The following is a 55,749-nucleotide window of genomic DNA, read 5'->3' as shown; positions in this document are numbered from 1 at the left end:
GCGTGTCGTTGAATTCGAACATCGTCCGGTTAAACCCTTCCAGCGGGTCTTGCTTCGACGGCGTCTTCACCGTTGCACAACCGCCCAGCGCTATCGCAGCAGCCGCGGCCACGACGGTGGCTCGCATCCTTGTCATTGTGCTTCCCCTCAGTGTGCCGTCGCGCTTGCCGGCGCGACTTGGATTTGAGATGCGCCAGGGCTAGCCGCGGCAGGCGCGGCCGACTTGCCCGCACCGGCATCCGCCGCCTTGCTGTACAGGAATTGGCCGATCAGGTTTTCCAGCACGATCGCGGATTGCGTCATCGTGAGCGTGTCGCCATCCTTGAGCAGCTGTTCGTCGCCCCCTGGATCCAGGCCGATATACTGCTCGCCGAGCAGACCCGAGGTTAGGATCTTGGCCGACGAGTCCTTCGGAAACGTGTACTGCTTAAATACGTCGATCGTGACCAGTGCCTGGTAAGTCTGCGTATCGAACCCAATGCTCTGTACGCGGCCCACCGTCACGCCGGCGCTTTTGACCGCCGCGCGCGGCTTCAGTCCGCCGATGTTGTCGAATTTCATCTTCACCGAGTAGGTGGCTTGAAACGACAGCGAACTCATATTGCCAGCCTTGAGCGCCAGGAACAGCAGCGCCACAAAACCGAGCACCATGAACAAGCCGACCCAGAAGTCCAGAGCGTTTTTCTTCATCGTCATCCCATCGGAATAGCTATTACCGCTGCGTGCTACACGGGGATCGCGCACGCAGTCGTGCCGGCACACCATAGCGCCGGGCCCATCCATCAATTGAACATCAGCGCGGTCAGCAGAAAATCCAGCCCAAGTACCGCCAGCGATGCGAATACGACCGTCTTGGTCGTCGCGCGCGACACGCCTTCGGGGGTCGGCTTGGCTTCATAGCCTTGGAACAGCGCGACGAAAGTCACCGCAAAACCGAACACGACGCTCTTGATCACGCCGTTGCCGATGTCCTGCCGCAGGTCGACGCCCGATTGCATTTGGGACCAAAACGAGCCAGGGTCCACGCCGATCAATATCACACCGACGAAATACCCGCCGACAATGCCGACCGCGCTGAAGATCGCCGCCAGGATCGGCATGGCGATCACGCCAGCCCAGAATCGCGGTGCGACGACGACCCGGATCGGATCCACGGCCATCATTTCCATCGCGGTCAGTTGTTCGCCCGCCTTCATCAGGCCGATCTCCGCGGTCAGCGACGTGCCGGCACGTCCCGCGAACAGCAACGCAGTGACCACCGGCCCAAGCTCGCGCACCAGCGATAGCGCGACCAACAGTCCGAGCGCTTGCTCGGAGCCGTAGCGATTCAGCGTGTTGTAACCCTGCAAGCCCAGCACGAAGCCGACGAACAACCCCGAAACAGCGATGATGACGAGTGAATAATTACCCAGGAAGTGGATCTGCTGGGTGACGGTGCGCAGGCGCCGCAGCAATGGGAAGCACTCCAATGTAAGCCGCGCGAACATACGGGCGCCGTAGCCCGTGCGTGAAAGGCCGTCGAGAACGGCGCGGCCGATCGTGGCGATCATGCGCTACTCTCCTGCGCGCGGCGCGGTGCCGAGACCGAAGTCCGCCTCCAGCGGCGCGCTCGCATAGTGAAAATGAAAGGGACCGTCAGGCGCGCCGTCGATGAACTGCCGCACGCTCGGATCCTGCGACGCGCGCAACTGCGCGGGCGTGCCCTCGGCGAGCACCCGCCCATTCGCAATGAAATATACGTAGTCCGCGATCGCAAACGACTCCGGCACATCGTGCGTCACGAGGATCGACGTGGCGCCGAGCGCGGTATTGAGGGTGCGGATCAGGTTCGCGGTAATGCCCAGCGAAATCGGATCCAGTCCCGCGAACGGCTCATCGTACATCATCAGCTCAGGGTCGAGCGCGATCGCCCGGGCCAGCGCGACCCGGCGCGCCATGCCGCCTGAGACTTCGGACGGCACCAAGTCGCGTGCGCCGCGCAAGCCGACCGCGTTGAGTTTCATCAGCACGAGATCGCGGATCAACTCCTCTGGCAGGTCCGTATGCTCGCGCAGCGGGAATGCGACGTTGTCGAACACCGACATGTCAGTAAACAACGCCCCGAATTGGAATAACATGCCCATTTTGCGCCGCGCCGCGTAGATCGCCTGGGGGCCCATTGCACCGACGTCCTCGCCACGGAACAGCACCTGGCCTCGGTTGGCGCGCACCAGCGCACCGATGAGCCGCAACACCGTCGTCTTGCCGCATCCGGAGCCGCCCATAATCGCAACTACTTGTCCACGCTTGAAACGCATGTTCAGGTTCTGGAGCACGAGCCGTTCAGCGCTGTAGCCGAAAGCAACGTCGCGAAGCTCAAGCAGGATATCGGAGGCAGTTGGCGGCACGTAGGCAGTCATCAAAAGCACGGAACGCGGATTATAGGGCCTAAAGCGGATCTGCCGCCTGAAACCTCCACGTGGACTGTACGCGAGACCGCTTACACGCCACCTTCACGGCGTAGGGCATTGGCAGGCGAGCCCCGCATTATCGGATAAACCCTCTTTGCAACGCAAAGATTGCTTTTTCGACGTCGTGGGCTTGCGTTACCGCGCGCACGACCGCGGCACCGCACACACCGGTGGCCAGCACATCGCCCAGCGTCTGCAGATCGATGCCACCGATTGCCACGCAGGGCACCACGCCGTCCAGCAGCCGCACGTAGCGCGCGAGTCGCGCAAGCCCTTGCGGCACGCTGGGCATCGCCTTAGTGGTGGTCGGAAACACCGCACCCAACGCGATATAGCTCGGCTTGAAGTGCAGCGCCACCAATATCTCGTAGTATCCGTGCGAGGACAGACCCAGCCGCAGCCCCGCGTGCGCCAACGCACCGAGGTCCGCGCGCAGCACATCCTCCTGGCCTAGATGCACGCCGTATGCGCCTTCGTCCAGCGCCAGTTGCCAGTGGTCGTTGATGAACACGCGTGCGTCATCATAGCGACGTCCCGCCGCAACGGCGCGGCGCACGTCAGCCCGCAGCACGGCTAACTCGCGCAGATCCGCTGCGTCGCCCGCCCCGTCAACCTTGCGGCGCAGTTGCACGGTACGCACGCCGAGCGCTAGCAGCCGCTCGATCCAGTCGGCCGTCGGCACCACCGGATACAGACCGAGCGCGGCCGGGCACGCAGCGAACGGCTGCACCGGCGCATCGGGCAACCCCCGCACGCGCGGAAAGCGCGACAAGTCGCACGGCCATGGATCCTGCGCATGCTCGTCGCCCTGCCGCCACGCCAGGGCGAGACACAACGCATCGTGCGGCGCGCAGCCACAATCGATGAACGCGGCGAACGCCGCGATCCAGTCGTCGCAAGGTGCGGCCTCCAACGTGCGAACCGCATCGCCCTGATGCAACCGCATAGCACGCGCCGACGCGTCCAGTACCGTGGCACCGGCAGCCACCCAGCGCGCGGCATCGGCCGCATGCGGCTGTGCATCGGTCGCCACGATCACGTCACCGGGCCCTGGCTGCGGCGGCGGCGCGAGACAGATACGCATAGGCAGGCAGGCGCGCGGCCAATCACCCAGCCGTGCGCGGATCCGCTCGGCCGCCTCCAGCAGTTCGTCTGCGGGCGGGTAAAAAACCTCGCGTCCCCACGGGAAGGGACTGCTCACACCCGCTCATCCGAGGGCGGGACGGCAGCGCCTTCCGGCGTGCGATAGCCGTCCTGGTGCCAGAACGGCATGCCGACCACCGGCGTACTCGCGTGCGCGCTGTCGCGCTCCAGCATCGGCCCGGCTAAGTACGCTTCGCGACCCGCATCCACCGCGTTCGCGAATGCCCGTGCCATCGCCTCGGGCCGCGCCGCCTGCGACACCGCCGTGTTGAGCAGCACGGCGTCGAACCCCCACTCCATCACCTGACACGCGTGCGACGGCACACCCAGCCCTGCGTCGACGATCAGCGGTACGTCCGTCAGGCGCTCGCGCAGCAGCTTGAGCCCATACGGGTTCACCACCCCCTTGCCGGTGCCGATCGGGGCGCCCCACGGCATTAACGCCTCGCAGCCAACGTCGAGCAGTCGCCGCGCGACGACGAGGTCTTCCGTGCAATACGGTAATACCTTAAAGCCGTCCCGCACGAGGATGTCGGCCGCCTCGATCAAACCGACCGGATCCGGTTGCAACGTGTAGTCGTCCCCAATCAGCTCGAGTTTGATCCAGTCAGTCTCGAACACTTCGCGGGCCATCTGCGCGGTCGTCACCGCCTCTTTCACGGCATGGCAGCCGGCGGTGTTAGGCAGCAGCGCGGCACCCCGGCGCTTCAGCGCGTCAAAAAAACCGACGTCGGCGTCGCCCTGCGCGGCCAACTGGCGCCGCAGCGCGACGGTGACCATCGCGGGCCGCGCGGCCACGAGCGAGGCCTCCAGCGCATGCAGCGACGGATAGCGCGACGTGCCGAGCAACAGCCGGCTTGTGAAGGGCTGTCCGTACAGGATCAGCGCGTCGGCGGTGGAATGCGAATTCATCATTATCTCCGTCAATTTCAGTGCCTCATAGGTCAGGTTGTCGGCTCGCGTGGCATGCCGCCAATGCGTCATCCGCCTGCCACAGGCTTTACGACGTCGATTCGGTCACCTTGCGTGAGCGCACGCGCTGGATGCTGCGCGCGCGGCACGAATTCGCCGTTGATCGCGACCGCGTACGGCGGCACTGCACCATATGAAGCCAGCGCGTCAGCAAGGCGCGCATCGTCGGGCAACGAGAAAGATTGGTTGTTGATCTGGATATCCATGGTTCATGCATCAGTCAAGCACGGCTGCAGCGCAGCCGCACGGTAAAGCATCGGCCAGCGAGAGGCGGCACGCCATGCGTCGAAACCGTCCGGATCTCGCACCTGAGCATCGAGCAACGCGTGCGCGAGCGCCACGGCTTCGCACACCACCTCAGGCGCAATCATATAGCCGTGGCGGTACAGGCCATTGACGCGCAACACCGACGCGCCATCCCACGACAGCGCAGGACGATGGTCCGGCAGTGTGGGCCGGCAATGCGCATTCAACTCGAGGATCCGGCCCTCGCCGAAGGCGGGATGCAGCGAATAGGCCGCCGACAACAACTCGAGCGCCGAGCGCACGCTCACCGGCGACATATCCTCGCCCTCGATCTCGGTAGCCCCGATCACATAGTGATCGTCCTGCTTGGGCGCGATATACAACGGATAGCGCGGATGCAGCAGACGCACCGGCCGACTCAAACCAATGCCCGGCGCATGGACCCGCGCGACTTCGCCCCGCAAACCGCGCAGACCGGACCAGGCCCGTTTCGCACCCAGTCCACGGCAATCGATCACCAGAGCGGCAGCAGGCAAGGCATCCTCGCGCACGCAGGTATGCCAATGCGTGTCGACATGCAACTCGTCGAGCGCGGCCCCCAGCGCCGCCAGCAACTGCCGATTGTCCAGTTGTCCCTCGCCAGGCAGCAGGCGCGCGTCATGAAAGCGCGTACCAAGCGCCGGCTCGGCTTGCGTGACCTGAGCGCCGTGCAGTGCGACAATGCCGTCGCGCAGCATCGTCATGGGCGCGTTCACACGCACGCGCTGCTCGAACAATGGCCATTCGGCGCGATCGGCCGCATGCCAAACAATCAGCGTGCCGTTGCGCTGAAAGAATACCGGTTGTGGCAACTGCGGCAGCCATTCGGCCCAGCGCTCGAGCGACGCGACGCCCAGCTCCACCAGCAACGGCTCGGCACTGGCAGCTTCGGCCAGCGGCGCGAGCATGGCCGCGGCGACCCACGCTGCCGCACTGCGTCCGCTCGGCTCGCCTTGCTCATACAGCGCGACGCGATGGCCCGCACGCGCGAGCCGCCACGCAATGAGACGACCGGACAAGCCACCGCCCAAGACTGCGACATCGGGCGTCGGCGCCGCGTGGCACGCGGTTTTTGAAAAGGGGTCGGTTTGGTGCACGGCAATCGAATCCTATGTACGGGAATCGGGGTACAAGGACGAAACCGGCGAGATTCACGTGCGGGGCCTAACCACAGTGGCGCGCCGGCAGGCACGTCCGCTCCCTCACGGCAAGACAGAATCGGAAACTTCCCGCGCCGATATTACCCGGATCGGGTGCGAAGAAACTCTTTTTATTAAATCACAAAACCGCTGCGGGCCGCAATTCGTTGCTCTGGCACAATGTCGCGCAATCGCCGCTGCCGGAGCGTGCGCCGCCACGCGCCTTAAGCCGGAATTAAGCGGTAGCCGGAACAATCCGTACTGACACGAGTCGGTCACCGTCGCGACGCCCGCGACAGTGCGACGCAGCGGCGCACCGATGAATGGACCGATTTGAGGAACCCTACATTTGAGGAACCCTATGAATCAACCCGCATCAGGCAACAACGAGCGTATTACCACGTGGAGCCTGATCAAACCGTATTGGGTGTCAGACGAAAAGTGGATCGCCTGGGGACTGCTCGCGCTTGTGGTCGCGATAAACATGACCATGGTGGCAGTCAACGCATGGTTCAACACATGGCAGCGTGTGTTCTTCGACTCGATCCAGCAGTACAACTATCCGGTGTTCAAGCACTCGCTGCTGCAATTTACCACGATCGCGATGGCGATGATCCTGCTCGGTTCATACCGGACATACTTCCGGCAGATGCTGGAATTTCGCTGGCGCCAGTGGCTCACCACGCAATACATGCACGAGTGGCTGTCGGGCCGTGCGTACTATCGGATTGAGCGCGACAAGCTCGCCGATAACCCGGACCAGCGGGTTTCAGTGGACCTACAGGAACTGGCGAACACGACGCTGGCGCTCTCGCTGGATTTCCTATCCACGTCCGTCACGTTGCTGTGGTTCAGCCATGTCCTGTGGCACTTGGCCGGCCCGCTCAGCTTCACCGTGTTTGGCACCGATGTGACACTACCCGGCTACATGGTGTGGACCGCCTTGCTCTACGCGGTGATCGGCTCGTATGTCACGCATCGCGTCAACCATCCACTCGTGTCGATCAACTACCAACAACAACGGGTCGAAGCGGATTTTCGTTTCTCGTTGATCCGATTGCGCGAGAATGCGGACCAGATTGCCCTGTACGAGGGCGAGCGCTCCGAGGAAAAAGCGCTGCAAGGCGCCTTCGGGCACATTCGCGACAATTGGCGGATGATCATGCGCTATACGCGGCGTCTGAACCTAGTCGTGGTCAGCTATTCGCAACTGGCCATTGTGTTCCCGTTCATTGCCGCCGCGCCGAAATACTTCGCGAAGGCGGTCAGCTACGGCGGTTATCAGCAGATAATCGGCGCGTTCGGTACCGTCAGCAGCTCGTTCTCATGGTTCATCAGCAGCTACTCGACGCTGGCCGCATGGCGCGCTGTGACTAACCGGCTCAAGGAATTCCGGCGCATTATGGCGCAGCCGCAGTTGCTCGAGTCGACGTCGCGGGCCACCGAACACGGCGGCATTCACACGAGGATGGCCGATACAACGGTATTGCGCGTGCAGGCGCTGCGCCTGATGCGCCCGGATGGCACGCCGCTGTCGACGATCGGCTCGTTTGCCATCGCGCCCGGCTCGCGGGTGCTAGTGCGAGGCGCGTCGGGCTCCGGCAAAAGCACACTGCTGCGCTCGCTGGCCGGCCTATGGCCATTTGGCAGCGGCACCATCGAGATGCCCGTCAACGCACGGGTGATGTTCGCGCCGCAGAAAAGCTACGTGCCAATCGGCACACTCAAGGGCGCGCTGTGCTATCCGGCGGCGGCTGACGCGTTCACCGACGCGGACTGTGCCGACGTGCTGCGCGCCTGCCGGCTGGGCGAACTAGTCGATAAGCTCGGCGTGAGCGACCATTGGGAGCGCGTACTGTCGCCAGGCGAACAGCAACGCCTGGCGATCGCCCGCGTGCTGTTGCAAAAGCCCGATTTCCTGTTCCTTGACGAGGCGACCAGCGCGCTCGACCTCGACACCGAGGCGGCGCTGTACCACGTGCTGACGCAACGTTTAGCTCACGCGGCCATCGTCAGTGTCGCGCACCGGGAGTCCGTGCAAGCGATGCATGACAAAACAATCGAAGTGGTACGCGATAACTGACGTGCGGCAGCGTGATAACGGCTGTGCCCCACGCGCGCATAGCGCAGTCACGCCTGGCTGCGCCCGGCCGGAACCGCCGCGAGCGTCGCGTAGCGTGATCCGGCCGGCGTCAGCGTGCTGCTGACCAACGCCAGCGTAGCAAAGGTGATCAACGGCGGCACGGGACGCACCGCTTCGAAATCATGCGTCGGCGCGGGCGGATCGCCGCGCAGCCTGGCTAGGGTCAGATGCGGCCGCAACGGCCGCGCAGCGGCGGGCACACCGACCCGCTCCAGCAGCACGTCGACGCGAGCCGCCCACGCGAGGAACGCCGGCGCGCTGATCAGTTCAAGCGCATACACGCGCGCCCGCCTGGCGCTGGGCAGTATCGCGGCATGCGAGGTGGGCAGCCTGTCCGGCACCGGCGTCAGCGTCGGCCATTCGTCGATCAGCCGTTTTCCCCCGCTCGGCGTCAGTGCGCCAACAAACCGTATGGTCAGATGAATCTGCTCACGCGGCGTCCATCTGACGCCTGCCATATGACCGGCGCGCCATGGAGCGCGCCATGCGTCGATGGCATCGAGAGCGCCGGAGTCGGGAATGAGTGCAACAAAGCAACGCTGCAGTCTGACATCCATCGATGATCCCCTACGGCAAAGCCGCCCTGCTACGCCCGACTCAAACTCAGCGCGGCAACTCCGAGCCCCCCATCAGGAACGCGTCCACCGCGCGCGCGCATTGGCGACCTTCGCGAATGGCCCAAACTACCAGCGACTGCCCCCGACGCACGTCGCCAGCAGCAAACACCTTGTCGACCGACGTGTGATACGCACGCTCGCCGTCGGTGCCAGCCCGCACGTTGCCGCGCTGATCCTTGTCAACGGCGAACGCATTGAGCATCGCTGCCGCCGGCTGCGTGAAGCCCATCGCAAGCAGTACCAGGTCTGCTTTCATTTCGAACTCGGAACCGGGCACCTCCTGCATCTTGCCGTCCCTCCACTCGACGCGCGCAGCGATCAGCTTTTCGACCTTGCCTCTGCTGCCCTCGAAACGCTTGGTCGCGACCGACCAATCGCGCTCGCAACCTTCCTCATGCGACGACGACGTGCGCAGCTTGATCGGCCAGTACGGCCACACGAGAGGCTTGTCCTCCTCCTGCGGCGGCTGCGCCAGCAATTCGAACTGCGTGACACGCTTCGCGCCGTGCCGGTTCGACGTGCCGACACAGTCCGACCCGGTGTCTCCGCCGCCAATCACGACCACGTGCTTGTCTTTGGCGAGCAACTGATCCGCGAGCTTGTCGCCAGCGTTGACCCGGTTCTGCTGCGGCAGGAATTCCATCGCGAAGTGGATACCAGCCAACTCGCGGCCCGGCACCGGTAAGTCACGCGGCGTTTCGGCACCGCCCGCCATCACGATTGCGTCGAATTGTTCGCGCAATTCGTCCGGCGACAGGGTGTCCTTCGCCGCATTGTTGATCGTCGTCGGCAACGGCTCCTTGCCAATGAACACGCCAGTACGGAACGTCACGCCTTCGGCCTCCATCTGACGCATGCGGCGGTCGATCTGCCACTTCTCCAGTTTGAAGTCGGGGATGCCGTAGCGCAGCAGGCCGCCAATCCGGTCGTTTTTCTCGAACACCGTTACCTCATGACCGGCTCGCGCCAGCTGCTGCGCGGCGGCCAGCCCGGCGGGCCCGGATCCCACCACCGCGATCTTCTTACCGGTCTTCAGCTTGGGCACTTGCGGCGCGACCCATCCTTCGCTCCACGCCTTGTCGATGATCGCGCGCTCGATCGATTTGATGCCCACCGCGTCGCTGTTGATATTCAGCGTACAGGCGGCCTCGCACGGCGCGGGGCAGATCCTGCCGGTCAACTCTGGAAAATTGTTCGTCGAGTGCAACACCTCGATCGCCTGCTTCCAGTCCTGGCGAAACACGAGGTCGTTGAAGTCCGGAATGATGTTGTTTACCGGACAGCCATTATTGCAGAACGGAATGCCGCAATCCATGCAGCGTGCGCCCTGGATTTTTGCGTCCTCGTCGGTCAGCGCATGCGCGAATTCCTTCCAGTGCTTCACGCGTTCTAACGGGAGTTCATACGCCTCGTGGCGGCGTTCATATTCGAGAAAACCGGTTGCCTTGCCCATGAGCTTCTCTTAACCAATACCTATTGAGGGGCAGCCCGCTGCACCGCGGCGGGGCTGTCGTGCGTTGACTTGCCGGCGCATCCGCCGTCGCGTCGGTGCGCAAGCCGTCAGGCCGCTAGGCTCGGCGCGCTCGCCGCCTTCTTCTTGGCACCGATGTCGGCCAAGGCACGCTTGTACTCGATTGGAAACACCTTGACGAACTGACGCCGCGACGTATCCCAGTTCTCGAGCAGCGCCTTGGCGCGCGGCGACCCGGTGAACTCGAAGTGGCGCTCGATTAGCCCCTTGAGCAACGCCTCGTCGGTCTGGTCCTGATGCCACAGTGCCGGATCAACAGTGCGCTCTTGCTCGGCCTGCTGCAGCACCGGCTCAAGCGCGACCATCGCCTGATTACATTGGGTCGCGAACGTGTTGCCCGGATCAAACACGTACGCGACGCCTCCCGACATGCCCGCCGCGAAGTTGCGGCCGGTCTCGCCGAGCACGACGACGGTGCCGCCGGTCATGTACTCGCAACCGTGGTCGCCGGTGCCCTCAACGACCGCCGTCGCACCGGAGTTGCGCACGCAGAAGCGCTCACCCGCAACGCCCCGGAAGTACGCCTCGCCCTTAATCGCGCCATACATGACGGTGTTGCCGCAAATGATGTTCTCTTCTGACTTGCCGCGGAAGTCATTGGTCGGACGCACAATGATGCGTCCACCCGAGAGCCCCTTGCCCACATAGTCGTTGCCGTCGCCGACCAGGTCCAGCGTGATGCCGCGCGCTAGGAATGCGCCGAAACTTTGTCCCGCCGTCCCCTTGAACTGGATGTGAATCGTATCGTCCGGCAGGCCATCGTGCCCATACTTGCGCGCGATCACCCCTGAGAGCATCGCGCCGACCGTGCGATTCACGTTACGCACCGGTTGAATGAACGACACATGCTCACCGTTGTCGATCGCCGCCTTCGCCTTGTCGATCAACACATGATCCAATGCCCGGTCCAGGCCATGGTCCTGCGTATCGACGTGCCGGCGCGCCACCTCGGCGCCCGCCTCAGGCATATGAAAGATCCGCGAAAAATCGAGACCACGCGCCTTCCAATGCGCGATGCCCTTTTTCGTATCGAGCAAATCGGCCCGACCGACCAGTTCGTCGAAGCGGCGAATCCCGAGCTGCGCCATGATTTCGCGCACTTCCTCGGCCACGAAGAAAAAGAAGTTCACCACGTGCTCGGGCTGGCCCTGGAACTTCGCGCGCAACACCGGGTCCTGCGTCGCGACGCCCACGGGGCACGTGTTCAGATGGCACTTGCGCATCATGATGCAGCCTTCGACGACCAGCGGCGCCGTCGCAAAGCCAAACTCGTCGGCGCCCAGCAGCGCGCCGATCACGACATCGCGGCCGGTTTTCATCTGTCCGTCGGCCTGCACGCGGATCCGGCCGCGCAGCTTGTTGAGCACCAGCGTCTGCTGCGTCTCGGCCAGGCCCAACTCCCACGGCGTGCCGGCGTGCTTAATCGACGACAACGGCGATGCGCCCGTACCGCCATCGTGGCCCGCGATCACAACGTGGTCGGCCTTGGCCTTGGCCACGCCCGCCGCCACCGTGCCCACGCCGACTTCAGAGACGAGCTTCACCGATACGCCAGCGCGCGGGTTGGCGTTCTTCAGGTCGTGGATCAGCTGCGCGAGGTCCTCGATCGAATAGATATCGTGGTGCGGCGGCGGGGAAATCAGCCCGACACCCGGCACGCAGTAGCGCAGCTTGCCGATGTACGCCGACACCTTGTGTCCGGGCAGCTGACCCCCTTCGCCCGGCTTGGCGCCCTGAGCCATCTTGATCTGGATCTGGTCGGCCGAGCTTAGGTACTCGGCGCTCACGCCGAAACGACCCGATGCGACCTGCTTGATTTTCGAGCGCAGCGAATCGCCATCGCGCAACGGAATATCGACGACGACCGCCTCTTCACCAATGACCGAGCCGAGCGTATCCCCATTCTTGATCGAGATGCCACGCAGCTCATTGCGGTACCGACGCTCGTCCTCGCCGCCTTCGCCGGTGTTGGACTTGCCGCCGATGCGGTTCATCGCGATTGCCAAGGTCGCATGCGCCTCGGTACTGATTGAGCCAAGCGACATCGCACCGGTTGCAAAGCGCTTGACGATCTCCTTGGCCGGCTCGACTTCATCGAGCGAAATGGCCTTGGCAGGATCGACCTTGAACTCGAACAGGCCGCGCAACGTCATGTGACGGCGGGTCTGGTCGTTAATGATATGTGCGTACTCCTTATACGTCTGATACGAGTTGCTGCGCGCCGAATGCTGCAGCTTCGCAATCGCGTCGGGCGTCCACATGTGGTCTTCGCCACGCACGCGGTACGCGTACTCGCCGCCAGCGTCAAGCATCGTCGCGAGAACCGGGTTGTCACCGAATGCATCGCGATGCAGGCGGATCGCCTCTTCCGCCACGTCGAACAAGCCAATGCCGCCAACGCTGGATGCGGTGCCCTTAAAGTACTTGGCGACCAGTTCGCTGGACAAGCCCACCGCCTCGAAGATCTGCGCGCCGGTGTACGACATGTAGGTTGAGATGCCCATCTTCGACATGACCTTCTGCAGGCCCTTGCCGACCGCCTTCGTGAAATTTTGGATGGCCTTGTCGGCCGACAGCGCGCCCGGCAGGCCGCTGGACATCGCCACCAGCGTCTCGAGCGCCAGATAAGGGTGCACCGCCTCAGCGCCATAACCGGCGAGCAGCGCGAAGTGATGAACCTCGCGCGCGGAACCGGTCTCGACCACCAGGCCCGTACTCGTGCGCAACCCATGCGCCACCAGGTGACTGTGAATCGCCGAGGTCGCGAGCAACGCCGGGATCGCGACATTGTCCCGGTCGGTCTTGCGATCCGATACGATCAAGATGTTGTAGCCGGAGCGCACAGCATCGACTGCCTCAGCACACAGCGACGCCAGGCGCGCCTCGATACCGGCCTTGCCCCACGCGACCGGATAGCAGATAGTCAATTCGTAGGAACTGAACTTACCACCGGTGTACTCGCCAATTGCACGGATCTTCGCGATATCTTTGAAGTCGAGCACCGGTTGCGACACTTCCAGCCGCATCGGCGGGTTGATGTTGTTCGTATCGAGCAGGTTCGGCTTCGGCCCGATGAACGACACCAATGACATCACCAGGTTCTCGCGAATCGGGTCAATCGGCGGATTCGTGACCTGCGCGAACAACTGCTTGAAGTAGTGGTACAGCGTCTTGTTCTTGTTCGACATCACTGCGAGAGGCGAGTCATTGCCCATCGAGCCGATCGCCTCTTCGCCGGCTTGCGCCATCGGCGCCATCAGGAACTTAATGTCCTCCTGCGTATAGCCGAACGCCTGCTGCCGGTCCAACAACACCGGCGCACCCTGCGGCTCAGCCGCCGCCACAACGTCCTCCGACTTCGGCTCGATTGCGTCCAGCTTGATGCGCACCGCGTCGATCCAGCTCTTGTACGGTTTCGCGTTCGCCAGATTGTCTTTCAGTTCCTTGTCATCGATGATGCGGCCGTGCTCCATGTCGATTAAGAACATCTTGCCCGGCTGCAGGCGCCACTTCTTGACGATCTTGGACTCGGGGATTGTCAGCACGCCGGCCTCGGACGCCATGATCACCATGTCATCATCGGTGATGAGGTAGCGCGCCGGACGCAAGCCGTTGCGATCCAACGTCGCGCCGATCTGACGACCGTCGGTGAATGCGATCGCCGCCGGACCGTCCCACGGCTCCATCATCGCCGCGTGATATTCGTAGAACGCGCGGCGATTCTCATCCATCAGCGCGTGCTGCTCCCACGCCTCCGGAATCATCATCATCACCGCGTGCGCCAGCGGATAGCCCGCCATCACCAGCAATTCGAGGCAGTTGTCAAACGAGGCTGTATCGGACTGTCCCGGGTAGATTAGCGGCCACAGCTTAGGCAGATCAGCGCCGAGCACGTGGCTCGCGATGGCCCCGGTGCGCGCGTTCAGCCAGTTGACGTTGCCCTTGACCGTGTTGATTTCACCGTTGTGCGCAATCAACCGATACGGGTGCGCCAACTCCCACGCCGGGAACGTGTTGGTCGAGAAACGCTGGTGCACCAACGCAAGCGCCGACACAACCCGCGCGTCCTGCAGATCGCGATAGTAGATCCCCACCTGCCTCGCCAGAAGCAGCCCCTTGTAGACAACCGTGCGCGCCGACATCGACGGCACGAAATACTCCTTGCCATGCTTGAGCTTGAGCGCCTGGATACGGTGGCTGGCCGTCTTGCGGATCACGTACAGCTTGCGCTCAAGCGCGTCGGTGACCATGATGTCCTTGCCACGACCAATGAAGATTTGGCGGATCACCGGCTCGCTGGCCTTCACCATCGGCGACATTTCCATCGTGCCGTCAACTGGCACGTCGCGCCAGCCAAGTACCACTTGCCCCTCGGCCTTGACCGTGCGCTCGAGTTCCTGTTCGCAAGCCAGGCGCGATGCGTGCTCCTTGGGCAGAAAAATCATGCCAACGCCGTACTCGCCGCACGGCGGTAACGTCACACCCTGCCGCGCCATCTCCTCGCGATAGAACGCATCCGGAATTTGGATCAGGATGCCGGCGCCGTCGCCCATCAGCGGATCCGCGCCCACCGCGCCGCGGTGATCCAGGTTATCGAGAATTTTCAGACCCTGCTCCACGATTTCGTGGCGTTTGCGACCCTTGATGTGGGCCACAAAGCCGACGCCACACGCATCATGTTCGTTTTCTGGCGTGTACAGGCCTTGTGCTTCGGGCAAGCCCTGGCCGACGGTCGGTTGTGTTGCGTCTTTCATGGGGACACCGTGATTGTGATTGGCCATGCAACCGGCCGGAAAACTCGCGCTTGAGCGCTGCGTCGCTGTCGCTGCGAGTGTTTTCGGCGCATGTCGGCTGGATCAGGAGCGGCCGCGACTTGTGGACACGGAAGCGATGAATCAGCTGGAAATCAAATATACGCGACGAATCAATAGGACGCCAATAAAAATAGACTGATACGTCCCCTATAATATTTGTGTCCATTTTTATTTTAATAAATTGGTTCCATATCAATGTGACGCGCCCCAATACACCTTAGTGTGCCTGCTTCGCCGATCAGGACAGCGTCCGCGTGACAACCCAAACGCACCACCTCTACCTCTGGCCGTTCTGCATTTAATGCATCATTACGGGCCTGTACGTCGTACGCTCGGTCCAAGGCTACCGTGCCGCTCGAGTAGGAGCCGGAGGGGGGATACCGAAGAGGGGAGTGTCGGAGGGGAAACGCCCGAGGAGACAACTTCTCGAAATGGACCGCCCATGTCGGCTACCTCATGTAGGCTGACTTATGTAAGCTACCTCATGTAGGCTGACTTATGTAAGCTACCCCATGGAGGCGGCCCATGCGAAACCAACCGACAAGGGACTACTCGATATAGAAATATCGGACGTAACGCCGCGACCGAGAAACCATCAGTAGCCACCACTAAGCGAGTTGCTGCTGATGGAGCCGCCGCTGAAAGGGGCGCCCTACGTTGAAGTGGGAGGATCCGTTTCCGAACTACCATTGGCCGGTCCCTCCCCCGATGCCCGTGCCGAAGCGCCATTGCTCGCCCCCGTGTCAGCAGCGCCGAGGCCGGTCGTGGCCCGCCCCGGCTGCGTGTTCCGTGCGCACGGCCCATTACCCGGCCCTGCCTCGCCTGGGCGACCTGCCTCCGACGACGGCACATCACCTGGCGGACGCGCAGCAGTCGAGGCCTCGCCTCCGGCCTCTGCACCAGGCGGCTGCGCACCGGCCGCCCCCTGACCATCGTCGTCCCGCATCTTACGAGGGCGTCCACGCGGCAACGGTGACACGCGGCGGTTCGCCTGCCGGGCCGCCCAGTCACGCCAACTTTCGCTCCCCAGCACCCACCCCTTGAGCGTGGCCTGCTGCAACTCATTGACTGCGTTTTCATCCAACGCCTGCTCACACAGCTGTTTGTATGCGTGCTGGCGCTCGAACGGCGTATTGGCCAGCGCCCAATACAGCGGATGGTCGGTAATCAACGGATCGAGTACGAGGCCAACGTGGTGTCGATAGCTGGACCACCGATACGCGTCAACAGAAGAAACGAGGCGCTCGCGCACCGGACTGAGTTCCACCAGCCGGCTGCACAGCATAAAATACTGTTCTGCTTCGAACACCGTGGCGCGGTAACGCCCTTCCCACAGCGTACCGCGTCGTCCATAGCGACGGTTGAAGTGCGCGACGTAGCGCCTACCCACGGCCTGCATCGCTTTGGGAAGGCTGGACTCCTCGCGCGGCGTCGCCAGCAACTGCACCGCCGATGGCATCAGGACGTACGCGTGGACCGCAAGCTGGTGGTCGCGTGATGCTGTTTTCAGGCATTCAACAAACAGCGCATAATCCTCGTCATCGACGAAAGCAGGCTGGTGATCGATGCCTCGCAGTATTACGTGCTGCGGCTGGTCGGGGACATAAAGACGTGCTAACCGGGCCATTGCAGGAATTTCCGTTTAGATCGCACTTGGTGTATACCCACAGGAGTCAATCATCCCGCGGCGCTCGCGCACGACGCGGCGTGCAAAGCCAGCTGCGTCCAGCTTTAGGGAAAATGCTCTAACGCAGGACTATGGTTCGTTTGAAACGTTGTCTGCATAATGGGTGGACTTTAAAAAAAATGGAGGAGCACAGTGCAATTAATACACATCATCAAAGCCATTCCAGGGCTCGCGGCTATTGCTTGCTGCTTCAATCAGGCACATGCTCAAACGGCTGGCAGCGCCTATATGGCAGCCGGTTGGTTCCATCTTGCGCCGCAAGACAGCAGCGACGTACTGAAAATCACGAACGTCGGCGGCTCCCCCGTCAACATCGCGGTCCTTGGTTCGAGCGCTAGTATCGGCTCCTCCGATACTTTTGGCCTCTCCACAGGGTACTTCATCACTGACAATTTCGCCGTCCAAGCCGATGCGGGCATTCCGCCCAAATTCGACCTGCGTGGCGGCGGCACCCTCGCCTCGTACGGCAAACTCGGAGAGGCACGGCAATGGAGTCCCGCGCTCGTCTTCAAATACTACTTCCGCAATGCGGATGCTGCGTTTCGTCCGTTTGTCGGAATCGGCGTAAGCTACATCTGGTTCACCAACGCGCGGATCACGAATCCAACGTTTGTGTCGCAACAGTTGCATGGCCCGACCTCTGTGGACGTAGACAGCGCATGGGCGCCAGTGTTCAACGCCGGTTTCGCGTACAACTTCAACAAGCACATTTTCGCCAGCTTTTCCGTATCGTTCCTGCCATTTTCAACCGATGCCACACTGCATAGCGTCGCGCAAACACCGGTTGGCGTGCGTAACGTCACGAGCCACACGCGCATCAAGCTGAATCCGCTCGTCACGTTCCTAAACGTCGGCTACCGCTTCTGACGCTCAACGCGCCGGGGGGAAGCCATGCTGACATTCTTCCACCCCGGGAGCGGCGCTTGCAGCTGTACCGCCCGCTTTGGCCCGTGCAACGCTGGCCTCCGTAGTACCTGCCCCGCGCGCTGTCTAGCTCCGCGTGCTATCTAGCTCCGCACGCTGTCTAACTGCGCGCCACCTGCCTGGACCCGCGCACCGCCTACTTCCGTAATGCCCGTCTTGACCGGCGCAGCTATCACCAGCCTTAATCGGCACGGCGCCAACAACCTCCGGGTTGGCCTGCAATGTGCTTCACTGTGTCGGCACTGACAGCCGCATTGCGTACTGCCACCGCCGTCAAGAAGCCAATCGGGGGTCGCAGGACCAATCTAACGTGGCGTATCGACGCGCGCACGCCACCGCTGTTCAGTGCATCTACGCACGTCGCGTGCCACCAAGAGTGGCTTTTTTGCAACACCGTCGAACATTTCGACACTATCTGGAGAAAGCTGGAATGACAAATTTGGAAAATACACGCCAGGCGCTAGAGGATTCGTTCGACAAGACCGGTCGCCACGCGCAGCGTATCGCACACCATGGGCGCCATGCCGTGCAGGACGCCGGCGCTGAAGTACGTGAGCTGTTGTCCGAATTGGAAAATACGCTAACGGACAGTACTCAAGCCGATGTCGAGATTTTGCGCCAGCAATTGCGGGACAAGATCGAAGCCACGCGCTCACGCTTGGGGGATGTCCAGGAGAACGTGAAACGCCGCGCGCAGGCCGCATGGGGCGGGGCGGACGAATATGTCCATGAGCGCCCATGGCAGGCCGTCGCTGCAGCTGCCGGCGCGGCGTTGCTGCTGGGTTTGTTACTGGGACGCGCTTAGCGGCGCGGCATCGTGATGCTGGTACACGCCACATTGACGGACCGATATTTCCACCGACGGGTGGCGTACCTCCACGGTGCCAACCTCTTACGTAGTACGGCATCTTCCTACGGTATGCGAATTACCGGCTCAACGTAGGGGGCTCGCCGTGCGTGGCGCGGCGCAAGCGCGTCGCCCTAGCCGAAGAAGTTCGCGCCGATCAAGTCGATGCGGTCTGTACAGATCGTATCGACGCCCCACTCGACAAGTTCGCGGGCGCGTTCCGGCATATTGACGGTGTAGGCAAGGACGCGCAAGCCGGCTTCGTTGATCTGCGCAACACGTGCGGCAGTTAACTGGCGGTGGTCCACGTGCAATGAGACACAGCCGAGCGCACGGGCATGCTCGCGCCAGTTCGCCGGCATGGCGCCGACCAACCAGCCGCGAGGTAGTTGCGCCGCCACGTTGCGCGCGCCGTACAGCGCCTCGAGGGAAAACGACGAGAGCAGCGCCGGCGGCGTGGCGCCCGCCCACCATCGCGCCACTTCGCCTGCCACGAGGCGCCCAGTCAAGGTTTCGCGCCCCGGACACGGTTTAATTTCGACGTTGACGGCCAAGTCCAGCGCGCTACAGCACTCGCTCGCCTGCTGCAGCGTCGGCATCCGTTCACCACGGAAACGCCCGTCGAACCAGCTGCCGGCATCCAACCGGGCAATCGCCGTGTACTGTTTGCGCTGCGCAGCACCCCGGCCGTCGCTGGTCCGGTTCACTGTATCGTCATGCAGCAGGAAAACCACTTCGTCGGCGGACAACTTAGCATCGAACTCAACCATCTTGAGCCCCAGCTCCGCGCCGACGCGGATCGCCGCTAGTGTATTTTCCGGCGCCAGCGTACCACCACCCCGGTGCGCGACCACGCGCGGATAAGGCCAATCGGCCACCTTGCATTCCTCACTTGAACAAAGGTGAAAGCAGCGCAAGTCGACGCGCAGGGAAGGCAAGCGTGGGAGTTTAGCCGTCGTCGATGACGAACAAACGGCGATATTCTTTCAGCGCATACCGATCCGTCATCCCGGCGATGTAATGCGCTATGAGTCTAGCCTGCGTCGCCGCATCATCGCGCTGGTAATCAGGCGGCAGCAAGCGCGGATCGTCTCGGAACGCATCGAACAACCCCACGACCACGCGACGCGCCTTATTCGCCATGCGCATCACACGATAATGGCGATACAGGTTGTGAAGCAGGAACTGTTTGAGTTCGCGCGCTTGCGCCGCGATCGCGTCACTGTGCGCGACCAGCGGCGCCGATGCGCGAACCGCATCGACCGAGTCTGGCCTCGCCATCGCCAGGCGTTCAGCCGTCGCGCCGATCAAATCGACGATCAACGTATTGATGATCCGCCGTATTGTTTCGTGGATTAGCCGCCGCCCATCCAATGTCGGATGGGCCTGCCTCGCCAATGCATGATGCTCACGCCACAGTTCGACCGTATCGAGCTGCTCCAGGGCCAGCAGTCCCGAGCGCAACCCATCGTCGATATCATGATTGTTGTACGCGATTTCGTCGGCAAGGTTGGCGATCTGCGCCTCGATGGAAGGTTGGCGCCCGCGCAGAAAGCGCTCGCCTAGCTCGCCCAAGCGCCGCGCGTTTTCACGCGAACAGTGCTTCAAAATACCCTCGCGGGTCTCAAAGCACAGATTCAGGCCGTTGAATCCGCCATAGTGCTCCTCCAACTCATCAACGACTGCCAGACTTTGCAGATTATGCTCGAATCCACCGAACTCGCGCATGCATTCGTTCAGCGCATCCTGTCCGGCATGGCCGAACGGCGTATGCCCGAGATCGTGCGCCAACGAGATCGCTTCAACCAAGTCCTCGTTGACGCGCAGGTTACGCGCCACCGAACGCGCGATCTGCGCGACTTCCAGACTGTGGGTGAGTCGCGTGCGGAACAGGTCGCCCTCGTGATTCACGAACACCTGCGTCTTATACTCGAGGCGCCGGAACGCCGTCGAATGGATGATACGGTCCCGATCGCGTTGGAACTCGGTCCGGGAATCCGGCGCGGGTTCCGGATGGCGGCGCCCGCGGGACAGCCGTGAAGACACCGCATACGGCGCCAGATGATCCTCGAGATCGCACAATGTCGGCACCCTATGCCGAAATTGACCTTCGTATGCACTCTTCACTTACCGACACTCCTTGAGCAACGACTGCTGCCGCCCTGCTTCAGCCGCTCGGACGCTGGGGCATGAACTCAGACGCTCGCCGCCAGTGTCGCGCGCACATCAGCATCGGGCGCACTGGTGATCAGCGTGTCACCGATCCGCTTCAATAGGATGAACTTTATCGTACCGCTGTCCGCCTTCTTGTCGACCTGCATCAGTTCGACATACCGATCCGTGCCAAGTGCCGGCGCGCGCGTGGGCAAGTGCGCTGCGCCGATCAATCGGCCCAGTCGATCGCGCGTAGCCTCGTCCAGCAAGCCAAGCCGTACCGACAGGTCCGCGGCCATCACCATCCCGCAACCGACCGCCTCGCCATGCAGCCACTGGCCATACCCGAGGCCGGTCTCGATCGCATGACCGAACGTATGGCCGAAATTCAGTATTGCGCGCAAGCCTGCCTCGCGCTCGTCGGCGGCAACCACCTTCGCCTTTAACTCGCAGGAGCGCTTGACCGCCCGTGCCAGCGCCGATGCGTCACAATGATTCAACGCGTCGATATTCGCTTCGATCCAGTCAAAGAATGCCGGATCCGCGATAGCCGCTGTCTTAATGACCTCAGCGAGGCCGGCGGCACGTTCGCGCTGCGGCAGCGTGCCCAGCGTGCCGATGTCGGCGATCACCGCTTGCGGCTGGTAGAACGCACCGATCATATTTTTGCCGAGCGGATGATTGATGCCGGTCTTGCCTCCGACCGACGAATCGACCTGGGACAGCAACGTGGTCGGCACTTGGATGAACGGCACGCCCCGCATGTAGCATGCGGCGGCAAAGCCGGTCATGTCACCGATGACACCGCCACCTAGCGCGACCAACGTCACCTTACGGTCCGCATGCTGACCCAGCAACGCATCGAATATCTGGTTCAGCGTTTGCCAGTTCTTGTGCGCTTCGCCATCGGGCAGCACGATCGTCTGCACGCGCTTGCCGGCACGCTCAAGCGCTGCCCGTACCCGCGTGCCGTACAGCGGCTCGACCGTGGCATTGGTCACAATGGCCACCGAGGTCCCACGAATATGCGGCGCGAACAACGCTTCCCGGTCGATCAAGTCCGCACCGATATGGATTGGGTAGGCGCGCTCGCCCAGTTCGACTTCGACATGGATCATACGGGGCGACTCAACAAGCATTGTCATGGGGCGGCAGAGCATCCTGCGGTGCGTCGCAGTCGGGTTGCGGGCGGATGCCGATCAGTTCCAGTTGCATGAGTACCATATTGACAAGACCATTGACGGTGGGCCGTCCGGTTTCAATCACGAAATGCGCACATTCACGATACAGCGGATCCCGCAACGCGAACAGCGACTCCAGCTTACCGCGCGGATCATCGGTCTGCAGCAGCGGACGATTTTTGTCGCGACGGGTGCGCAGCCATAGGTCATGTGGCGTGGCGCGCAAATAAATGACAATACCGCGTGCATGCAGCCACTCACGGTTTTGGGGTCGCATCACTGCGCCTCCGCCCGTCGCCAGGACTAGGCCTGGACGGCGCGTCAGCTCGTCAATGATCGCCGATTCCCGGTGGCGGAAGCCATCCTCCCCCTCGTGCTCGAATATCACAGGAATGCGCGCGCCCGTACGGGCTTCGATTTCGTGATCGGAGTCGACGAAGGGGCGTCCGAGGCGACGGGCAACAGCACGGCCAACCGTCGTCTTTCCCGCCCCCATCAATCCGATGAAAAAAACGCTGGCGTTTGCCGTCGCGTCGAGCAACTGTGTCATTGACATGAATCTACTGGTCCGTCGCGCAGCTTAATTGCAAACGTTGTTGTTTGTCGAGGCCGCAGCGCAGTACCACCGTACTTATGGAGCCGGAACACGCATCGCGACGGGCGGCGCGAACGGTTTGCGCATCACCCTTCATGCTGCCCCTCGGTTTCTTGTGCGTCCTGCTCGGCGAACTGTGACGGACCCGCCTCGGCAGGTCGTAGTGCGTTCGCCCCGGTTGGCTGCAACAAGTTCGCTTCAGCAGGCTACGGCGGATCTGCATCGGCACCCTGAGAAGAATTTGCTTCGCTACCCTGCAGCGGATCCGCTTCGGCACGTTGCAAAGGATCCGCTTCGGCGTGCCGACGCTGCCCCACTTCGGCGGCGCCGGGCCCTGGTGTGGCGCTAAGATCCTTGCGTCGCGCCCCGGACGCGGTTGCCTGCAGCCCAGTGACGACGGTGGGAGTAATCAATATGATTAATTCACTATGACGGTCACTTCGGGTCCGATGCCGAAACAAAGCGCCGATCAGCGGAATATCACCCAGGATGGGCACGCGGGCCTCGTCTTGCCGATCGTCCTGGGAATAGATACCGCCAATCGCAACCGTGCCGCCGTTTTCAACCTCCACGCGCGTCTGCACCCGCTTCGTATGGATCGCCGGCCCATGTGACATCTCAGAGCCGACACTGTCTTTGGCAATGTCGAGGTCCAGTATCACATGTCCGCGAGGCGTGATGCGCGGCTCAACTTCGAGCTTGAGCGTCGCGCGCCGAAACTGTACCGCGCTGCCCCGCTGCGTACGGGTCTGGTACGGTACTTCGGCCCCCTGCTCGACCACGGCTTTGAAACGATCCGCGGTGATCACGCGCGGGCTCGATACCACGCGGCCGCGCCCTTGCATCTCCAGTGCATTCAGTTCGATGTCGAGCCGCCTCGATACCGACGCGCTCAGTAGTCCAATGCCCGCGCTGGCCGGCACAAACCCGGAAAGCGGGGCGGCCAACAGATCGACCATCGGCCCACGCAGTCCCGCCCCGGTGCTACCCTGAGACGCCACTTCGCCACCGGATGTCGGGCTATCGCCACCGTCGCGCTTGAGCATCGCGACTCGTGCACCCAGCGCGCGGGAAAATCCCTCATCCGCCTCAACGATCCGCGCCTCGATCAACACCTGCCGGGTCGGCCGATCGATCGCGTGGATCAGCGACGCGATGTCGGCCAGCCGGCCGGGGACATCGGTGACGAACAATTGATTGGTACGCGGGTCGGCATTCGCCGCGCCGCGGCTGGACAACAGCCGCTGGCTGCCCGATGCGCAAATCATCGTCCGCACGTCTTCGGCCCGCTGATAATGAAGTTCGAACAAGCGGCTAGCCAGCGGCTCCAGCTGCAATCGTTTCGCGTGCACCTCCAGCAACGCGCGTTCTCGCGCCGCAATTTCGGCCGCCGGCGCGATCCATATCACATTGCCGCGTCGCTCCATTTCGAGTCCGTGCGCTTGCAGCAACGCGGCCAGTGCATGGGACCATCGCACGTCGACCAGATGCAGCGACACTTTTTTGCGAACCTTGTCACTGACGATGATGTTGGATCCCGTGAATTCGGCGAAGGCGCCGAGTACCGTGCTCAGTTCCGCGTCACGAAAAGTCAAGGATATCGGTCTAGCCGCGTCCGCACCATCGTGCACATTTGCGCTGGAGCGCGAGCCGCTACGCGCGGCCGGTGGGGAGGCGGAAAACCCTGCGCCATCCCGCGCGTCGGCCTTCGGCGCCGGCAACGGCGTCTGCGCGGGTATAGGTCCGGACGCGGGTGCAAGCGTAGGTGTAGACGCGGGTGTGGACGTGGACGCAACCCTCGGCACGGGCTCAAGATGAGCTGCCGGCGCCCCCGCCGCCATCGCCGAGCTTGGCAGTTGTAGCATGCGAACATCGTGCTCGGCCATGGCACGCAACACGGGCCGCACTGTGGCCAACGACGCGCGGGCGTCAGCCAGCGCCCCGGCAAGCCCGAAAAGCGCAACGCCCAGTGTGGCCACGAAACACCGCGCCGCCACGCGACGCGTGTTGTCGAGTCGAACGCTGCTCACCCGTAGCCCTCCGCTGGTGGCGCCGATGGTCCATGATCGCTGCGCCTGGCTTCCCAGGCTGCGTCGTCGGCAATTGCCCCCGCCGCCGAGTCGGCGCCATCGCCTGGGGCAGCCGGCAAGTGGGGTTTGATCGCGTCGACTACGGTGATCCGGCGCGACCCGCTCCATATCGTGCCGATCCGCACCGGTGACGTGACCGATGCCATGCGAGGCTGGCGTGCGCGGGACCCACTAAAAGGATCCGGTGGCAACGGCGAAGGTGAGTTGCCGGCACGCCTGCGGTTAGCATCGACGCCTCGCTCGACAGCGGCATCCCAGCTGGCATCATGCACGCGAACAGCATCCGCCGCCAGGCTGCGCGTCGGCAACGGCACGCGGGGCTCGCGTACCCACTCGCAGCCGCAGCCAGCTGCAGCGAAACCGGGTCCACCGCGCATTCCGTATATCGTCAATAGGGCGCGCAACGAGAGTTGTCCACCGTCCGCTTTCAGTTGGACCTCGTCGGGTACCGCGATCACCGGCAGCGTGCTCAGTGAGCCGAGAAAGGACCACGCGCTGATAAAATCGCCGGATGCGGCCAGCCTAGCCGTCTGCCGGCCGACTGCTTGCGCCCCCTCGCCTCGGCGTTCTCCCACCGCGACTTCGGCAACAGGCTCGACGCTGTCGAGTAATAGACCCGCACGTGCTGCCAACGTGTCGATCCGTTGCATATGCTGTGCGACGTCCGGATCGATCCGCACAGCACGCACCTTTTCCAACTGGCGCCTGAGTGCGGGCAACGCGCTGACTTGCCGATGGGCTTGTGCAGTCTTTGCACGCAACCCAGCCACTGCCACGGCCTCGGCGCGCATGCGCTCGTCGTGCGAGGATTGCGACACGTACAGCGTGCCGCCGAACGACAATGCGGCCAACACCCCCATCATGATACGGAACTGCATGGCCGACCACTGCTCTAGCGGCCTCGCCAATGCCCGACACGACGCAAGCAGCGCCGCCTGGCCGCGTAAGCCGTATAGGGAAGCATCGATTGTGTGCGCCATCATGAAGCCTCTCCAGCGTGGACGGACTGCTCCACACCTCGCGCAACCACACGCTGCTCATGCGGCGACATCGGCGGCCGCGTACCGGCGTGGGTCAACCGCGCAGTAAAGTTGAACGCGCCAGCAGGCGTGGTGCGACCTGTGTCGTCGGTCTCACGATCAGGCGGCACGCGCCGAAACGACAGGACGCTGGTCGAAACCACGCCTGGCGCATGCCGCAATTCATTGAGCCATGCGGATAAAGCGGACTGGCCAGTGGCTTGCCCGCTGACGAATGTCTCGTCGCCGTGCCGACTCAGTTCGGTCAGGCGCACGTCATGGGCTGCGGCTCTCGACAGGCGGTCGAGCAGTGCGAGCAACTGATCCCTACGCACCGCGCGTTGTGTCGCGTGCTCGCAAAACGCGCGGTAGGCACCCAGCTCGGCCTGCAGGCTGGCGTACTCGGCCATCGGAATTGCTGCAGCCGCGAGGTCACTTTCGAGCCGTTGCCGGTTCTGCTCAGCCGCGACGTCATTGCGTCCGGCGGCGGCCGACACAATCGCCGCGACCCCAACGCCGCCCAACGCGGCACACGCAGCACCAAACGCTCTGCGTTGACGAACTCTGCGTCGGCGCCGCGCGCGATGGGGCAACAGATTGAAACCGCCAAGGTCCCTAAGCAGCAACGCACATGCCGCGCGGCAACGCCCGCCACGAGCCCTCGCTGACACACCACTCATTCGAGCACCCCGCGCATCGCGAGCCCGAAGGCGACAGCATACGCAGGACTGTTGCTGCACGGTTGTGTGGCGATCGGCGCGCGGCAAAACGGCGCACACCGGAATAGCTGCGGATCGCATCCGAGCGCACCGCGCAACGCATCGAAATCGAGTCCCGCGGCCGCGATCGCGGCAACCTCGCCGCCCACCACAGCTCCCGAGAGGTCGTCAGAGGCCAGCGCGTCCAATATCGGGCCCCGGTGCCCAGATAACGCATGCCACTCACGCCGCACCATCGTGCCGCGCAGCAGCCATGTATACACAGTGCCACCGCCGACCCATATCGCGCACCAGCAACAACCGGCGGGCAACACGAGTGCACCCTGCAGCCGGCACGCACGCAGTGCGGCCGCAGCCTCGCCGTCTACCGTACTGAGCACGATGTTCGCAGCCGCTGCCGTGGCGATCCGTATATCGAGCCAATCACGCGAAGCGGCGGTGATCGTCACCGCGTCGGGATCGTCGTCCCGATCCGCCATGAGCCAATCGACGACGATCGACGATGGATCTACGCCAAACAGGCGTTCGGCCTCGGCCAGCACGGCCGGCTCCAATTCGTCGAACGCGGCGCAAGCGTGCTGCACCGAAGCGAGGCCGGGCGTGCGACGCGCCAGCTCGGCAAGCGAGGTCACACCCGTGTAGGTCACCGCCGGCGGCAACGCCATCACGTATCGCACACCGGCGAGAGACCGCCGTATCGGCATACTGTCGCGCAATACGCTCAATGCCCGCGACACGCATTCGGGCCGCAAAATTTCGCCATCCTCCACCACGCCCGCCGGCAGCGGTTGCGCCGCCAGGTGCTCAACGCGCACGTCGGCGCCGTCAGCCAGCCTGCGGCTGGCCACCGCCATCCGGATTTCCGACGGCGTAATGTCGATTCCTGCCGCGAACCGGCGTCCAACGGACAATAAAGCATTCTGCATGTTCCCTCCCTTGCTTCGCCGCGTCGGCCGGAAACCGCTCCGGCTCTGCGCTCGACGAAGCATGCAGACATTGTTGCGAGCTGCGCCGCCGCCGCACATTCGGCTGATCGGCCAGCAGCGGTTCACTCACGCCACGTCGCGCCCACAATAGGCATCCTTGCGGACAGGGGGATCAGTCGTGTCAGCCCGCCCCGCTATAATCGCGAGTTCGTGTTTTTGGTATTCCCATGCAATCGACGACGCCTGACGCCCCTCCTCCTCCGGCCGGCCCAAAGCGCAAACGCGCGCTAGGGTGGCGGGTTCTACTCGCGCTGGGCACCCTACTGATCGGGACGATACTGGCGCTGGCGCTAATGCTGTGCTACGCGGTGATCGTTGCCGAGCGCAACCTGCCGCCGTTAGACGCATTGACGGACTATCGGCCCAAGTTGCCACTGCGCATCTATACGGCGGACCATGTGCTGATCGGTGAATTCGGCGAGGAACGCAGGCGTATCGTGCGATTCGACGAAATCCCGGAGGTAATGAAAAAGGCGGTGCTGGCGATCGAGGACTATCGCTTCTACGATCATGGCGGGGTTGACCTGACCGGCATCCTGCGCGCCGGCGTGGCCAATTTCACCCGGGGCGGCAATGCGCAAGGCGCCAGTACGATCACGATGCAGGTGGCACGCAACTTCTTTTTGTCCAGCGAGAAAACCTACACCCGCAAGCTGTACGAGATGCTGCTCGCGTACAAGATCGAGTCGGCGTTGACGAAGGATCAGATTCTCGAGGTCTACATGAATCAGATCTATCTCGGTCAACGTGCATACGGTTTCGCCAGCGCGGCGCGCGTGTACTTCGGCAAGGATTTGAAGGACGTGACGCTCGCTCAGGCGGCCATGCTCGCCGGGCTGCCCAAGGCGCCATCCGCATACAACCCCGTGGTGAATCCCCGGCGCGCGAAAATACGTCAGGAGTACATCCTGCAACGTATGCTCGAGTTGCACTACATCAACGCGGATCAATACGATGCGGCGGTACACGAGCCGATCGTGCTCAAGACGGTGAGCACGCCGTACAGCGTGCACGCTGAGTACGTGGCCGAGATGGTGCGACAATTGATGTACGCGCAGTATCGCGACGAGACCTACACGCGCGGCTTCGAGGTCGTGACGACGATCGATTCGGCGGATCAGGAGGCTGCATACCGCGCCGTGCGCAAGGGTGTGATGGACTACGACCGTCGCCATGGTTACCGTGGACCGGAAGGGTTTGTCGAATTGCCGCAGGATGCCGCCGAGCGCGAACAGGCGATCGATGACGCATTGCTCGAACATCCGGACAACGGCGACCTAGTCGCCGCCGTCGTCACGCAAGCCGGCCCGCACGAGGTTAAGGCTTCGCTGATCGACGGCAACACCGTCACCATCCGAGGCGACGGGCTGCGCTTTGCTGCCGCGGCCTTGTCCGAGCATGCGCAGCAGAACCAGCGCATCCGTCCCGGATCGATCATCCGAATCACCAAGGCCGCGGATGGTGCGTTCAGCATCGTGCAGTTGCCGCAGGTCGAGAGCGCGCTCATCGCGCTCACGCCGCAGGACGGCGCGATCCGCGCGCTGATCGGTGGCTTTGATTTCAACAAAAGCAAATTCAATCACGTCACGCAGGCGTGGCGCCAGGCCGGTTCGAGCTTTAAGCCGTTCATCTATTCGGCCGCGCTGGACAAGGGACTGGGCCCAGCGACGATCATCAATGATGCGCCGCTGTACTTTCCGCCAACCACACCCGGCGGCCACGCGTGGGAACCGAAGAACTACGGCGGCGGCTACGATGGTCCGATGACGATGCGCACCGCGCTGCAGAAGTCGAGGAACCTCGTATCGATCCGGATCCTGAGCCATATCGGCACGCATTACGCGCAGCAGCACATCACGCACTTCGGTTTCGATGCGGACAAACACCCTGCCTACCTGCCGATGGCACTCGGCGCAGGGCTCGTCACGCCATTACAGATGGCCGCCGGCTATGCGGTGTTCGCCAACGGCGGCTACCGGATCAATCCCTACCTAATTGCCGAGATCACCGATGCGCGCGGCGCGCTCGTCGCGCGAGCGCAGCCGGTGGTGGCCGAGCAGAATGCGCCGCGCGCGGTCGATCCGCGCAATGCGTACATCATGAATAACCTGCTGATCGGTGTCGCACAGCGCGGAACGGGCGCCAAGTCGAACGCACTCAAGCGCGTGGACATCGGCGGCAAGACCGGCACGACCAACGACTCGCGCGACGCCTGGTTCGCCGGCTACCAGCACACGCTAGTCGCTGTCGCATGGATCGGCTTTGACAGCTCGCGCAGCTTGGGCGATCGTGAAACCGGCGGCGGCCTCGCATTGCCTATTTGGATCGATTACATGGGCCGAGCGCTCAAGGACAAGCCCACCTACACCATGCCCCGCCCGCCGGGCATCGAGGACATCGACGGCGAACTGTACTACGCCAATATGCTGCCAGGCTCAGGCTTCGTGGCGACGGTCGGCATGCCCGCCTCGGCGCTGACTGGCGAATCGGCAAGCGCCGCCTCGGACTCGGGTGTCAACGCGAGCGTAGACGAATCCGAACGACAGGACATCATGAAACTGTTTAAGGGTCAGTGAGCACGTCGCACAAGCGCGGCGCGCACGAAAGCATGATGCGCAGCGCGGCGGCTCACGACGCGCGCGCGAGCGTGACCGGCTGGCCCGCATGCAGCGACACCGCGGCGGACAACGTCGCAAAAAACTCGGTCGATGTGCGGGTATCGCGCCACACGCCGTCAACATACTTGAAGTGATACCCACCAGACTTCGCTGCGATCCAGATTTCGTGCATCGGCGGCTGCAAATTCACGATGATCTTCGAATCGTCGTCGAATTCGAGCGTCAGCACGTTTGCGCTGCGCTCGCATTCAACGTCGATGCCCGCCTCGTCGGCCGCATTCTCGATGGCCGTCTGCACGGCGTCGAGCGTCTGTTCGGCCAGCTCCAGGTATTCGGTATCGGTCATGCTAAACTCCACCGGTTAGGTTGACAGGGTCTGTCATGCGTGTCGTTCAAGGATTGTCGGGCATTGTAGCGGGTCCGCTCGCACGTGCCATCGCGATATCGTATGGTATCGTGGCCTGGTGCGTCGCCGTGCTCGCGGGCTGTGGACAGCGCGGCCCGTTGTACTTGCCCAGTGTGCCGCCGCTGCCTGAACGGCCGGCTTTCATCGCACAACCGGCGTCCGCCACCGCGGCGGCGGCCAGCAGTGCCATAGGCGCATCCGCGACGCTCTCCCCCGACCTATCGCAGCGCGGCCTTCGGACCGCGCCCAACCTGTCTGTCCCGCGGTCTGCCTCCGATACTGCCCAACCTGCCCGCTGATTCATGGTCAATGCCTTCGCCTACGTCAACGGTGAACTGCACGTCGAACGCGTGCCCGCCGGCCAGCTCGCCGAACAATACGGCACGCCGCTCTACGTCTATTCGCGCGCCGCGCTGACCGACGCATACCAGGCCTATGCGAGCGCGTGCACCGGCCGCTGCGCGAAGATCCATTATGCGGTCAAGGCCAACAGCAATCTCGCCGTGCTAAACGTGTTTGCGCGCCTGGGCGCCGGATTCGATATCGTTTCCGGCGGCGAACTCGCGCGCGTACTCGCCGCCGGTGGCAAGCCGCACGACGTGGTGTTTTCCGGTGTTGGCAAGAGCACCGCCGAGATGCGCATCGCGTTGGAGGCGGGCGTGCGTTGCTTCAACGTCGAGTCGCTGGCCGAATTGGCGCGACTGAACCAGGTCGCCGGTGAATCGGGCCAGATCGCACCGATATCGCTGCGTGTGAACCCCGATGTCGATGCGAAGACGCATCCGTATATTTCGACGGGCCTCAAGGCGAACAAGTTCGGCGTCGCCTTCGACGATGCACGTGCGGCGTATCGCGCGGCGCTGGGCATGAAACACTTGCGCATCGCGGGTATCGACTGCCACATCGGTTCGCAGATCACCGAGATTTCCCCCTACCTCGATGCTATCGACAAGGTACTCGAGTTAGTCGCGCAAGTCGAGGCAGATGGCGCACCAATCGGCCATATCGACGTCGGCGGCGGCCTAGGCATTCGCTACGATGACGAAACGCCACCGGACATCGGCACGTTCGTCAAAACGATACTGGACCATTTCGATCGGCGTGGACATGGCCATCGTGAAATCTGGTTTGAGCCTGGCCGTTCGCTGGTCGGCAATGCGGGAATCTTGCTGACCCGCGTCGAATACTTAAAGCCGGGAGCAGTCAAGCATTTCGCGATCGTCGATGCAGCGATGAACGACCTCGCTCGCCCCGCCATGTACGATGCGTATCATGCGGTCAATGCGGTCGCGCCGCGCGATGGCCAGTCACCGGTGACCTACGACATCGTCGGCCCAGTGTGCGAGAGTGGCGACTGGTTGGCTCGTGATCAGTCACTCGCCCTGGCGTGCGGCGACCTGCTCGCGATACGGTCAGCCGGCGCGTACGGGTTCGTAATGAGCTCGAACTACAACACCCGCCCCCGAGCCGCCGAGTTACTTGTGGACGGCGCGCGGGTGCACTTGGCACGCCGACGCGAAACGCTCGCGCAGTTGATGGACGGCGAATCGACACTGCCCGACTGAACAGGGTGACCGCTCAGAAGGTACCGCCGGCGCGCGGCGGTCGCGATCGGGCCATCACCGTGCAGCGGCGCCGCCTAGAGCTTGCCGTAGCTGTGCAAGCCGGACAGGAACATATTGACGCCGAGGAACGCAAAAGTCGTCACGAGCAAACCGGTCAGTGCCCACCATGCCGCCGGCGTGCCACGCAACCCTTTCATTAGCCGCATGTGCAGCCAGGCCGCGTAATTCAACCAAACGATCAACGCCCAGGTTTCCTTCGGATCCCAACTCCAATAGCCCCCCCAAGCCTCGGCAGCCCACAACGCACCAAGAATGGTCGCGATCGTGAAGAACGCAAAGCCGACCGCGATCGACTTATACATCACGTCGTCCAGCAATTCGAACGAAGGCAACCGATCGTCCAGCATGCCGCGCTGCTTGAGCAAGTAGGCCACCGACACCATCGCCGACAACGCGAAGCTGCCATAGCCGATAAAATTCGCCGGCACATGAATTTTCATCCACCAGCTTTGCAACGCCGGCACGAGCGGCTGAATGTGTTGCGCGTCGCGTGATATCGAGTACCACATCAGAAATCCGACGGCCGCGCTGATCACCAGCAGCACGAATGCACCCAACGCTCGCGTGCGGTAATGCGATTCGTAATAAAGATAAAATAGCGCAGTGATCAGACAAAACAGCACGAACACTTCATACAGGTTCGAAATCGGAATGTGGCCGACATCCGGACTGATCAGGTACGATTCGTACCAGCGCACCATCATTCCCACGAATCCCATCCATACCGCCGCCCAAGTCAGCTTTGAGCCGATCGCGCCGCCCGAGGCCGAGCGCGTCAGCGTGCCGATCCAGTAAAACACGGTCGCGATGACAAACAGCGCGCTCATCCATAGGATCGCCGACTGGCTCGACAGTAGATACTTCAGGAAAAATGTCGACTCGGCCCGTGCCAGGTCGCCGCGATACAGCGCCACGCCGGACAGTGCCAGCACCGCGATGCCCAGCGCCAGCCATCGAACCGGCTTCCAGCGCCAAGCCAGCACGACCAACGCCGGCGCGGTACCGCACAACACGCCGACGTCATACACGTTCATGTACGCGTGATAGCGCAACAGCGCAAAGCCCGCGCCCACGATCACCAGCAACGCGAACAACCAGTCGAGCAACGTCAGGCGGTGCAGCAGCGCACGGGTATCCCAGTCTGATAGCCCGGCCAACGGCCCCTCAACTGACACAGTGGCTTGGGCGGCGTACGGTGGGCGTGACGCCGTATCCACCGCTGAGTCCCGGGCGGGCCGGGAAGATGAATGAGTCAAATCCATAATCTTCACTTTTGCGGGGATCACAAGGAGGTGGGTGCCGACGTGTCGCTCGTTTGCGACGACGGCGCGTCGTCGCCGGCATTGGACGAACACGTAGCGGCATTGGACGTGGCAACATGCGACGGGCCTACATCGAGCGGCCGCACACCCAGCACCGCACCAAGCGCGTCGCGCATGCGCGCGTATTCGCCAACAAAATCGAGCGTTCTGCGGGCCGTGGACATGGCCATCAGGACACGGGTGCCGCCGTGCTGTCCTTCGGGCTTGAGCCAGATCCACAAGCGGCGTTCGCGCACGTAGAACATCGCAAAGATGCCCAGCACGAGCAGGATGCTGCCAAGATACACGAGAGGCTTGCCGGGCGCGCGGGTCAGCTGAAACACCGACGCCTGGACTTGCTTGAAGGAGTCAAGTTGCAGGTACACTGGCGCGCCGTAGAAAAAACTGTCCGACAACGCGTTAATGGCGCTTTGCATGAAACGCGTATTGTCAGCGTCAGACAGCGCAGGCGGCTCCCCGGCGCGCTCCCGCGCAATCTGCCACACTTCCCAGATCGCCCCTTCGAGCATCCGCAACAACAACTCGGCTGCTTTTGGCTGCTCCGCGCTGGGCACCGAATGGTCAATGAACTCGGCCACGGCCTGGAATCCGCCGTTCGGGGGCGCACCGGCGGGCATGCTGTCGGGGCGCGCGCCGCCGGCGAACAGGTTGAGCACGCGCTGGGCGCTGTCGCGCAAGGGGCCCTGCAATGCGCTATTGCTGGCCGATGGTATCGATCGTACGGCGAATCGGCGCGCTGCCTCGTCGCGCACGGCGGGATCCGCCAGCGCTGCGCGCAACCGCATCCATTCATTGACGGAGCCGGCGTTGTCCGCCGGAATGCGCAAGTAGCGGAACGGATCATCGGGACGACTGCGCATGCCTGCCAGGAACACTCGCTGGCCATCGATTAGCACCGGCAGCATGTAATTGTTATATTCGTGTGCCTGCCCGCTTTTGTCGCGAATCTTGAACTGCACGGACGGGCCGACATTGCGCAGCTCCACCGGTTTCGAGGTCTTCGCGCCTGATCCCAACCGTTCATCAAACGCCTGTTTGAGCGATTGATGCGATACGCCGCGCGCATCATTCTGCCCAGCGCCGTTGGACACGTTCTCGACATTGATCGCACGAAAATCCGTGAACTCGACGGTGTCGCCCTGTCCGAGCGATTCCAGTGGCATCGATACGCCGATCGTCCCGGCAAGCGGCACGGGCTGGCTGCCGGTGCCAGTCATCGGGTAAGCGCTCATGCGCATGGTCGAGCCACCATCCTGGAAACTGGATTGGTAAATAGCCACGCCGTCGTAGACGAACGGCTTGTTGACTTCGACACGCGCCGGGATGCGCTTGCCGCTATCATGGTCGACCACGACGATGTCGCTGGCGAACAACTTGGGCATGCCAGTCGAGTAATAGTCGACGATAAACTTATTCAACTCGATCGAGAACGGCAAATCCTGGATCAGGGAACCGTTCTGCTGGTTCAGTATTGCCGTGGACACATGCTGGCCTTCCGGCACCCAGGCGTAGCCCCGAAAGGTTGGGTTGGACGCCGACAACCGGTGCTCCGGGCCAATCTGGCTGATCACCTGGTTGGACTGCACAGGGGTCTTGTTAAATAGCCACATTTGCAGCTTGATCGGCAGGTTGCTGTCGAGCAACCCACCGAGGCAAATGACGACGATCGCCAGATGGGCGAAGATATAGCCGAGCTTATTAAATGCGCCACGCTTGGCAGTGATCAGCGTTGCCGTCCCGTCGGGTTCGTCGCGCGGCACGGCTCGCATCTGGTAGCCGAGCCGGCGCACGAGCGCGCCGAGCGCCTGCGCGGCGTGTTCCCGGTCCATCGTTGCCACATACTCCGCGTTGTGGTGGAATGCGCGCAAGCTGCCCTCGCGTACGCGTTCCTTCCAGCTTTTCATGTCGGCGATCATCTTCGGCGCATTGCGAATCACGCACAGCGAGATCGACACGATCAGGAACGCGAGAATCAGCATGAACCACCACGCGCTGTACATCGTGTATAGCCCGAGCGCGCGGAAGATGTCGGCCCAGAACGGACCAAATTGGTTGACGTAGTTTGGGTAGGGGTCTTCCTGCGTCAGCACCGTGCCGATGACGCTCGCGATCGCCAGAATGACCAACAGGCTGATCGCAAAGCGCATCGAGCTGAGCAACTCGATCGCGTCGCGCACAATCCGGTGTTCGGTACGAATCTGCACGCCCGATGTTGAAACACTCAATTCACACTCCATTCGGACGCTGCCCGCCGCCGCATTACCGCAAGCCGCTGATGTAGTCGGCCACCGCCTTGATCTCATGATCACTGAGCCGTGCCGCGATCTGGCTCATCGGCACATTGTTGTTGCGCGTGCCTTCCGCGAACGCCCTCAATTGCGCGATCGTGTAGTCGCTCCACTGCCCGGCCAGGCGCGGATACTGCGCCGGAATCCCCGCGCCGGCAGGCCCATGACAACCCGCGCACGCCGGCACGCCCTTTTCGAGGATACCGCCGCGCCAGATCCGCTGGCCCACCGCCACTAACGCGTTGTCGCTCGCGAATCCGCGCGTTTGCTGCTGCGACGCGAAATAGGCCGCCACGTTCGCTGTGTCCTGGTCTGACAGCGCAGCGGCAAAAGGTGCCATCACGTCGTTCTTGCGCTCCGGTTGCTCCGCGCCCGGCTGCGTCTTGAAATCGCTCAATTGCTTAACGGTATAGTCCGCGTGCTGCCCGGCAAGCTTCGGGAATGCCCCGCTCGCGCTGTTACCGTCCGTGCCATGACACGTCGCACACACCTGGGCGGCAATGGCCTGTCCTCGGTTGAGGTCCGGCTTTGCCGGCGCATCCGCCGCTCCTGCCAACCCCGCCCATCCTGACGCGGCACCGATTCCTGCCAACATCTGAAGCACGACCACAGACCTGCTCAATCGGTTCATTCGCACACCTTGTTTCGTCTTGTAGGGAAGAGAACTGAGGTTCTGCAACAAACGACGGTAGGCAGCCTCCGGCGACCCGGCGGGCACGCAATCGAATCGTCAGTAAACCGTCGCATTGTACAATAACGCGCTATTCGCGATGATGCCAGCCCGGGATTGCCCGGCCACTGCCCTTGCATTGCGCCGCCTTGTTGGTGATCTCATGCCCTTGCTACATCAGTGCCGTTTTTTCACGACCGTCAACCATCTGCGCGACCTGCCGGCGACGATACAGCCGGAAGTGGCGTTCGCTGGCCGCTCCAACGCCGGCAAGTCCACGGCGATCAACGTGTTATGCAACCAGAAGCGGCTGGCGTTCGCGAGCAAGACGCCCGGGCGCACACAGCATATCAATTACTTCGCGGTCGGGCCGGCGGACGCGCCCGTCGCGCATCTGGTAGATCTGCCCGGGTACGGGTATGCCGAAGTGCCCGGCGCTGCGAAGGCGCATTGGGAAGCGTTACTGAGCACCTACCTGACGACGCGGCCGCAAATCCGCGGCCTGATCCTCGTGATGGATTCACGGCGGCCGTTCACGGAACTGGACCGGCGCATGGTCGAGTGGTTCGGCGCGACCGCGCGGCCGATCCACGTGCTGCTCACCAAATGCGACAAATTGACGCGACAGGAAAGCATGAATGCTCTACGCGCTGCGCAAAAAGCCGCCACCGCTTACCAGGCTGCCGGTCTGCGCAGCGAGATCACGATACAGCTGTTCTCAGCCCTCAAGCGTATCGGCCTGGACCAGGCTCACGCACTGCTGGAGCACTGGCTGGCACCTGACGCCGCTTCGCAAGCGGATGCGCAATCCGGCCCCGACGCGAGCAAATAGGCATGAAGTGCCGATAAAGGGGATGCCGATAAAAAAACCCGCCGTCACGCGGCGGGTCAACAGCCTAATCGTAGAACGACAGGCACCCGCTCAGGGAGGAGAAGCGGGGAGTTCCGCACATCGTGCGGCCCTCGCTCGATATGATATACCAACGGCCTGAAAAGTTTTGGGCACCGCCATCTATCCGACACCGACAACCGACTCGAATACGCACTCCCATGAGCTTCTTTCCCCAGTACCGTCCGCGCCGCATGCGTCGCGATGATTTCTCCCGTCGCCTGATGCGTGAGAACCACCTGACGACGGATGATCTGATTTACCCGGTATTCGTCGTCGAAGGCACGCGGGTTCGCCAACCAGTGGCCTCATTGCCGGGTGTCGAACGTACGTCAGTCGATCTGTTAATGGGCGTGGCTGAACAATGTGTCCAGGCCGGCATCCCGGTGCTGTCTTTGTTCCCGGCGATCGAACCCGCGCTGAAGACACCGGACGGGCAGGAAGCGACCAACCCTGACGGGCTGATCCCGCGGGCGGTGCGCGAACTCAAGCGCCGCTTTCCCGAACTTGGCGTGCTAACCGACGTCGCGCTGGATCCATACACGAGCCACGGACAAGACGGCGTGCTGGACGAGCATGGCTACGTGATCAACGACGTGACGTCGGCCATCCTCGTTGAGCAGGCGCGCACGCAAGCGCAGGCCGGCGTCGATATCGTGGCGCCATCGGACATGATGGACGGCCGGATCGGCTCGATCCGCAAAATGCTCGAGAACGAAGGCCATATCCATACTCGGATTATGGCTTATGCAGCCAAGTATGCGTCGGCCTTTTACGGTCCGTTCCGCGACGCGGTCGGCTCGGCGGCCAATTTGGGCAAGGGCAACAAGATGACGTACCAGATGGACCCGGCCAATGGCGATGAAGCGCTGCGCGAGGTCCAGTTGGACATCGAGGAAGGCGCGGACATGGTGATGGTTAAGCCTGGCATGCCGTATTTGGACGTCGTGTACCGCGTGAAAGAGACATTTCACTTTCCAACCTATGCGTATCAGGTCAGCGGCGAATACGCGATGTTGAAAGCCGCCGCGCAAAATGGCTGGCTGGATCACGACAAGGTCGTCATGGAATCGTTGCTGGCGTTCAAGCGAGCTGGCGCGGATGGCGTGCTGACCTATTTTGCACTGGATGCCGCCCGTATCCTGCGGGAACAGCATCGATGATGCCGCCCGCCTCGCATGGGCGCGATCGCAATGGACGCAAGCCAGCGAGAGCGATCCAACGGGCACAAGCCAGCCAGAGCAAGTTAGCAAGGGCGATCCAGCGAACGCAAGCCTGCGAAGGTGGCCCAGCTAGGGCAATCCAGCGGCAGGACCCGCTTCTGGCATGATCCGGCGTTACATCGCCGGTAGCGCTCGCTCTATGACGCTTAGCCGGCGACAGGAGACGAGGTGCCAATCAGGCGGTCCAGGCTTTTCAGGAAAAGCTCCGGCGACTGATAGCCGACGAAGCGAGCCAGTTCCCGGCCTTGAGCGTCGAAGAAAACGATTCCTGGCGGTCCGAACAGCCGGAAGCGCCGCAGCAACGCCTGATTGTCGGCGTGGTTCGCGGTGACGTCGGCACGCAGCAGGTCCATCGAGGCCAATCTGGTCCGCACACGCTCGTCACTGAACGTGAACTGCTCCATTTCCTTGCAACTCGTGCACCAGTCCGCATAGAAATCCAACATCACAGGCCGCTGCGCTGCGCCCAGCACCTGGTCTAGCTGTGCCGTCGACGTGACCGGGGCAAACGCAGGTACAGTGGCAGCGATCGTTGCGGCGGTCCCGGGCCCGGTCCGCGCGCCGGCAAGGACAGCGAGCGGTCTGAGCGGATCCGACGAACCGGCAGCCACTCCAACCAGCAGCGCGACAGCCCACACGGCAAGCGCCGCGGCCAGGCCCTTGCTCAATCGCGCCGCAATCGATGCCGTGCCGGCCGAGCGATCAAAAAGCCGCAGGAGCGCTGCCGTGACCATCAGCCACAGCGCCGCCAGCGACATCGAGATCGTGCCAGGCAACACCGGTGTAACGAGCCACAGCGCAACGGCCAGCAGCATCATGCCGAAAATGCGCTTGACGGCGTCCATCCAGCGACCTGCACGCGGCAGCAGCGCACCAGCCCCGATCCCAACGACCAACAGCGGCACGCCATTGCCGAGGCCCATCGCGAACAGCGACGCGGCGCCCACGCCGATATTGCCGGTATGCGCGATGAATAGCAGGATCGCAGCTAGCGGCGCGGTCATACATGCGCCGACAACGACGGCTGACAACGCCCCCATGACAAAGACGGCTGCAAACCGCCCCCCCGCCTGGCGCTGCGATAGCGCATTGGCGCGATCCTGCAGCCCCTGTGGCAACTGAATATCCCGGCCAGCCAACAACAAGCCCCCCATCCCCGCAATCAGTATCGCGAAGACACCGAGCACCCAGCGATTCTGCAACCACGCCCCGAGACTTTGGCCGATCGCCGCGGCCGCTACGCCGAGCAGCGCGTACACCAGCGCCATGCCAAGCACATAGGCTACTGACAGCGTGCAGCCGCGCGCACGCGTCACGTGAGCCCCTTGGCCAACAATGATCGATGACAAAATCGGAATCATTGGCAGCGAGCAGGGAAACAAACTCAACACAATGCCACCGGCAAAGAAAAACGCCAGCACGGCCGATAATCCGTCCTGTTGCAACACTGCCTGCGCATCGTCGGCGCTGAAAAAGCGCTCGATCAACGGACCCGATCGTGCGTTGCCGCCACCGGTCGTCGTCGCACCTGCCACGCCAGCCTTTACCGCCGGGCCGCTCAGATGCACGACGTGCTCGGCCGGTGGGTAACAAATCCCCTGGTCCGCGCAGCCCTGCGACGTCACGATAAGATCGAATGCGCCGCCCGTGCGGGTAATGGGCACCGTGACGACAAGGTTGCCGCGGTACGTCTCGACGTCCTTATTGAAGGTCTGGTCGAACTTAACCTTGCCGGGCGGCAGCTGTGGCACCCCCAGCGCGGCATCGCCCGATCTGACGGCAAACGCAAAGCGTTCACGGTACAGGTAGTAGCCGTCGGCAATGCGGAAATGCAACTCGACCGTCCCCGGCTTTTCGAGCGAGCTGAACTGAAACGCGTCTTGTGGATCGAGAAACCCATCGCTCGCCCACGCGGCGCGGGACGCCAGGGTTGCCCACAGCGCTGCGATAATCAGCGCGATCCCGGTCAACCACGACGCGGCGGCTGAACGTCTGAAAGACGGACTAAACATATGTCGGACGTGATGTCTCCGTGTCGACCCACAACGCGTAGGCAGGCGACGACGCAGCGGACCAGGACAGAATCTCCGGCGTCTGATACGGATGATTTGCGGCAATAAACTTTTCCAACTCGAACGCACGTGTCACCGCCGTCTTAAACAACAGCGGCACCTCGTCCGCGTGCTCGAGCTCGCCTTGCCAGTGATAGACCGAGCGCGACGGCGCAAGTTGCGTCGCACAGGCCGCCAACCGGGCATCCAATACGGTGCGAGCAAGCGTCGACGCCGCCTGGGCATCGGGTAATGTCGTAAGCATCAGGATGACGGTCGATGTCACATGTTCCTCCGGCATCATTGAATGATGAGCGACGACCTGTTGAACACGCCGCCTCTACCGCGATATCGTAACACCCGTGCGTGCCATGCTCGTGCGCCAAACTCGCCTCCAAGTGCGCCATGTAACAAAAAGGCCAAGCTAAGCTTGGCCTTTTTGATTTGCGGACGCAGCGTTTATTCGGCTTCTGCCGCTTCCGCTGCTTCCTCGACGACTGGACGGTCAACCAACTCAACCAGCGCCATCGGTGCGTTGTCGCCGACGCGGAAGCCGAACTTCAGGATCCGCAGATAGCCACCCGGGCGCGTAGCGTAGCGCGGACCGAGCACCTCGAACAACTTCGATACCGACTTGTCATCACGCAATCGCGCAAAGGCAAGACGGCGGTTCGCGACGGATGGTTTCTTGCCCAGCGTGATCAGCGGCTCGACGACCTTGCGAAGCTCTTTTGCTTTGGGCAGCGTCGTCTTAATGACTTCATGCTCGATCAACGAATTCGACATATTACGGAGCATCGCCAAGCGGTGGCTGCTCGTGCGGTTCAGTTTCCGCAAACCGTGACGGTGACGCATTTCAGTTTCCTTGATTCAAAGTTTTGATCCAGCTCTTCTATTGCGCGACTCGATATGAGATACGAGGAGCGCGCACGGGCCGGTACGGGATAAGACAAGACGCGGATTCTAAAAGAATATCCGCGTCGTTGCCAGTTCATTACAACGGGCAGCAACGCCCGCCGATTACTTATCGAGGCCAGCCGGCGGCCAATTCTCCAGCTTCATGCCGAGCGTCAAACCACGCGAAGCGAGCACTTCCTTGATCTCGTTCAACGACTTGCGGCCCAAGTTCGGCGTCTTCAGCAACTCGTTTTCGGTACGCTGGATCAGATCACCAATGTAGTAGATGTTCTCGGCTTTCAGACAGTTCGCGGAGCGCACTGTCAGCTCGAGATCGTCAACCGGACGCAACAGAATCGGATCGATCTGCGGTGCGCGCGACGGCGTTTCAGCCGTCGTTTCGGTGCCTTCCAGCGCCGCGAACACTGACAACTGGTCGACTAGGATGCGAGCCGATTGACGAATCGCTTCCTCTGGCGAAATCACACCATTGGTCTCAATGTTCATCACGAGCTTGTCCAGGTCGGTACGCTGCTCGACCCGTGCACTCTCGACCGCGTAGCTGACTCGGCGAACCGGCGAGAACGACGCATCGAGCACGATGCGACCGATGACCTTGGTGCTTTCGTCGCCATAGCGGCGCACGTTGCCCGGCACATAGCCACGACCCTTCTCGACCTTGATCTGCACGTCGAGCTTGCCGCCCTTGGATAGATGGGCGATAACGTGCTCCGGATTGATGACCTCGCAATCATGCGGCACTTCGATGTCACCGGCGGTCACGACACCCTCGCCTTCCTTGCGCAGCGTGACGGTCACTTCATCGCGGTTGTGCAGCTTGAACACCACGCCCTTGAGGTTCAACAGCAGGTTGACCATGTCCTCTTGCACACCGTCGAGCGTCGAATACTCGTGAACGACGCCGGCGATCGTCACTTCGGTCGGCGCATAGCCGATCATTGACGATAGCAAAACACGCCGGAGCGCATTACCCAAGGTGTGGCCATAACCGCGTTCAAACGGCTCCATGACCACTTTCGCGTGGTTGTCGCCAAGCGAATCCACTGCGATGATCTTGGGCTTCAACAAACTGGTTTGCATAGGTTTTCCTTTTCAATACCCTCGGCTCGTTACACCGATAAGGCTGACCGGTGACAACCTGAAAAACGAACAGCCGGGCCACCGGCGCACACGGGCGCACCCGCGCGGACAAGCAGCTCGGCCGTCGATACGATTAGCGCGAGTACAACTCGACAATCAGGCTTTCATTAATGTCGCCGGCAATATCGCTACGCTCCGGCACGTGCTTGAAGGTGCCTTCAAACTTCTTCGCATCGACCGACACCCAGCCCGGGAAGTTGTTTTGCTCGGCCAGCGACAACGCCTCTTGAATCCGCGTCTGCTTCTTCGCTTGCTCACGCACGGCCACCACGTCGCCAGCTTTCACCTGCAATGATGGGATGTTCGCCACTTGGCCGTTCACGGTGATCGCCTTGTGGCTGACCAGCTGACGCGCTTCAGCACGCGTCGAGCCGAAGCCCATGCGATACACGACCGTGTCCAGACGCGACTCGAGCAGTTGCAGCAGCGTTTCGCCGGTGTTGCCCTTGCGGCGATCGGCTTCGGCGAAGTAACGACGGAACTGGCGCTCGAGCACGCCGTAGATCCGCTTCACCTTTTGCTTTTCGCGCAGTTGCAGACCATAGTCGGACGTGCGTGCACCCGACGTACGACCATGCTGACCCGGCTTGCTATCGAGCTTGCACTTATCGGCGAGCGAGCGACGCGCGCTCTTCAAGAACAGATCGGTGCCTTCGCGGCGGGACAGTTTTGCTTTCGGACCGGTATAGCGTGCCACTTTGCAATTCCTTAACGTTGATTTACGCGGATCTGGCCGATCTGCGCTAGTTCGCGCCCTTTGGGCCGAACGGTGGACTTAGTTGATAAATTCAATGCAGCAAGCCTGCTGCCGTGCACGGCAACAGGCTCCAATACGCTTGCTTGCATCAGATGCGGCGGCGCTTCGGCGGACGGCATCCGTTGTGCGGCACCGGCGTCACATCGGAAATCGCCGTGATTTTGATGCCAAGGCCGTGCAGCGCGCGAACCGCCGATTCGCGCCCCGGGCCCGGACCCTTGATCCGAACCTCGAGATTCTTCACGCCATACTCCAACGCGACGCGGCCGGCCGACTCGGCGGCAACCTGTGCAGCGAACGGAGTCGACTTGCGCGAACCCTTAAACCCTTGACCACCCGACGTCGCCCACGCCAGTGCGTTGCCCTGACGGTCCGTGATCGTGATGATCGTGTTATTGAACGACGCATGGACGTGTACTACGCCCTCGGCGACGTTCTTCTTGACCTTCTTGCGAACGCGTTGCGCCGCGCTGCTGTTCGAAGCCTTAGCCATTACGTTTTCCTGTAACTGTCAGTTCCGCTTACTTCTTCAGCGCTTGGGCTGCACGACGCGGACCCTTACGGGTACGGGCGTTCGTGCGCGTGCGCTGACCGCGCATCGGCAGACCCTTGCGATGGCGGACACCTTCGTAGCAACCGATGTCCATCTTGCGCTTGATGTTCATCGTCACTTCACGGCGCAAATCGCCCTCGACGACGAACTTCGCGACTTCATCGCGCAGCTTTTCGAGATCCGCGTCGGTCAGTTCCTTGACCTTCTTCGAAGTGTCCACGCCAGCTGACGCACAGATCAACCGTGCGCGCGAGGCACCAATACCGAGAATCGCCTGAAGGCCGATCACGGTGTGCTTGTGAACTGGGATGTTAACCCCTGCGATACGAGCCATTGTTTTTCCTCAAACAAAAAGCGCAAGCGTGGCCTTAGCCCTGGCGCTGCTTGTGACGCGGATCCGAGCTGCAAATGACGCGCACGACGCCCTTGCGCTTGATGATTTTGCAATTGCGGCAAATGCACTTAACCGATGCCATCACTTTCATGATATTACCCTTTTTCTCAATCACTTCGCCCGGAATACGATCCGCGCACGAGACAGATCGTAAGGCGTCAATTCCACCGTCACCTTGTCGCCCGGGAGGATCCGGATATAGTGCATCCGCATCTTTCCGGAGATATGTCCCAACACGACATGGCCGTTTTCCAGTTTGACCCGGAATGTTGCATTAGGGAGGTTTTCAATGACCTCGCCCTGCATCTGAATGACATCGTCTTTGGCCATATTCCTTGTGCTCAACGCATCGGGAGATTGCCGCCCTTGAAATTGGCTTTCTTGAGCAGCGATTCATACTGTTGCGACATAACGTACGACTGCACCTGCGCCATAAAGTCCATCGTCACGACAACGATGATCAGCAGCGAAGTGCCGCCGAAGTAGAACGGCACGTTCCAGCGCAGCACCAGGAATTCGGGCAAGAGGCACACGAATACGATATAGATCGCCCCGGCCAGCGTCAGACGGGTGAGAATCTTGTCGATGTAACGCGCGGTCTGCTCGCCCGGGCGAATCCCCGGAACAAAGGCACCACTTTTCTTCAAGTTGTCGGCCGTTTCCTTGCTATTGAACACCAACGCGGTGTAGAAGAAGCAGAAGAAAACAATAGCCAACGCGTACAACATCACGTACACCGGTTGCCCCGGTGCCAACGTCGACGCCAGATCATGCAGCCAACGCATGTTCGCGCCGGAGCTGACCCAGTTCGCGATCGTCGCCGGCAGCAGGATAATCGACGACGCGAAAATCGGCGGAATCACACCCGACATGTTCAGCTTCAATGGCAGGTGCGACGACTGACCACCATAGATCTTGTTACCGACTTGGCGCTTCGCATAGTTCACAAGGATCTTGCGCTGTCCCCGTTCAATAAACACGACCAGATACGTGACCGCGGCAATCAGCACGACGATGATGATCGCCGAGATGATGCTCATCGATCCAGTGCGCACCAGTTCGAACAATCCACCGATTGCGTTCGGGAAACCCGCCGCGATACCGCCAAAGATAATGATCGAAATCCCGTTGCCCAAGCCGCGCTCGGTGATCTGCTCGCCGAGCCACATCAGGAACATCGTGCCGGTCACCAGCGTCACCACCGTCGTGAGCCGGAACATCATGCCCGGATCGATCACCAAGTACGGCTGATTCTCAAGCGCAACCGCAATACTGAACGCCTGAAACGTCGCCAGCGCCACCGTGAAGTAGCGCGTGTACTGGGTGATCTTGCGCTGGCCCGCCTGTCCTTCCTTTTTCAGCGCTTCCAACTGCGGGGACACGATCACGAGCAGCTGCATGATGATCGATGCCGAGATATACGGCATGATCCCCAACGCAAATATCGTGAACCGCGACAGCGCGCCACCCGAGAACATGTTGAACATGGCCAGGATGCCGCCAGACTGGCTTTGGAACAGCTTGGCCAGTTGATCAGGATCGATTCCCGGCACCGGGATATGCGCGCCGATTCGATAGACGATCAACGCCAGCAGCAGGAAAACCAGCCGCCGACGCAGATCACCGTACTTCGGCCCACCGCGTCCAGTCTTTGCGAAAGTCGGGCTGTTAGCCAAGAACCTTCTCCGTAGCAAATCCGAGTGACCGCGTCTGCAACAACTTACTCACCCAACGAACCGCCCGCAGCTTCGATTGCAGCACGCGCGCCCTTCGTGGCGCCCAGCCCCTTGATCGTGACCTTGCGCTTGATCTCGCCGGTCGCGATGATCTTCGCACTCTTGATCAGTTCGCCTACGAGGCCCGCTTGCTTCAACGCCAGCAGATCGATTTCGTCGACCGGCAGCTTTTCCAGGTCGCCCAGGCGCACTTCACCAACAAACTCCTTCGTCAGTGACGTGAACCCGCGCTTGGGCAAGCGGCGTTGCAACGGCATTTGGCCGCCTTCGAAGCCCACCTTATGGAAGCCGCCCGAACGCGACTTCTGGCCTTTGTGACCACGGCCCGCCGTCTTGCCCAGGCCGGAGCCGATGCCACGGCCGACGCGACGCTTTGCGTGCTTAGAGCCTGCAGCCGGCTTCAGGTTGTTCAGTTCCATATTCACTCCTTAAGCTCGTGTCGCGCTTAGCCGATGACCTTAACGAGGTACGAGACCTTGTTGATCATGCCGCGCACCGCCGGCGTGTCCTGCAATTCGCTAACCGAGTTCAGGCGACGCAGGCCGAGGCCGCGCACCGTCGCGCGATGCGTATCGCGGGTACCGATCAGGCTCTTGACGAGCTGGACCTTGACAGTTTTTCCAGACATGGTGACCACCCCGCCTTAACCCAAAATTTCTTCGACGCTCTTGCCGCGCTTGGCCGCGATATCGGCCGGCGTGGACTGGCGACGCAGACCGTCGAGCGTCGCACGAACGAGGTTGTACGGGTTCGTCGAGCCGTGGCTTTTCGCCACGACGTTCGTCACGCCCATCACCTCGAACACCGCGCGCATCGGGCCGCCGGCAATCACGCCGGTACCCTGCTTAGCCGGTGCGAGCAACACTTGCGACGCGCCGTGCTTGCCGTGCGCCTCATGCTGCAGCGTGCCGTTCTTCAGCGGTACCTTGAACATATTACGGCGGGCCTGTTCCATCGCCTTCTGGACGGCAACCGGCACTTCCTTGGCCTTGCCTTTGCCCATGCCGACCCGACCATCACCGTCGCCGACCACCGTCAGCGCGGCGAAACCGAGAATCCGGCCACCCTTCACGACCTTGGTCACACGATTGACCGAGATCATTTTTTCGCGCAGGCCGTCGTCGCGTTCGTCGGCCTGAACCTTCGCTTGCATCTTTGCCATGACGAATCCCTATCCTTAGAACTTGAGCCCGGCTTCACGCGCCGCATCGGCAAGCGCCTTGACGCGACCGTGATAGCGGAAGCCCGAGCGGTCGAAGGCGACGGATTCAATACCGGCAGCCTTGGCCTTCTCGGCGATACGCTTGCCGATCAGCTGGGCCGCGGCAACATTACCGCCCTTGCCCGACTTGTCGGCCAGTTGCTGGCGCACTTCGACCTCGACGGTCGATGCGCTCGCCACCACCTTCGTACCGCACGGCGAGAACACCTGCGCGTAGATGTGCTGGTTGGTGCGGTGCACGGCCAGACGCGCAACCTGCAGCTCAGCGATCTTGATACGCGTTTGACGAGCACGGCGCAGGCGAGATTGAGTCTTATCCATGATTGCGCACCTTTACTTCTTCTTCGTTTCCTTGAGGATCACGACTTCGTCGGCGTAGCGCACACCCTTGCCCTTGTAGGGCTCAGGCGGACGGTAGCCACGCACTTCCGCGGCTACCTGGCCGACTTTTTGTTTGTCGATCCCCTTGATGACGATTTCCGTTTGCGACGGCGTTTCCGCCTTCACACCTTCCGGCATTTGATGCACGACCGGATGCGAGAAGCCCAACGACAGATTCAACTTGTCGCCTTGCGCCTGCGCACGGTAACCAACGCCGACCAGCGTGAGTTTGCGCTCGAAGCCCTTCGTCACGCCGTTCACCATGTTCGCGACGAGTGCGCGCATCGTGCCGGACAGCGCGGTTGCCTCGCGCGACTCGTCGACCGGTTGGAACTTCAGTTCGCCGTTGTCGTTGATCACCTTCACAAGCGGGTTCAGTGCCTGAGAAATCGTGCCCAACGGCCCTTTTAGCGTAATCTGCGACTCGCCCAGCGTCACCTCAGCACCGTTGGGCAGAGGAATCGGGCTCTTACCTACTCGAGACATGTTTCACTCTCCTGTCGGGCTTTACGCGACGTAGCAAATGACTTCGCCGCCCACACCCGTGGCGCGCGCTTTGCGATCGGTCATCACTCCCTTCGGCGTGGACACGATAGCGACGCCCAGGCCATTCATGACCTGCGGGATCTCGTTGCGACCACGATACACGCGAAGGCCAGGCTTGGACACGCGTTCCAGACGCTCGATGACCGGCCGGCCGGCGTGGTACTTCAACGCAATGTTCAGTTCCGCCTTCGGGCCATGGGCCTTCACGACGAAGTCGTCGATGTAGCCTTCGTCCTTCAGAACCTGCGCGATTGCGACCTTCACTTTCGACGAGGGCATCGTCACCGCAGCCTTCTCGACCATCTGCGCGTTGCGGATGCGAGTCAGCATATCGGCGATAGGATCACTCATGCTCATTTATGTTGCTCCTTACCAGCTCGCCTTCGTCAGGCCGGGAATCTCGCCGCGGAATGCGATTTCGCGAATCTTGCCGCGCGCCAAGCCAAATTTGCGGAACGTGCCACGCGGACGCCCGGTGATCGCGCAGCGATTGCGCTTGCGGGTCGGGTTCGCGTTGCGCGGCAGTTGCTGCAGCTTCAGGCGCGCTTCGTAGCGCTCTTCGTCGGACTTGCTCGTATCGTCAATGATCGCCTTCAGCGCCGCGCGCTTTGGCGCATACTTCGCTGCGAGACGAGCACGCTTCTTTTCACGTTCGATCAGTGCCAGTTTAGCCACGGTAACCTCAGTTTCTGAACGGGAACTTGAAGCTGGCGAGCAGTGCCTTCGCTTCTTCGTCGGTCTTCGCAGTCGTCGTGATGCTGATATTCAGCCCACGCAGCGCGTCGATCTTGTCGTAATCGATTTCGGGGAAAATGATCTGCTCCTTTACCCCGATGTTGTAGTTGCCGCGGCCATCGAATGCCCGGCCCGAGATGCCGCGGAAATCGCGCACTCGCGGCAACGCGATTGTCACGAAGCGATCCAGGAACTCATACATCGCGCGACCACGCAGTGTGACCATCGCGCCAATCGGATAGCCCTGGCGAATCTTGAAGCCCGCGATTGCCTTACGCGCCTTCGTCACGACCGGCTTCTGACCGGCGATCTTCGTCAGATCACCCACCGCGTTGTCAATGATCTTCTTGTCAGCGACCGCGTCACCCAGACCCATGTTCAGCGTGATCTTGGTGATGCGCGGCACTTCCATGACGGACTTGTAGCCGAACTTTTGCGTCAGTTCGGGAACAATCTTCTCTTTGTAAACCTGCTGCAAACGTGCCATTTTCGACTCCCGACTCAGGCGCTCAGCACAGCACCGGTGGTCTTTAGGAAGCGCACCTTCTTGCCCTCCTCGACCTTGATGCCCACCCGCGACGCACGGCCGTTCGCATCGACCAACGCAACGTTGGAGATGTGCAACGGCATCGACTTGCTTTCCACACCGCCGGTCGTGCCCTTCATCGGGTTCGGCTTCACGTGCTTCTTCACGAGATTGATACCTTCAACCGTCACACGATCGCCCGCAACTGCCAGCACGGTGCCGCGCTTGCCCTTGTCCTTGCCTGCGATGACGATGATTTCGTCACCCTTGCGAATCTTGTTCATCGCGACTCCCTTACAGCACTTCCGGCGCGAGCGAAACGATCTTCATGAAACGTTCGCTACGCAATTCACGCGTGACCGGCCCGAAAATGCGCGTACCGATCGGCTCAAGCTTGTTGTTCAGCAGCACGGCGGCATTGCCGTCGAACTTGATCAGCGAGCCGTCCTGACGACGCACGCCCTTGGCGGTGCGAACCACCACGGCGTTGTAGATTTCGCCCTTCTTGACGCGCCCACGCGGCGTGGCTTCCTTGACGCTCACCTTGATGATGTCGCCAATGCTCGCGTAACGACGCTTCGAGCCGCCGAGCACCTTGATGCACAACACTTCGCGTGCACCCGTGTTATCGGCTACTTCAAGCCGAGTTTCGGTCTGGATCATGGTTTATCTTTCCCAACTTAATCCGGCACGCCACCATGGCGCGGCCGGTCAGTCTTGGTCCCGTCAGCCGATCGGCTGCTTGGGTTAGAACAGCAGCGACGGCAGACGAAACCCGCCATCGCAATCGGTGAATCCTGCGGCGCGGATGACAGCCACCCACACGCGCACTGGCCAACTTAGCCCCACCACTTACCCGCGACGGGGCATCCCTTATATGAGGGAAGTCCGAGATTATATCAAATAATCCCGGACTTGCAACAACTTATTGCGATACTGCGGCGGCTCACGCCGCCTTCGTTCAGATGATGCGCGCCGCTTCAACCAGGCGGGACACGGTCCAGGCCTTCGTCTTCGAAATCGGACGATTTTCCTGGATCTCCACGAGGTCGCCCTCGTTGTACGTGTTCGCCTCGTCGTGCGCGTGGTACTTCTTCGAGCGCACAACGTACTTGCCGTAGATCGGGTGTTTGACGCGATGCTCGACGAGCACGGTCACGGTCTTGTTCATCTTATTGCTGACGACCTTGCCGACCAGCGTCCGCTTAAGCGAGGTTTTAACGCTATCGTTCATTTCTGGTTCGCCTTTTCAGTCAACACGGTACGCACACGCGCGATGTCGCGGCGGACCTTCTTCAGCTGGCTGGTGTTCTGCAGCTGTTGGGTCGCGAGCTGCATGCGCAGACCGAATTGGGCCTTCAGCAGGTCCGACAGCTCCTTGTTGAGCGCGGCCTGATCCTTGTCGCGAAGTTCGGAAGCTTTCATCGCTTGACTCCTTAGGCGCCGATCTGGCGGGCGACGAACATCGTCTTCAGCGGCAACTTCGCCGCTGCCAGACGGAACGCCTCACGCGCCAGCTCTTCGTTAACGCCATCCATTTCGTACAGCATCTTGCCGGGCTGGATCTCGGCGACGTAGTACTCAGGGTTACCTTTACCGTTACCCATCCGCACTTCAGCCGGCTTTTGCGAAATCGGCTTGTCCGGGAAGATGCGAATCCAGATGCGGCCGCCACGTTTGATGTGACGGGTCATCGCTCGACGCGCGGCTTCGATCTGGCGCGCGGTCAAACGGCCGCGCCCGACCGCTTTCAGGCCAAACTCACCGAACGACACCGCATTGCCACGCGTTGCGACGCCCGTATTACGACCCTTTTGCTCTTTGCGGTACTTTCTGCGTTTCGGTTGCAGCATGGTTATTCTCCACTCTTCGCGTCGCCGCCAGCACCGGCACCACTACGGCGCGGACCGCCCCGACGTGCGCCCGGTGCGCCGCCTTCGCCATCACGGCGCGGGCGACGATCGCCCGGGCGGGCATTGCGGCGCCCACGCTTGTCTTCCGTCGGCTCTTCGACGACCGGCAGATCGTTGCGGCCGAGCGTATCGCCTTTGTAGACCCACACCTTGACGCCGATGATGCCGTACGTCGTCTTCGCTTCCGACGTCGCATAGTCGATGTCGGCGCGCAGCGTATGCAGCGGCACACGGCCTTCACGGTACCATTCGGTCCGTGCGATTTCGATGCCGTTCAGACGACCCGCACTCATGATCTTGATGCCCTGCGCACCCAGACGCATCGCATTTTGCATCGCACGCTTCATTGCGCGACGGAACATGATCCGGCGCTCAAGTTGCTGTGTGATCGAATCGGCGATCAGTTGCGCATCGGTTTCTGGCTTACGGACTTCTTCGATGTTGACGTGAACCGGCACGCCCATGCGGCGCTGCAGTTCGGTCTTCAACAACTCGATATCCTCACCCTTCTTGCCGATCACAACGCCCGGACGCGAGCTGAAGATCGTCAGACGCGCGTTCTTTGCAGGACGCTCGATCACAACGCGGCTCACCGACGCGTTCTTCAGCTTCTTCTTCAGGTATTCGCGAACGCCGATGTCTTCCTTCAGCATCCCCGCAAACTGGGTATTGTTCGCGTACCAACGCGACGCCCAGTTACGGCTGACGGCCAGACGGAAGCCAGTCGGATGAATTTTTTGTCCCATCGTGTGACCCCTTAATTCCCGACCGTCACAGTGATGTGACAGGATTGCTTCTCAATGCGGTTACCGCGGCCCTTCGCACGCGCGGTGAAACGCTTCAGCGAGGCCGCCTTGTCGACGTAGATCGTCTTGATCTTCAGCTCGTCGATATCCGCGCCTTCATTGTGCTCCGCGTTCGCGATCGCCGACAGCACCACCTTCTTGACGAGACCCGCTGCCTTCTTCGGCGAGAACGTCAGAATGTTCAGCGCCTTGTCGACCGGCAAACCGCGAATCTGGTCAGCCACAAGGCGCGTCTTCTGCGCCGAAATGCGGGCACCGCGATGAATTGCTTTCACTTCCATCTTGATTGCCCCTTATTTCCTGGCCTTTTTGTCGGCCACGTGTCCCTTGAACGTACGGGTCAACGCGAATTCGCCGAGCTTGTGGCCGACCATGTTTTCCGACACATACACCGGAACATGCTGACGGCCGTTGTGCACGGCGATCGTCAAGCCGATGAAATCCGGCAGGATCGTCGAACGACGCGACCAGGTCTTGATCGGCTTCTTGTCACGCGAAGCTGCAGCCGCCTCAACCTTCTTCAGCAAATGGGCGTCGCAGAACGGACCTTTTTTAACAGAACGTGCCATTGCCTACTCCTTAACGCTTGTGACGGCGCTGGACGATCATCGTCGTCGTGCGCTTGTTGCGACGCGTGCGGAAGCCCTTCGTCGGCGTACCCCACGGGCTCACCGGATCGCGACCCGCCGCCGTACGACCCTCACCGCCACCGTGCGGGTGGTCGATCGGGTTCATTGCAACGCCGCGGACCGTCGGACGGATACCGCGCCAACGATTCGCACCAGCCTTGCCGATCTGGCGCAGGCTGTGTTCCTCGTTGCCGACTTCACCGATCGTTGCACGGCATTCGATATGCACGCGGCGGATTTCACCCGAGCGCAGGCGGACCTGAGCATACGTGCCCTCGCGAGCCAGCAGCATCGCCGACGCACCGGCCGAGCGCGCGATTTGCGCCCCCTTGCCCGGCAGCATTTCAATACAGTGAATGGTCGTACCCACCGGAATATTGCGGATCGGCAGCGTATTGCCTGCACGAATCGGCGCTTCCGAGCCCGACAACAGTTGCGCGCCAACCATTACGCCCTTCGGCGCGATAATGTAACGGCGCTCGCCGTCGGCATAGCACAGCAGGGCAATGTTCGCGCTACGGTTCGGGTCGTATTCGAGACGCTCAACCTTCGCCGGGATACCGTCCTTGTTGCGGCGGAAATCAACCACGCGATAGTGATGCTTGTGACCGCCGCCCTTGTGGCGCGTCGTGATATGACCATTATTGTTGCGGCCAGCCGTGGAGCTTTGCTTATCAAGCAGCGCCGCGTACGGCTTGCCCTTGTGCAGTTCCTTGTTGACCACCTTCACCATCGCACGACGGCCAGGCGAAGTCGGCTTGAGCTTAACGAGTGCCATGATTACTTGGCCTCCGCTTCAAAATTGATTTCTTGGCCCGGCTTCAGGTTCACGTACGCCTTGCGTACGTCCTTGCGGCGGCCCATGAAACGGCCAAAGCGCTTGGCTTTGCCCTTCACGTTCAGCACGTTGACCGAATCCACTTCGACCTTGAACAACAATTCGACTGCCGCCTTGACTTCCTGCTTCGTGGCGTCCGGCGCAATGTCGAATACGACTTGCTCGTTCTTGTCAGCCACCAGCGTCGCCTTCTCAGAGATCACCGGCGCGAGCAGAACCTGCATCAAACGATGATCGTTCTTGCGCATTTCGCTCATGACAGCAACTCCTCGATCTGGGCGACCGCAGCTTTCGTGACCAGCACTTTCTTGAAGTAGATCAGCGACAACGGGTCGGCATAACGCGGCTCGACAACCGCCACATGCGGCAGGTTGCGCGACGCGAGGTACAGGTTCTCGTCAACGGTATCGGTAATCACGAGCACCGACTCGAGCCCCATGGCCTTGAACTTGGCCGCCAGCAGCTTGGTCTTCGGCGCCTCGAGCTTGATGTCGTCAACGACCGACAGCCGGCCTTCGCGAGCGAGCTGCGACAGGATCGAACAGACGCCAGCGCGGAACATCTTCTTATTGACCTTCTGGCCGAAATTTTCTTCCGGCGAGTTCGGGAAGATACGGCCACCGCCGCGCCACAGTGGGCTCGACGACATACCGGCGCGGGCGCGACCCGTGCCCTTCTGGCGCCACGGCTTCTTCGTCGTGTGCTTAACTTGTTCGCGATCCTTCTGCGCGCGGTTACCGCTGCGCGCGTTCGCCTGGTACGCGACGACGATCTGGTGAATCAGCGCTTCATTGTAGTCACGGCCGAACACGACGTCCGACGCGTTCACACCCGCGCTTTCCTGACCTTGGTCGTTCAGGAGCTTCAATTCCATTGTCACGCCCCCTTCTTCGCGCGAGCCTTAACGGCCGGCGTCACAAAAACTTTGCCGCCCTTGGCGCCCGGCACCGCACCCTTGACGAGGATAAGCTTGCGCTCCGCGTCGATACGTGCGATCTCGAGATTCTGCGTGGTGGTCTTCACATCACCGAGGTGGCCGGTCATGCGCTTACCCGGGAACACACGACCCGGATCCTGCGCCATACCGATCGAGCCCGGCACGTTGTGCGAACGCGAGTTACCGTGCGACGCGCGGCCCGAACCGAAGTTATAGCGCTTGATCGTACCGGCATAACCCTTACCGATGGACACGCCCTGCACGTCGACCTTCTGACCCACTTCGAACAAATCGGCACCGATCACCGCGCCCGGCGACAGCTCGACCGCCTTGTCAGTTTCGATGCGGAATTCCTTCAGGATTTCGCCGGCCTGAACACCGGCTTTGGCGAGATGACCAGCCAGCGGCTTGGTCACACGCGACGCGCGACGCTCGCCGAAAGTAACCTGCACGGCCGTATAACCGTCCGTTTCAACGGTCTTGATCTGCGTCACGCGGTTGTCCGACACGTCTAGCACGGTTACGGGAATCGAATCACCGTCAGCCGTAAAAATACGGGTCATTCCAACCTTGCGACCTACGAGTCCAAGGCTCATCGTTTTCTCCATTCCCGACTGCGATTGGTCAGGGCTGATTACGAAACACCGGCGAACAGGAAGAGACTGATGCCAACCTGTCACACGGCTTTTTAACGCAAATACGCGAAAAGCCTAGCATTGTAGCAAGGCTTTTCGTTTTTTGCAAGCAATCAATGACTTAGGCGCACCATGCCATCGCCATGCAGGGCGCGCCGTCAAGCCGCGTTACTGCAGCTTGATTTCGACGTCAACGCCCGCCGGCAAGTCGAGCTTCATTAGCGCATCCACGGTCTTGTCGGTCGGATCGACGATGTCCAGCAGACGCAAGTGCGTGCGGATTTCCAGCTGATCGCGCGACGTCTTATTTACGTGCGGCGAACGCAGGATGTCAAAGCGCTGGATGCGCCGCGGCAGCGGGATCGGGCCGACGAGGATCGCGCCGGTGCGCTGTACCGTCTCGAAAATCTGCCGCGCTGATTGATCGACCAGCTTGTAGTCGAAAGCTTTCAGGCGGATACGGATTTTCTGCTTTTGCATGACATTTCCTGTAAAGAGCGAGGCGATATGGCATCGCCATAACCAAAGAACGTGAAGCAGGCCCCCAATCGAGAAACGGGCAGCCCGCTCCGGACACTACAATGTACCGCTACAGCAAACCAGCGATTTTACTCGATGATTTTGGCGACGACACCGGCGCCGACGGTACGGCCGCCTTCGCGGATCGCAAAGCGCAGGCCTTCTTCCATCGCGAT

General features: G+C 61.7%; 62 protein-coding genes and 2 pseudogenes (1 of these 64 only partly in view). 8 read left to right on the top strand and 56 right to left on the bottom strand.

Annotated elements, in window-relative coordinates:
• The 8 genes from KQH55_RS03825 to KQH55_RS03790 all read right to left on the bottom strand — a co-directional run.
• Positions 1 to 136, bottom strand: partial view of a VacJ family lipoprotein gene (locus tag KQH55_RS03825; RefSeq protein WP_235090228.1) — the 5' end (the start) only. 761 nt of this gene lie to the left of the window's left edge; 136 of the gene's 897 nt are visible here — the first part of the coding sequence; its start codon is at positions 134 to 136; its stop codon lies off the left edge, out of view.
• An 11-nt stretch (positions 137 to 147) separates the two neighbouring features.
• Positions 148 to 696, bottom strand: a complete 549-nt coding sequence (gene mlaD / locus KQH55_RS03820; protein ID WP_235090227.1) for an outer membrane lipid asymmetry maintenance protein MlaD — start codon at positions 694 to 696, stop codon at positions 148 to 150.
• A gap of 86 nt (positions 697 to 782) precedes the next feature.
• Positions 783 to 1,550 (bottom strand): lipid asymmetry maintenance ABC transporter permease subunit MlaE, encoded by a 768-nt coding sequence (mlaE, locus tag KQH55_RS03815; protein WP_076785599.1) that lies wholly within the window; start codon positions 1,548 to 1,550, stop codon positions 783 to 785.
• Positions 1,551 to 1,553: 3 nt separating this feature from the next.
• The gene (locus KQH55_RS03810) at positions 1,554 to 2,399 is read right to left on the bottom strand and encodes an ABC transporter ATP-binding protein (protein ID WP_076785600.1); all 846 of its coding nucleotides are present in this window, start codon (positions 2,397 to 2,399) and stop codon (positions 1,554 to 1,556) included.
• A 127-nt stretch (positions 2,400 to 2,526) separates the two neighbouring features.
• On the bottom strand, positions 2,527 to 3,651 hold the full coding sequence (thiE, locus tag KQH55_RS03805) for a thiamine phosphate synthase (RefSeq protein WP_235090226.1): 1,125 nt from the start codon (positions 3,649 to 3,651) through the stop codon (positions 2,527 to 2,529).
• Positions 3,648 to 4,505, bottom strand: a complete 858-nt coding sequence (locus KQH55_RS03800) for a thiazole synthase (protein WP_076787482.1) — start codon at positions 4,503 to 4,505, stop codon at positions 3,648 to 3,650. Before KQH55_RS03800 ends, thiE begins: the two co-directional genes overlap by 4 nt.
• A 68-nt stretch (positions 4,506 to 4,573) precedes the next feature.
• On the bottom strand, positions 4,574 to 4,771 hold the full coding sequence (gene thiS, locus KQH55_RS03795; RefSeq protein WP_076785602.1) for a sulfur carrier protein ThiS: 198 nt from the start codon (positions 4,769 to 4,771) through the stop codon (positions 4,574 to 4,576).
• Between the two features lie 3 nt (positions 4,772 to 4,774).
• The gene (locus KQH55_RS03790) at positions 4,775 to 5,947 is read right to left on the bottom strand and encodes an FAD-dependent oxidoreductase (protein ID WP_076796851.1); all 1,173 of its coding nucleotides are present in this window, start codon (positions 5,945 to 5,947) and stop codon (positions 4,775 to 4,777) included.
• A gap of 403 nt (positions 5,948 to 6,350) precedes the next feature.
• Between KQH55_RS03790 and KQH55_RS03785 the strand changes: the two genes are divergently transcribed.
• The gene (locus KQH55_RS03785; protein ID WP_235090225.1) at positions 6,351 to 8,072 is read left to right on the top strand and encodes an ABC transporter ATP-binding protein/permease; all 1,722 of its coding nucleotides are present in this window, start codon (positions 6,351 to 6,353) and stop codon (positions 8,070 to 8,072) included.
• Positions 8,073 to 8,119: 47 nt separating this feature from the next.
• Here KQH55_RS03785 and thpR read toward each other — a convergent pair whose 3' ends face one another.
• The 4 genes and pseudogenes from thpR to KQH55_RS03765 all read right to left on the bottom strand — a co-directional run.
• Positions 8,120 to 8,689, bottom strand: a complete 570-nt coding sequence (gene thpR, locus KQH55_RS03780) for an RNA 2',3'-cyclic phosphodiesterase (protein ID WP_076796849.1) — start codon at positions 8,687 to 8,689, stop codon at positions 8,120 to 8,122.
• 46 nt (positions 8,690 to 8,735) lie between these two features.
• Entirely contained in the window at positions 8,736 to 10,202 is a 1,467-nt protein-coding gene (locus tag KQH55_RS03775; RefSeq protein ID WP_235090224.1) for a glutamate synthase subunit beta, read from the bottom strand.
• A gap of 107 nt (positions 10,203 to 10,309) precedes the next feature.
• On the bottom strand, positions 10,310 to 15,034 hold the full coding sequence (locus KQH55_RS03770; RefSeq protein WP_235090223.1) for a glutamate synthase-related protein: 4,725 nt from the start codon (positions 15,032 to 15,034) through the stop codon (positions 10,310 to 10,312).
• A gap of 994 nt (positions 15,035 to 16,028) precedes the next feature.
• Positions 16,029 to 16,721: pseudogene (locus tag KQH55_RS03765) on the bottom strand (transposase); the annotation flags it as partial.
• A gap of 201 nt (positions 16,722 to 16,922) precedes the next feature.
• Here KQH55_RS03765 and KQH55_RS03760 point away from each other — a divergent pair.
• Both KQH55_RS03760 and KQH55_RS03755 read left to right on the top strand, forming a co-directional pair.
• The gene (locus tag KQH55_RS03760; protein WP_076787485.1) at positions 16,923 to 17,648 is read left to right on the top strand and encodes an OmpW family protein; all 726 of its coding nucleotides are present in this window, start codon (positions 16,923 to 16,925) and stop codon (positions 17,646 to 17,648) included.
• Positions 17,649 to 18,135: 487 nt separating this feature from the next.
• A complete protein-coding gene (locus KQH55_RS03755) occupies positions 18,136 to 18,510 on the top strand; it encodes a YqjD family protein (protein ID WP_076785608.1) in 375 nt (124 codons plus the stop codon).
• Positions 18,511 to 18,686: 176 nt separating this feature from the next.
• On the opposite strand, the gene ugpQ is transcribed toward KQH55_RS03755, so the two are convergent.
• From ugpQ to pilM, 8 genes are all read right to left on the bottom strand, one after another.
• Positions 18,687 to 19,430: a glycerophosphodiester phosphodiesterase gene (gene ugpQ / locus KQH55_RS03750; protein ID WP_235090222.1), complete on the bottom strand. Its 744-nt coding sequence runs from the start codon at positions 19,428 to 19,430 to the stop codon at positions 18,687 to 18,689.
• 70 nt (positions 19,431 to 19,500) lie between these two features.
• Entirely contained in the window at positions 19,501 to 20,679 is a 1,179-nt protein-coding gene (locus KQH55_RS03745; RefSeq protein ID WP_235090221.1) for a deoxyguanosinetriphosphate triphosphohydrolase, read from the bottom strand.
• A 68-nt stretch (positions 20,680 to 20,747) separates the two neighbouring features.
• Positions 20,748 to 21,824 (bottom strand): 3-dehydroquinate synthase, encoded by a 1,077-nt coding sequence (gene aroB, locus KQH55_RS03740; RefSeq protein ID WP_235090272.1) that lies wholly within the window; start codon positions 21,822 to 21,824, stop codon positions 20,748 to 20,750.
• Between the two features lie 10 nt (positions 21,825 to 21,834).
• The gene (locus tag KQH55_RS03735) at positions 21,835 to 22,443 is read right to left on the bottom strand and encodes a shikimate kinase (RefSeq protein ID WP_235090220.1); all 609 of its coding nucleotides are present in this window, start codon (positions 22,441 to 22,443) and stop codon (positions 21,835 to 21,837) included.
• A 245-nt stretch (positions 22,444 to 22,688) separates the two neighbouring features.
• Positions 22,689 to 24,368 carry a type IV pilus secretin PilQ gene (locus KQH55_RS03730; RefSeq protein ID WP_373566357.1) on the bottom strand — a complete coding sequence of 560 codons (1,680 nt, stop codon included), beginning with the start codon at positions 24,366 to 24,368 and terminating at the stop codon, positions 22,689 to 22,691.
• 140 nt (positions 24,369 to 24,508) lie between these two features.
• A complete protein-coding gene (locus tag KQH55_RS03725) occupies positions 24,509 to 25,555 on the bottom strand; it encodes a hypothetical protein (protein WP_235090218.1) in 1,047 nt (348 codons plus the stop codon).
• Positions 25,552 to 26,115, bottom strand: coding sequence for a PilN domain-containing protein (locus KQH55_RS03720; RefSeq protein WP_076785615.1), 564 nt, complete (start codon positions 26,113 to 26,115; stop codon positions 25,552 to 25,554). The genes KQH55_RS03725 and KQH55_RS03720 overlap by 4 nt, the downstream gene beginning before the upstream one ends.
• A 152-nt stretch (positions 26,116 to 26,267) precedes the next feature.
• Positions 26,268 to 27,236, bottom strand: a complete 969-nt coding sequence (gene pilM / locus KQH55_RS03715) for a pilus assembly protein PilM (protein ID WP_235090217.1) — start codon at positions 27,234 to 27,236, stop codon at positions 26,268 to 26,270.
• A gap of 227 nt (positions 27,237 to 27,463) precedes the next feature.
• Between pilM and KQH55_RS03710 the strand changes: the two genes are divergently transcribed.
• Positions 27,464 to 29,872, top strand: coding sequence for a penicillin-binding protein 1A (locus KQH55_RS03710; RefSeq protein ID WP_235090216.1), 2,409 nt, complete (start codon positions 27,464 to 27,466; stop codon positions 29,870 to 29,872).
• A 52-nt stretch (positions 29,873 to 29,924) separates the two neighbouring features.
• Here the strand turns inward: KQH55_RS03710 and cyaY are convergent, their stop codons facing one another.
• Positions 29,925 to 30,260, bottom strand: coding sequence for an iron donor protein CyaY (gene cyaY, locus KQH55_RS03705; protein ID WP_076785618.1), 336 nt, complete (start codon positions 30,258 to 30,260; stop codon positions 29,925 to 29,927).
• 35 nt (positions 30,261 to 30,295) lie between these two features.
• Here cyaY and KQH55_RS03700 point away from each other — a divergent pair, with 35 nt between their 5' ends.
• Positions 30,296 to 30,619, top strand: a complete 324-nt coding sequence (locus tag KQH55_RS03700) for a lipoprotein (RefSeq protein ID WP_076796837.1) — start codon at positions 30,296 to 30,298, stop codon at positions 30,617 to 30,619.
• A gap of 3 nt (positions 30,620 to 30,622) precedes the next feature.
• Positions 30,623 to 31,885 carry a diaminopimelate decarboxylase gene (gene lysA, locus KQH55_RS03695; protein ID WP_076796836.1) on the top strand — a complete coding sequence of 421 codons (1,263 nt, stop codon included), beginning with the start codon at positions 30,623 to 30,625 and terminating at the stop codon, positions 31,883 to 31,885.
• Positions 31,886 to 31,959: 74 nt separating this feature from the next.
• Here lysA and ccsB read toward each other — a convergent pair whose 3' ends face one another.
• Genes ccsB through KQH55_RS03680 form a run of 3 tightly spaced genes read right to left on the bottom strand, consistent with a single transcriptional unit; the run spans position 31,960 to position 36,186 of the window.
• A complete protein-coding gene (gene ccsB / locus KQH55_RS03690; protein WP_139337012.1) occupies positions 31,960 to 33,207 on the bottom strand; it encodes a c-type cytochrome biogenesis protein CcsB in 1,248 nt (415 codons plus the stop codon).
• Positions 33,208 to 33,227: 20 nt separating this feature from the next.
• On the bottom strand, positions 33,228 to 35,492 hold the full coding sequence (locus KQH55_RS03685) for a cytochrome c biogenesis protein ResB (protein WP_235090215.1): 2,265 nt from the start codon (positions 35,490 to 35,492) through the stop codon (positions 33,228 to 33,230).
• A 34-nt stretch (positions 35,493 to 35,526) separates the two neighbouring features.
• Positions 35,527 to 36,186 (bottom strand): cytochrome c, encoded by a 660-nt coding sequence (locus KQH55_RS03680; protein ID WP_076796835.1) that lies wholly within the window; start codon positions 36,184 to 36,186, stop codon positions 35,527 to 35,529.
• Positions 36,187 to 36,388: 202 nt separating this feature from the next.
• Here KQH55_RS03680 and yihA point away from each other — a divergent pair, with 202 nt between their 5' ends.
• Together yihA and hemB are read left to right on the top strand one after the other, a co-directional pair.
• Positions 36,389 to 37,057, top strand: a complete 669-nt coding sequence (gene yihA / locus KQH55_RS03675; RefSeq protein WP_076796834.1) for a ribosome biogenesis GTP-binding protein YihA/YsxC — start codon at positions 36,389 to 36,391, stop codon at positions 37,055 to 37,057.
• 218 nt (positions 37,058 to 37,275) lie between these two features.
• Positions 37,276 to 38,277 (top strand): porphobilinogen synthase, encoded by a 1,002-nt coding sequence (gene hemB, locus KQH55_RS03670; RefSeq protein ID WP_076785624.1) that lies wholly within the window; start codon positions 37,276 to 37,278, stop codon positions 38,275 to 38,277.
• Between the two features lie 206 nt (positions 38,278 to 38,483).
• On the opposite strand, the gene dsbD is transcribed toward hemB, so the two are convergent.
• From dsbD to KQH55_RS03510, 32 genes and pseudogenes are all read right to left on the bottom strand, one after another.
• The gene (gene dsbD, locus KQH55_RS03665) at positions 38,484 to 40,349 is read right to left on the bottom strand and encodes a protein-disulfide reductase DsbD (protein ID WP_235090214.1); all 1,866 of its coding nucleotides are present in this window, start codon (positions 40,347 to 40,349) and stop codon (positions 38,484 to 38,486) included.
• Positions 40,342 to 40,692 (bottom strand): divalent-cation tolerance protein CutA, encoded by a 351-nt coding sequence (gene cutA / locus KQH55_RS03660; RefSeq protein ID WP_076785626.1) that lies wholly within the window; start codon positions 40,690 to 40,692, stop codon positions 40,342 to 40,344. Before cutA ends, dsbD begins: the two co-directional genes overlap by 8 nt.
• 155 nt (positions 40,693 to 40,847) lie before the next feature.
• Positions 40,848 to 41,243 (bottom strand): 50S ribosomal protein L17, encoded by a 396-nt coding sequence (rplQ, locus tag KQH55_RS03655; protein ID WP_076785627.1) that lies wholly within the window; start codon positions 41,241 to 41,243, stop codon positions 40,848 to 40,850.
• Between the two features lie 165 nt (positions 41,244 to 41,408).
• Entirely contained in the window at positions 41,409 to 42,386 is a 978-nt protein-coding gene (locus KQH55_RS03650) for a DNA-directed RNA polymerase subunit alpha (protein WP_076785628.1), read from the bottom strand.
• Positions 42,387 to 42,519: 133 nt separating this feature from the next.
• The gene (rpsD, locus tag KQH55_RS03645; protein ID WP_013434810.1) at positions 42,520 to 43,143 is read right to left on the bottom strand and encodes a 30S ribosomal protein S4; all 624 of its coding nucleotides are present in this window, start codon (positions 43,141 to 43,143) and stop codon (positions 42,520 to 42,522) included.
• 148 nt (positions 43,144 to 43,291) lie between these two features.
• Positions 43,292 to 43,696, bottom strand: coding sequence for a 30S ribosomal protein S11 (gene rpsK, locus KQH55_RS03640; RefSeq protein WP_076785629.1), 405 nt, complete (start codon positions 43,694 to 43,696; stop codon positions 43,292 to 43,294).
• Between the two features lie 28 nt (positions 43,697 to 43,724).
• On the bottom strand, positions 43,725 to 44,090 hold the full coding sequence (rpsM, locus tag KQH55_RS03635) for a 30S ribosomal protein S13 (protein WP_076785630.1): 366 nt from the start codon (positions 44,088 to 44,090) through the stop codon (positions 43,725 to 43,727).
• Positions 44,091 to 44,124: 34 nt separating this feature from the next.
• A complete protein-coding gene (gene rpmJ / locus KQH55_RS03630; protein ID WP_041754149.1) occupies positions 44,125 to 44,241 on the bottom strand; it encodes a 50S ribosomal protein L36 in 117 nt (38 codons plus the stop codon).
• 20 nt (positions 44,242 to 44,261) lie between these two features.
• Entirely contained in the window at positions 44,262 to 44,480 is a 219-nt protein-coding gene (infA, locus tag KQH55_RS03625; protein WP_004521905.1) for a translation initiation factor IF-1, read from the bottom strand.
• 11 nt (positions 44,481 to 44,491) lie between these two features.
• Positions 44,492 to 45,826 carry a preprotein translocase subunit SecY gene (gene secY / locus KQH55_RS03620; protein WP_076785631.1) on the bottom strand — a complete coding sequence of 445 codons (1,335 nt, stop codon included), beginning with the start codon at positions 45,824 to 45,826 and terminating at the stop codon, positions 44,492 to 44,494.
• 44 nt (positions 45,827 to 45,870) lie between these two features.
• The gene (gene rplO / locus KQH55_RS03615) at positions 45,871 to 46,305 is read right to left on the bottom strand and encodes a 50S ribosomal protein L15 (protein ID WP_076785632.1); all 435 of its coding nucleotides are present in this window, start codon (positions 46,303 to 46,305) and stop codon (positions 45,871 to 45,873) included.
• Positions 46,306 to 46,331: 26 nt separating this feature from the next.
• On the bottom strand, positions 46,332 to 46,514 hold the full coding sequence (gene rpmD, locus KQH55_RS03610; protein WP_041753260.1) for a 50S ribosomal protein L30: 183 nt from the start codon (positions 46,512 to 46,514) through the stop codon (positions 46,332 to 46,334).
• 15 nt (positions 46,515 to 46,529) lie between these two features.
• On the bottom strand, positions 46,530 to 47,048 hold the full coding sequence (gene rpsE, locus KQH55_RS03605; RefSeq protein WP_076785633.1) for a 30S ribosomal protein S5: 519 nt from the start codon (positions 47,046 to 47,048) through the stop codon (positions 46,530 to 46,532).
• Between the two features lie 15 nt (positions 47,049 to 47,063).
• The gene (gene rplR / locus KQH55_RS03600; RefSeq protein WP_013434799.1) at positions 47,064 to 47,429 is read right to left on the bottom strand and encodes a 50S ribosomal protein L18; all 366 of its coding nucleotides are present in this window, start codon (positions 47,427 to 47,429) and stop codon (positions 47,064 to 47,066) included.
• Between the two features lie 12 nt (positions 47,430 to 47,441).
• Complete coding sequence (rplF, locus tag KQH55_RS03595; protein ID WP_076785634.1) at positions 47,442 to 47,975, bottom strand: 50S ribosomal protein L6; 534 nt, start codon at positions 47,973 to 47,975, stop codon at positions 47,442 to 47,444.
• 21 nt (positions 47,976 to 47,996) lie between these two features.
• Positions 47,997 to 48,392, bottom strand: coding sequence for a 30S ribosomal protein S8 (gene rpsH, locus KQH55_RS03590; protein WP_076785635.1), 396 nt, complete (start codon positions 48,390 to 48,392; stop codon positions 47,997 to 47,999).
• A gap of 12 nt (positions 48,393 to 48,404) precedes the next feature.
• Positions 48,405 to 48,710 carry a 30S ribosomal protein S14 gene (gene rpsN, locus KQH55_RS03585; RefSeq protein ID WP_013434795.1) on the bottom strand — a complete coding sequence of 102 codons (306 nt, stop codon included), beginning with the start codon at positions 48,708 to 48,710 and terminating at the stop codon, positions 48,405 to 48,407.
• Positions 48,711 to 48,717: 7 nt separating this feature from the next.
• On the bottom strand, positions 48,718 to 49,257 hold the full coding sequence (gene rplE / locus KQH55_RS03580; RefSeq protein WP_076785636.1) for a 50S ribosomal protein L5: 540 nt from the start codon (positions 49,255 to 49,257) through the stop codon (positions 48,718 to 48,720).
• Positions 49,258 to 49,271: 14 nt separating this feature from the next.
• The gene (rplX, locus tag KQH55_RS03575) at positions 49,272 to 49,580 is read right to left on the bottom strand and encodes a 50S ribosomal protein L24 (protein WP_013434793.1); all 309 of its coding nucleotides are present in this window, start codon (positions 49,578 to 49,580) and stop codon (positions 49,272 to 49,274) included.
• Positions 49,581 to 49,590: 10 nt separating this feature from the next.
• Positions 49,591 to 49,959: a 50S ribosomal protein L14 gene (rplN, locus tag KQH55_RS03570; RefSeq protein WP_013434792.1), complete on the bottom strand. Its 369-nt coding sequence runs from the start codon at positions 49,957 to 49,959 to the stop codon at positions 49,591 to 49,593.
• A gap of 298 nt (positions 49,960 to 50,257) precedes the next feature.
• Complete coding sequence (rpsQ, locus tag KQH55_RS03565) at positions 50,258 to 50,530, bottom strand: 30S ribosomal protein S17 (RefSeq protein ID WP_076785637.1); 273 nt, start codon at positions 50,528 to 50,530, stop codon at positions 50,258 to 50,260.
• A complete protein-coding gene (gene rpmC / locus KQH55_RS03560; RefSeq protein ID WP_013434789.1) occupies positions 50,527 to 50,721 on the bottom strand; it encodes a 50S ribosomal protein L29 in 195 nt (64 codons plus the stop codon). Before rpmC ends, rpsQ begins: the two co-directional genes overlap by 4 nt.
• Positions 50,722 to 50,732: 11 nt before the next feature.
• On the bottom strand, positions 50,733 to 51,149 hold the full coding sequence (rplP, locus tag KQH55_RS03555) for a 50S ribosomal protein L16 (RefSeq protein WP_076785638.1): 417 nt from the start codon (positions 51,147 to 51,149) through the stop codon (positions 50,733 to 50,735).
• Positions 51,150 to 51,151: 2 nt separating this feature from the next.
• Positions 51,152 to 51,955 carry a 30S ribosomal protein S3 gene (gene rpsC / locus KQH55_RS03550; RefSeq protein WP_076785639.1) on the bottom strand — a complete coding sequence of 268 codons (804 nt, stop codon included), beginning with the start codon at positions 51,953 to 51,955 and terminating at the stop codon, positions 51,152 to 51,154.
• A gap of 11 nt (positions 51,956 to 51,966) precedes the next feature.
• Positions 51,967 to 52,296: a 50S ribosomal protein L22 gene (rplV, locus tag KQH55_RS03545; protein WP_076785640.1), complete on the bottom strand. Its 330-nt coding sequence runs from the start codon at positions 52,294 to 52,296 to the stop codon at positions 51,967 to 51,969.
• A gap of 12 nt (positions 52,297 to 52,308) precedes the next feature.
• A complete protein-coding gene (gene rpsS, locus KQH55_RS03540) occupies positions 52,309 to 52,584 on the bottom strand; it encodes a 30S ribosomal protein S19 (RefSeq protein ID WP_076785641.1) in 276 nt (91 codons plus the stop codon).
• Between the two features lie 10 nt (positions 52,585 to 52,594).
• Positions 52,595 to 53,422, bottom strand: coding sequence for a 50S ribosomal protein L2 (rplB, locus tag KQH55_RS03535; protein WP_076796830.1), 828 nt, complete (start codon positions 53,420 to 53,422; stop codon positions 52,595 to 52,597).
• A 2-nt stretch (positions 53,423 to 53,424) separates the two neighbouring features.
• A complete protein-coding gene (gene rplW, locus KQH55_RS03530) occupies positions 53,425 to 53,739 on the bottom strand; it encodes a 50S ribosomal protein L23 (RefSeq protein ID WP_076785643.1) in 315 nt (104 codons plus the stop codon).
• Entirely contained in the window at positions 53,736 to 54,356 is a 621-nt protein-coding gene (gene rplD, locus KQH55_RS03525) for a 50S ribosomal protein L4 (protein ID WP_076785644.1), read from the bottom strand. Before rplD ends, rplW begins: the two co-directional genes overlap by 4 nt.
• Before the next feature lie 2 nt (positions 54,357 to 54,358).
• A complete protein-coding gene (gene rplC, locus KQH55_RS03520; RefSeq protein WP_076787490.1) occupies positions 54,359 to 55,015 on the bottom strand; it encodes a 50S ribosomal protein L3 in 657 nt (218 codons plus the stop codon).
• Positions 55,016 to 55,222: 207 nt separating this feature from the next.
• Positions 55,223 to 55,534 carry a 30S ribosomal protein S10 gene (gene rpsJ / locus KQH55_RS03515; protein ID WP_013434780.1) on the bottom strand — a complete coding sequence of 104 codons (312 nt, stop codon included), beginning with the start codon at positions 55,532 to 55,534 and terminating at the stop codon, positions 55,223 to 55,225.
• A 128-nt stretch (positions 55,535 to 55,662) separates the two neighbouring features.
• Positions 55,663 to 55,749: pseudogene (locus KQH55_RS03510) on the bottom strand (elongation factor Tu); the annotation flags it as partial.

Origin of the sequence: Mycetohabitans sp. B3, from assembly GCF_021498065.1 — a bacterium.
In the GTDB taxonomy this organism is placed as follows: Bacteria; Pseudomonadota; Gammaproteobacteria; order Burkholderiales; family Burkholderiaceae; genus Mycetohabitans.
This window is presented reverse-complemented; position numbering and strand designations above follow the sequence as displayed.

What these genes read in the sequence shown, in the direction of transcription:
- mlaD (WP_235090227.1), bottom strand. Translation starts at nt 696, where the DNA reads ATGACGATGAAGAAAAACGCTCTGGACTTCTGGGTCGGCTTGTTCATG.
- mlaE (WP_076785599.1), bottom strand. Translation starts at nt 1,550, where the DNA reads ATGATCGCCACGATCGGCCGCGCCGTTCTCGACGGCCTTTCACGCACG.
- KQH55_RS03810 (WP_076785600.1), bottom strand. Translation starts at nt 2,399, where the DNA reads ATGACTGCCTACGTGCCGCCAACTGCCTCCGATATCCTGCTTGAGCTT.
- KQH55_RS03800 (WP_076787482.1), bottom strand. Translation starts at nt 4,505, where the DNA reads ATGAATTCGCATTCCACCGCCGACGCGCTGATCCTGTACGGACAGCCC.
- thiS (WP_076785602.1), bottom strand. Translation starts at nt 4,771, where the DNA reads ATGGATATCCAGATCAACAACCAATCTTTCTCGTTGCCCGACGATGCG.
- KQH55_RS03785 (WP_235090225.1), top strand. Translation starts at nt 6,351, where the DNA reads ATGAATCAACCCGCATCAGGCAACAACGAGCGTATTACCACGTGGAGC.
- thpR (WP_076796849.1), bottom strand. Translation starts at nt 8,689, where the DNA reads ATGGATGTCAGACTGCAGCGTTGCTTTGTTGCACTCATTCCCGACTCC.
- KQH55_RS03775 (WP_235090224.1), bottom strand. Translation starts at nt 10,202, where the DNA reads ATGGGCAAGGCAACCGGTTTTCTCGAATATGAACGCCGCCACGAGGCG.
- KQH55_RS03770 (WP_235090223.1), bottom strand. Translation starts at nt 15,034, where the DNA reads ATGAAAGACGCAACACAACCGACCGTCGGCCAGGGCTTGCCCGAAGCA.
- KQH55_RS03755 (WP_076785608.1), top strand. Translation starts at nt 18,136, where the DNA reads ATGACAAATTTGGAAAATACACGCCAGGCGCTAGAGGATTCGTTCGAC.
- aroB (WP_235090272.1), bottom strand. Translation starts at nt 21,824, where the DNA reads ATGATCCATGTCGAAGTCGAACTGGGCGAGCGCGCCTACCCAATCCAT.
- KQH55_RS03735 (WP_235090220.1), bottom strand. Translation starts at nt 22,443, where the DNA reads ATGTCAATGACACAGTTGCTCGACGCGACGGCAAACGCCAGCGTTTTT.
- KQH55_RS03730 (WP_373566357.1), bottom strand. Translation starts at nt 24,368, where the DNA reads ATGGCCGAGCACGATGTTCGCATGCTACAACTGCCAAGCTCGGCGATG.
- KQH55_RS03725 (WP_235090218.1), bottom strand. Translation starts at nt 25,555, where the DNA reads ATGATGGCGCACACAATCGATGCTTCCCTATACGGCTTACGCGGCCAG.
- pilM (WP_235090217.1), bottom strand. Translation starts at nt 27,236, where the DNA reads ATGCAGAATGCTTTATTGTCCGTTGGACGCCGGTTCGCGGCAGGAATC.
- KQH55_RS03710 (WP_235090216.1), top strand. Translation starts at nt 27,464, where the DNA reads ATGCAATCGACGACGCCTGACGCCCCTCCTCCTCCGGCCGGCCCAAAG.
- cyaY (WP_076785618.1), bottom strand. Translation starts at nt 30,260, where the DNA reads ATGACCGATACCGAATACCTGGAGCTGGCCGAACAGACGCTCGACGCC.
- KQH55_RS03700 (WP_076796837.1), top strand. Translation starts at nt 30,296, where the DNA reads ATGCGTGTCGTTCAAGGATTGTCGGGCATTGTAGCGGGTCCGCTCGCA.
- lysA (WP_076796836.1), top strand. Translation starts at nt 30,623, where the DNA reads ATGGTCAATGCCTTCGCCTACGTCAACGGTGAACTGCACGTCGAACGC.
- ccsB (WP_139337012.1), bottom strand. Translation starts at nt 33,207, where the DNA reads ATGGATTTGACTCATTCATCTTCCCGGCCCGCCCGGGACTCAGCGGTG.
- KQH55_RS03680 (WP_076796835.1), bottom strand. Translation starts at nt 36,186, where the DNA reads ATGAACCGATTGAGCAGGTCTGTGGTCGTGCTTCAGATGTTGGCAGGA.
- yihA (WP_076796834.1), top strand. Translation starts at nt 36,389, where the DNA reads ATGCCCTTGCTACATCAGTGCCGTTTTTTCACGACCGTCAACCATCTG.
- hemB (WP_076785624.1), top strand. Translation starts at nt 37,276, where the DNA reads ATGAGCTTCTTTCCCCAGTACCGTCCGCGCCGCATGCGTCGCGATGAT.
- dsbD (WP_235090214.1), bottom strand. Translation starts at nt 40,349, where the DNA reads ATGTTTAGTCCGTCTTTCAGACGTTCAGCCGCCGCGTCGTGGTTGACC.
- cutA (WP_076785626.1), bottom strand. Translation starts at nt 40,692, where the DNA reads ATGATGCCGGAGGAACATGTGACATCGACCGTCATCCTGATGCTTACG.
- rplQ (WP_076785627.1), bottom strand. Translation starts at nt 41,243, where the DNA reads ATGCGTCACCGTCACGGTTTGCGGAAACTGAACCGCACGAGCAGCCAC.
- KQH55_RS03650 (WP_076785628.1), bottom strand. Translation starts at nt 42,386, where the DNA reads ATGCAAACCAGTTTGTTGAAGCCCAAGATCATCGCAGTGGATTCGCTT.
- rpsK (WP_076785629.1), bottom strand. Translation starts at nt 43,696, where the DNA reads ATGGCTAAGGCTTCGAACAGCAGCGCGGCGCAACGCGTTCGCAAGAAG.
- rpsM (WP_076785630.1), bottom strand. Translation starts at nt 44,090, where the DNA reads ATGGCTCGTATCGCAGGGGTTAACATCCCAGTTCACAAGCACACCGTG.
- rpmJ (WP_041754149.1), bottom strand. Translation starts at nt 44,241, where the DNA reads ATGAAAGTGATGGCATCGGTTAAGTGCATTTGCCGCAATTGCAAAATC.
- infA (WP_004521905.1), bottom strand. Translation starts at nt 44,480, where the DNA reads ATGGCCAAAGACGATGTCATTCAGATGCAGGGCGAGGTCATTGAAAAC.
- rplO (WP_076785632.1), bottom strand. Translation starts at nt 46,305, where the DNA reads ATGGAACTGAACAACCTGAAGCCGGCTGCAGGCTCTAAGCACGCAAAG.
- rpmD (WP_041753260.1), bottom strand. Translation starts at nt 46,514, where the DNA reads ATGTCTGGAAAAACTGTCAAGGTCCAGCTCGTCAAGAGCCTGATCGGT.
- rpsE (WP_076785633.1), bottom strand. Translation starts at nt 47,048, where the DNA reads ATGGCAAAGATGCAAGCGAAGGTTCAGGCCGACGAACGCGACGACGGC.
- rplR (WP_013434799.1), bottom strand. Translation starts at nt 47,429, where the DNA reads ATGGATAAGACTCAATCTCGCCTGCGCCGTGCTCGTCAAACGCGTATC.
- rplF (WP_076785634.1), bottom strand. Translation starts at nt 47,975, where the DNA reads ATGTCTCGAGTAGGTAAGAGCCCGATTCCTCTGCCCAACGGTGCTGAG.
- rpsH (WP_076785635.1), bottom strand. Translation starts at nt 48,392, where the DNA reads ATGAGCATGAGTGATCCTATCGCCGATATGCTGACTCGCATCCGCAAC.
- rplE (WP_076785636.1), bottom strand. Translation starts at nt 49,257, where the DNA reads ATGGCACGTTTGCAGCAGGTTTACAAAGAGAAGATTGTTCCCGAACTG.
- rplX (WP_013434793.1), bottom strand. Translation starts at nt 49,580, where the DNA reads ATGAACAAGATTCGCAAGGGTGACGAAATCATCGTCATCGCAGGCAAG.
- rplN (WP_013434792.1), bottom strand. Translation starts at nt 49,959, where the DNA reads ATGATCCAGACCGAAACTCGGCTTGAAGTAGCCGATAACACGGGTGCA.
- rpsQ (WP_076785637.1), bottom strand. Translation starts at nt 50,530, where the DNA reads ATGAACGATAGCGTTAAAACCTCGCTTAAGCGGACGCTGGTCGGCAAG.
- rpmC (WP_013434789.1), bottom strand. Translation starts at nt 50,721, where the DNA reads ATGAAAGCTTCCGAACTTCGCGACAAGGATCAGGCCGCGCTCAACAAG.
- rplP (WP_076785638.1), bottom strand. Translation starts at nt 51,149, where the DNA reads ATGCTGCAACCGAAACGCAGAAAGTACCGCAAAGAGCAAAAGGGTCGT.
- rpsC (WP_076785639.1), bottom strand. Translation starts at nt 51,955, where the DNA reads ATGGGACAAAAAATTCATCCGACTGGCTTCCGTCTGGCCGTCAGCCGT.
- rplV (WP_076785640.1), bottom strand. Translation starts at nt 52,296, where the DNA reads ATGGAAGTGAAAGCAATTCATCGCGGTGCCCGCATTTCGGCGCAGAAG.
- rpsS (WP_076785641.1), bottom strand. Translation starts at nt 52,584, where the DNA reads ATGGCACGTTCTGTTAAAAAAGGTCCGTTCTGCGACGCCCATTTGCTG.
- rplB (WP_076796830.1), bottom strand. Translation starts at nt 53,422, where the DNA reads ATGGCACTCGTTAAGCTCAAGCCGACTTCGCCTGGCCGTCGTGCGATG.
- rplW (WP_076785643.1), bottom strand. Translation starts at nt 53,739, where the DNA reads ATGAGCGAAATGCGCAAGAACGATCATCGTTTGATGCAGGTTCTGCTC.
- rplD (WP_076785644.1), bottom strand. Translation starts at nt 54,356, where the DNA reads ATGGAATTGAAGCTCCTGAACGACCAAGGTCAGGAAAGCGCGGGTGTG.
- rplC (WP_076787490.1), bottom strand. Translation starts at nt 55,015, where the DNA reads ATGAGCCTTGGACTCGTAGGTCGCAAGGTTGGAATGACCCGTATTTTT.
- rpsJ (WP_013434780.1), bottom strand. Translation starts at nt 55,534, where the DNA reads ATGCAAAAGCAGAAAATCCGTATCCGCCTGAAAGCTTTCGACTACAAG.